Here is a 56166-nt window from a genome sequence, read left to right on the forward strand (position 1 = left end):
GACTATGGCACGAAGGTTCCACCTCTTCCCATTCCGAACAGAGAAGTTAAGCTTCGTCACGCCGATGGTACTGCGTAAAAGTGGGAGAGTAGGTAGTCGCCGTCTTATCAAGGCCCCGAGGTCAGTCAGACTTCGGGGCTTTTTTTTATGTCTATACGGAAAGAATTATGAGGGTAGATCGTTGCCGGTTATGGAGTAAAAGAGCTACCTTTGCAATGAATTTAATTACAGATTTTGTGGAGCAGGTTATTCAACAGACTAATATTCGTAAAGGACTGACCAAGTTGGTGGTTCCCATCTTCATTGAGACATTATTGATTATGATGTTGGGAGCTGTCGATACAATTATGCTAAGCCAGTATTCGGACGAGAGTGTGGCAGCTGTGGGTGTTGTCAACCAGATTGTAATGTTTGCTTTTCTTGTATTCGAAGTAATCAATATCGGAACTTCTGTCCTTTGTTCCCAGTATCTGGGGGCCAAGCTCCAGAAAAAGATGGTTCAGGTAGTGGGGGTATCCTTGCTGTTGAATCTGTTTATCGGTATTCTTATCAGTGCAGGTCTACATTTTGGCGCCGTTACGTTGTTGGGTTGGATGGGGCTCCGTCCCGAGCTGTTGAAATATGGTGTCGGATACATGGAGATAGTAGGTGCATTCGCTTTTTTCCAAGCTATTTCATTGACTATATCTGCTTCGTTGCGTAGTGCCAATAAAGCTATTTATCCGATGTTGGTTACGGTTCTTGTGAACATCATGAATATTATCGGAAACTATACGCTGATTTTCGGTAAATTCGGTTTTCCTGCTCTAGGAGCCGAGGGCGCAGCCATATCGACTTCGATAGCCCGTGGAGTAAGTATGGTTGTTCTGTTTGTGATATTGTTCCGTAAGCATATACCGAAATTCCCGATTGCTTATTTCCGTCCTTTCCCATGGATTGAATTGAAGAACCTGTTGAAAGTAGGTATTCCTTCGGCCGGAGAAAACATGTCGTATAGCTTTTCTCAGGTTGTTATTACGTATTTTATTAATATCTTGGGAAATAATGCACTGGCTACCCGTACCTATACAATGAACATTGTCATGTTCGTATATCTGTTTGCGATAGCAATGGCACAAGGTGGGGCTATCAGTATCGGTCATTTGGTAGGACAGAAAAAAATCCATGCCGCTTATCTGTTAGGAAAATATGTGATGCGTCTTTCTATTCTGGTATCGTTGGTGTTATCATGTATATGGGCTCTTGCAGGGCATACGATATTCAGCTTGTTGACAGACAATGAGGAAATTATCCGTCTGGGTGTAACGGTTATGATTATTGACATTGTGGTAGAAATTGGTAGATCGGTTAATATTTACGCAACCAATGCCTTGCGTTCTGCCGGAGATGTCAATTACCCGTTCTATGTAGGACTGGTAGTACAGTGGCTGGTTTCGGTTGGTTTCAGTTACTTGCTTGGAATCCATATGGGCTGGGGACTGGTAGGTATGTGGTGCGCATTCTTGCTTGACGAAAATATCCGTGCGGTAATCTTCGTGAAACGCTGGAATAGTCTGAAGTGGGCCAAGAAGGGATTTGTCAAGTGATGATATGAAGGGGATTCCGTTTGGTCCCCTTACTGTCAATGCATGGAATGGGACAGGCCGAGAAAAAGTAGGATAATGCAGATGAGATCGATAACCAGTGCGGCGCTGCACCATCCTACAAACTGCTTGTTCTTTTTGATTACTCCGTATACGATTCCGATAATGGAGGCAACCAGAATACCTCCGGCAACTCCGAAGATTCCTTGGAAGGCCAGTCCTGCCAAGATAAGGATTCCCATTGTGATAAGTATGTTATTTTTCATATACAGATAATTTTAAGGTTGGACAGGTATTGAATTTAGCGGGAGTAGACTGTTATCGAAGTAAAGGGATACAGCCATCCTCCCGCGAATATTTTACATGCTTGCCTTGATGGCGTTGATGACAGCCGATGTAAAGCCATCGTGTTCCAGCTGGTTGATCCCTTTTATGGTTATTCCGCCGGGAGTGGTGACCTTGTCGATTTCAATGGCCGGATGCGTATCGTTTTTCAACAGAATCTGTGCTGCCCCTTCCAGGGTCTGTGCGAGCATTCTGATAGCGTCTTTCGGTTTGATCCCGCTTTCTACGCCTGCCTGCATGGCTGCCTGTACATATTTCAGTACATAGGCAATACCGCATGAGGTAAGGGCAGTTCCGGCGGCGAATTGATTTTCTTCGATAAGGATGGTGAGTCCCATTTCATTGAATAGATCCAGTATGTTCCGGGTCTGTTCTTCTGTTGCATTACGTTGGGCAACCAGGGTCATGCTGGCAAGTTCTGAAATGGCCGTATTGGGGATGATACGGAAAATAGGCATTTCCGGATCTACGTAGTGGGCCAGAGTCTCGAAGGTCAGTCCGGCTGCTACAGAAACCAGAATTTGCGGCTGGCGCAGACGTAGAGGAGTCAGTACCTCTTTTACCTTCCATGGCTTTACTGCGATGATTACCATGTCGGCAGACGCCGCATCCTTATTGTTCGTGCTGGTCTGTATTTCCGGATATTCTGCTTTCAGCTTATCCAGTTTGGCTGTACTTGGGTTTGTTACAATAATGTCGCAGGCTTTTACATAATGTCCTTGTGCCAATCCACGGGCTATGGCTCCTCCCATGTTTCCGGCTCCGATGATTCCTACTTTCATATTTTCTGTGTATTGGTTAATCTCTTTCTACAAATATATAAATTAAATTTTCCGATGGATTCCCGTTTGGCTTTTTTATGTCTGAAAATGGGAAAAAGTCTTTGAAGAGGTCTTTTTCAGAGCAGTTGTCGTGCTTTTATCTCCAGATATTTGTTGATGACATCCACCGAAAGGTTATTGGGGGTGGTAAGCAATGCTTCTATTCCGTATTGTCTCAGCCTTGATACGATCATGCGTTTTTCAAAGGCGAATTTTTCGGCGATTACGTGGCGGTAATAGTCTTCTGTATTTCTGCTCTGTGAAGCAATGTATTTCTTGAGTTCCTCATCTTCAAAGAATATGGTCAGGAGCTTGTGAGTACGGTTCAGTTGCTTCAGGAATGGAAGCTGTCGTTCCATACTCTTCATGTTGGAGAAGTTGGTATAGAGTACCAGCAGACTCCGTTTGCTGATGTGTTTTCTCAGATGGATGCAAAGTGCCGAATAGTCTGTTTCCCCAAATTCGGTCCGGATGTTGTACAGGTTTTCCAGCAAGGTTTCCATGTGTCCGGTCTGTCGGGATGCAGGGACAAATGTACCGAACTGGTCGTCGAAGGTCACCAGTCCGGCCTTATCTTCTTTCCTTATCGTGATATACGATAATACAAGAGCTGCATTGATGGAATAGTCCAGCAGAGTCATCCCGTTGAATGTCTGTTGCATGACACGTCCTTTGTCTATTACCTGATAAATCTGTTGGGAACGCTCGTCCTGATAAATGTTTACCATAAGCTGGTGCCGGCGGGCACTAGCCTTCCAGTTGATGGTACGGTAGTCATCTCCTTTCACGTATTCTTTGATGTGTTCGAATTCGGTGTGATGGCCGATGCGTCTGATCCGTTTGATTCCCAGCTCTGTCAGGTTGTTGCTGATAGCTGCCATTTCGTATTGGCGTAGCAGCAGGTAGGATGGATACACCTTGATGGTTTGGGGTGTCCCGCAAGTATACCGGCGGGCTATCAGTCCGATACGGCTGGATGCAAAGACCCGGATATATCCGAAGTCATAGACTCCCCGTTGTGTAGGGTGTAGAGTGTAACGTACTGTTTGGTTTCCTTTGGGGAGTACCGGTACCTTGAAACAGATATCTCTTGCCTGAAATATGGAAGGAATTTCGTCGATTACTTCCAATGCCAGCGGATAGTTGCTGGTGTTTTCTATCCGGATACGTATAATATTCTCCTCTCCGTTCGAGAAACGTTCGGAACATTCACGGAACGCTTTAATTCCCTTATGCCGGTATAGCAGGAGGATATCGGCTGCAGTTGAAAGCAGCAAAAGGGTAAAGGCCACCTTGCCTATACCGAAAAGGACCGGTAAGGCATATCCGAATCCGGTGAGCAGGATAACGGCCAGTAAGGCGATATAGAAGCGTCTGTTCAGGTACATTTATTGAGGAACTTCTACTTTGTCAATTAGACGTCGGGTTACTTTTAATGGGGTGAGACCTTCCATTTCGGCTTCCGCAGTCAGTATCAGGCGATGCTGGAGTATATAGGGAGCCACGAACTTGATGTCCTCCGGAGTAATGAAGTCACGCCCTTGCAGCAGGGCATATGCTTTCGATGACTGCAACATGGCTACCGATGCACGTGGAGAAGCTCCCAGGTAGATAGCTTTGCTGGTGCGGGTCTGTTGGACAATCAATGCAATATATCGTAGCAGACTCGGTTCTACGAAAACACGGTCGGTCAGTTTACGCATGTCCAGCAATTCCTCTTTAGTCAGAATGGGTCGGATATCTTCCAGAAGGGTCAACCGGGTATTGGTGTGATGGCGTTCCAGAATGGCAATTTCTTCTTCTAGAGAGGGATATCCGATACTTATTTTCATCAGGAAACGGTCTAGCTGGGCTTCCGGGAGCTTATAGGTACCTTCTTGTTCCACCGGATTCTGGGTTGCCAGGATCGTATAGAATTCGCCGAGGTTATACGTCTTTCCGTCAATGCTGGCCTGTCGTTCTTCCATGACTTCAAACAAGGCGGCCTGTGTCTTTGCAGGAGCGCGGTTGATTTCATCTACGAGTACGATATCGGCAAATACCGGGCCTGGATGGAAATCAAAATCGTTTGTTTTCATGTTGAATACGGTAGTGCCGAGTACGTCACTGGGCATCAGGTCGGGTGTGAACTGGATCCGGCTGAAGTCGGCGCTTATGAGCCGCGCCGTGAGTTTGGCCAGCAACGTCTTGGCAACTCCGGGAACTCCTTCAATCAGTATATGTCCGTTTGCCAGTATAGCTGTCAGCAGCAGGTCTACAATCTGTTCCTGTCCTACGATAACTGCTGCAATCTGTTCTTTCAGTTGCTGTACCTTATCGGAAAAGCCAGTCAGGTCTATACGTTGTTTCTCTGTTTGTCCTTCCATGTTTTTATATTAAATTAGGTGGTTGGTAATATTCTCCATTTCGTTAATAAGCTGCTTCATTTCATTTTCTGTCGTGTCTTTTTCTCCTTTAACTACCGGATAGATGCGACGTAGTGCCTCGGTAATGCATTTAGGATCCATTCCTGTTTTTCCGGCAATCTTTTCTGCTTGTGTATCCAGGTCATTGCCATCGCTCAGTTCGATATGTGCTTCTCTTCTCAGCTGTTCGGTAAAATAAGTGAATTTTTTCCTTACCAGATCTGTATGGCCTTTTTTCTGATAATAAAGTGTTCCGATCAGTTTGATGAATTCCAGTGAATGGTCTTTCGGAGGATTGATTACCGGTATGGCCCGTTGCTTCCGTTTGGCCGTGAACAATATGAATAAGATGATTCCCAGCAGAATCATATATAATGCCCATCGGAGTGGAGGTTGTGACAGTATATATCGGAGCGGAGATAGCTGTTCTCCGGTTATCGGACTGGTATAACATTCGGTACGGATTACCGGATATTTGGCCAGATGTGATATAAGCCGTAGTTGTAAGAGATGGTTGTTGCTATCGAGTAGTCCATAGTTGGTGAACAGCAGAGGGATGGAAGCCAACGTGATCTCACCTTTTCCTAAAGTATAGGTGATTGCAACCGGCTTTTTCTTCGGTATGCTGTCGGATTCCGTTTTCTCTTCCTGCCGGAACAACAGAATCTGACATGAGGTGGAATCCGTCAGGTTGAAGTGTCCAGAACATAATGGAGGATAACAATGGAATTTCTGTGTGTTGTAGACGGATGAATCACCGCACCATATCAGTTCATCCTTGGGATACATCCTTGTGGCGTATTGTTTCAGTGTGTTGAGATTCATCAGATAATAGTAATTCCGGGTCTTGAATCTTAATGTATCCTCCAGCAGGCTCCCGAAATAATCTCCAGCCAATAGGATGTGATCGCCTCTGTAAGCCATGTCAAACAAAGCCTTCATATCTGTATCGGGAATGTGATAGCCTGTGCCTACGATGAATATGCTTTTTCTGTTTACCGTATCATCCTGTTCCATCTGGTAGGGAGTTTTCCGGGAAACGGAATATCCGTGCGGGAGCGACCGGGTAAGCATGCTGTCAAGCAAAGCGCATCCGAATGGTTGCAGGTCATGGTGCGAAAATGTTTGTTCCCAACTGAAATGTTTCGGTGCTTTCATCAGCAGGCAAAAGATGAGGATGATAAAGGCAGTTATACAGATTGTGAACCAGCGGTTGAATTTCATGGTTGACCTCCTTCCTCAATGATGGATATCCGGAGTTGCTGCATGGTATGGAACAATTCTTCCGTCGCTTCAAAATTACCGTAGCGGATTCTTAGAAAATGGTTTGTCAGTTGGACGAACGAGGGAGTCCGTGCTTCGTAAATATATTGGGTAGGTGTCTTGTAAGGCTGCCATTCTATCTTTTTCTGCTCGTTCATCTCTTTCAAGGTCTGAAGATAAACCAGCCGTACGGCTTCCCTGTAGTTCCGGTGCAATAAAGACGCTGCAATCCTTTCCGGAAAATCAACCCCGTAAATTGTATCTTCTTCCAGTTCATATTTTATTTTGTCCTTGCGGTTACGCATGAAAAGTTTCGGATTCTTCTTGTAGATGAACCAGATGACACCGGCTATGATAAGGACAAGTATGATAATGGAAAGCGGAGTATTGTAATTGCTTCCGACGAATCCGGTAAATATTTCATTGAGAAGATTGTTGATCTGTCGGCCGAGCCATTCCACGAAACTCATGTCGGCATTCATGAGTTCCCGGTTATAGTCGAATGCAGGGTCCTTTTGCCATTGCATCAATAGGGTGGAATCAGCAGTCAGAGTGTCCGGAGGGGAAGCAAGCATAGCCTGTATCGTTTAAAGGTTTTCGAAATTGCTGATGTCTGAGCCGACAGTCTTGTTGTCGACAACTTCTGAAGCGTGTCCGTATTGATAGGCTATTCCTATCAGGGTGAAGGCTCCCGCCAGGTATGAGCCGAAGGACTGTATGATGCCTAACAGGTACATAAGGAAATTGAATCCGGCAGATGATGTGAAAGGGTTTCCGGTACTTGCCACAGAGAAAAAGGTCTTTACCAGAGTGGCTACATACCATGGGGTTGTAGTCACACCTTGCAGTATAGAGGCTATCAGCCCCATGATGATAATGATACCGAACGTTCCTCCCCAGGTCCTGAATCCCAGACGGAAAGTCTTGGTGAAAGCATCGCCGAATGAAATGTCCTCAAAAAGATAAATGCATGGCAGAAAGGTATAAGCGATTAGAGTGGCGAGAAAGGCCGGTATGGTAAGGATCAGGGTCGCTTTGGATATGTAGGCCATAACAGCTATTGCAGCAGCTACGATAATGAGCAGTATGATTGTGACAACAGTCAGAAGCAGCATGCGTTTGATATTATGGAACAAGCGTGGACGTATCTCTTCCCAGGTTATGCCTTGCAGCTTTTGTTCCCGTTCCTCATAGATACGCATCAGGGCATAAATGGTGGAAGTGAGCAGCAGTGTGCCTATTATATTCAATAGAATGGTTCCCAAGTAGCTTATCCCCAATCCATAGAGCATTCCGGTCGGTTCGCCATATTGGAATGTCTCTTCCAGGCTTAATGCACTTCCCATAAAGGAATTGGTGGTAAATGACTGTATGAGGGATACCGGCAACAGGAAATAGACGATATATTTGATCAGAATTTTGGGATTCTGCTTGATGAAATCGAAGGTAGCATTCAGTTTGTCGCCGAAAGACCGTTTGAAATAGATATTGATTTTACGTGTTTGTATGTCCATGTTTCCGGGTATTAGGTAAGTAAATATAATAATAGATGATAAATGCGATAGAACAGAGTATGATACCGGCCCGTATGAAATCGGGCAGATGGGTGTGGCGTGTGACGAACCCTTCAATGAATCCTGCCAGAATAAATACAGGAACTGTGCCGATGATGATTTTAAGTCCTTTTCTGGCTCCCCGGCGGAAGGATTCAATCCGAGGATAGGTCTTGGGAAACAGCCATCCGTTTCCCAATGCCAGACCGGCGGCACCGGCTACAATGATAGCCCAGATTTCCAGTGTACCGTGCAGCCAGACAGCAAGGGTAGACTCCCATAGCAGTCCATGCTGGAAGAAGAATGTCTGGAAAGCTCCTAGCATGATACCGTTGCTGAACAGCATGAAGCCTGTCCCGAAACTGGTAAAGATGCCCATTACGAAACAATAGAAAGATACCATGATATTGTTCAGGGTAATACCCAGGAACATCGGGAGCTCCGCACTGCTTCCGTAGACGGCCATGGGCTCTCCCTGCCGGATATTTTCAAGTGTCATGTCAATATAACGGTTGCCGAGTATGAGTCGTATGAACTCAGGATCATTACTGGTCGAGAGTACGCCAATGAATACGCTGCACACAAAAATAAGGAAGGATGTCAACAATTCCCTACGTGCCGTATACATGGTGTAGGGCACTTCCTGTGTCCAGAATGTAATGATACGGCTCCATTTTTCCCGCTTGTTCCGGTAAATCTCATGATGTAGAGTAAAAGCCAGATTATTGAGATAAATGGTGATGCGGGAGTTTGGGAAATGTGTCTGTGAAAATGCAAGGTCGGAGGTCACCTCGATATAAGCATCCGCAAGTTGGTCGGGTGTCAGTCTGGAGGCTTGGTCAACAAGCTTTTCCGTAGTCTTCCATTTTTCTATATTCTGGCGGATAAAGGTGACTTCTTTCATGTTTCAAGATCGGTTTGGAATAACTTTATCTGTTGCAAGAAACAAAAATAAAGGAAATATGATATATTTGCAATGAAACCTCTAAAATCTTTAGGACATCCATGGCTGAATCTTCCATTGTTACGGGACAGTTTGTGCGGATCGAACAGACTCCGGCCAGTATAGGTGAACGTATCCTGGCTTTTGTCATCGATATCGTTCTTCTGGCTGTGTATGTTCTTGTGTCTGTCTTATTCATTGACAAGACAGGATTGTCTGCATTTTCTTCTCATGGACTGCTTTTTCTGCTCTTTATCATTTTCATTTATCTGCCGGTCGTGTTCTATTTTTTCCTGTGTGAGGTTTTTAATCAAGGACAGAGCCTGGGCAAGAGGCTGATGCATATCCGTGTAGTGAAGAAAGACGGTTCTACTCCCAGTATCGGCTCTTATCTGTTGCGCTGGCTTTTATTGTTGGTGGATCTGCCTTTGACGGGAGGTGCCGGGGTGCTGGTCGTTCTCTTTACACGGAATAATCAGCGCATCGGTGATTTAGCTGCAGGGACTTTGGTTATCAAGGAAAAGAATTACCGTAAGATACATGTCAGTCTGGATGAGTTTGATTATTTGACCGACGACTACCGGCCTACGTATCCCCAGGCGGCCGATTTGTCGTTGGAGCAGGTAGATGTCATAACCCGGACTCTCAGGCCCGCATATAATGGCCGTGCACGCTGTATACAGCTGTTGTCGGAAAAAATCCGCAGGCTATTCTCAATTGTTCCGAAAGAGAATGATGAAAAATTCCTGCAGACCGTTTTACGCGATTACCGCTATTATGCGTTGGATGATGTATAGTGATAAAAAAGTCAAAGCTGTTCCAAAGACACTTGGTGCCCTTGAAACAGCTTTGGTAATTTATTTCTTCCGGTCTTATCCGATAACCTTATGCAGGTGTTCCAGAAAATCGTCGGCTTCTGCCATACTCAGGCAAAGCGGTGGCAACAGACGGATTACGTTTGTTCCACTGGCTCCGGTAAATACTTTCTGTTCGAATAACAGCTGGCGGCGGATTTCCTTGGCCGGTTCTTCAAATTCCAGGCCAATCATCAGACCGCATCCGCGGACTTCCTTGATTCCTTTGAATCCTTTCAGTTCTTCCAGCAGGTGAGAACCTACTTTGGCTGCATTGTCGACCAGATTTTCAGCTTTCATGACATCAAGTACGGCGATGGCTGCGGCACAAGCCAGGTGGTTACCTCCGAATGTTGTTCCCAATTGGCCGTAAACCGGTGTAAATTTCGGACTGATCAGGACTCCGGCCATAGGAAATCCGTTACCGATTCCTTTGGCTACAGTGATCATATCGGGGCGGATACCGGCATATTGGTGTGCGAAGAATTTTCCGCTACGTCCGTATCCCGACTGGATTTCGTCCAGAATCAATACCGTATTCTGTTCGTCGCATGCCTTACGCAGAGCCTGGAGGAATTCGGTTGTCGGAACCTGTATCCCGCCTACACCCTGTATGCCTTCGATGATGACTGCACATACGTCGCCTTTGGCCAGTTCGGCCTTCATCGCTTCAATATCATTCCACGGTAGGTAGGTGACATGTCCGTTATCATTGACAGGAGCAATGATTTTAGGGTTGTTCGTTACTTCTACCGCCAGAGATGTACGTCCGTGGAAAGCCTTGGCAAAGGAAACAATCCGTTTACGTCCATTATAGAAAGATGCAAGCTTCATTGCATTCTCATTGGCTTCGGCTCCGGAGTTGATCAGGAACAGCTGGTAATCGTCATATCCGGAGATAGCTCCCAGGCGGTCGGCTACTTCCTGCTGCAGTTTGTTGATGACAGAGTTGGAATAGAACCCCAACTGGGCGACTTGTTTGCTGATGGCTTCCACATAATGCGGATGAGAATGGCCGATACTGATTACGGCATGGCCTCCATACAGGTCAAGATATTCCTGACCTTTGTCGTCCCATACGTGGCAACCTTTCCCCTTTACGATATTGATGTCGAACAGGGGATATACATCGAATAATTTCATAGAATTTTTTTTGGGTTTAGAAGGCCGAAGGTTTGAGTTTCAAACCGGTAGTCTCTTCTAAGTTAAACATCAGGTTCATGTTATGGACAGCCTGTCCGCTGGCACCTTTCAGCAGGTTGTCGATACAGGAGACAACCAGCAGCTTGTCGCCATGTTTTTCCAGATGGATGAGGCACTTGTTGGTATTTACCACTTGTTTCAGGTCTATATTCTTGTCTACTATATGGGTAAACGAATCTTCCGCATAGTATTCTTCATACATCTTGACGATTTCTTCCAGTCCAACTTTGGTCTTTACCACAATTGTGGCGAAGATGCCACGCGGGAAATCACCGCGGTAAGGGATGAAATCGATTTCGGAGTTGAAACTGTTCTGCAACTGTTTCAACGACTGCTTGATTTCGGGAACATGCTGGTGTGCGAACGGCTTGTATATACTGATGTTGTTGTTACGCCAGCTGAAGTGTCCCGTAGAACTCGGTTTGACACCGGCTCCCGTACTTCCGGTAATGGCATTTACCATTACGTCGTCATTCAGCATCAGATGTTTGGCTAGTGGCAGAAGACCGAGCTGGATACAGGTGGCAAAGCATCCTGGATTGGCTATGTGCTTGCTGTGGCAGATGGTGCGGCGGTTCAACTCCGGCAGGCCGTATACGAAATCGTGGTCCTCACTCTTGATGCGGTAATCCATAGACAGGTCTACAATCTTCAGGTCTTCCGGTATGGTATGACTTTCCATGAACTTTCTGGTGTCACCGTGTGCCGTACAGAAGAAAAGTACGTCGATGGAATCGAGAGGAAGTTCATCTGTAAAGGTCATGTCCGTTTCGCCATAAAGACCTTCATGTACATCCGTAATCTTGTTTCCGGCATTACTTGAACTGTTTACAAAAACGATTTCAACATCCGGGTGGTTAAGCAGCAGGCGGATCAGTTCGCCTGCTGTATATCCTGCGCCTCCTATAATACCTGCCTTTATCATATGTTCTCTTCGTCTTTATGGTTAGCGTAATAGGCACGTAACGGAGTTGAAAGGACTTTGATGAATCCTTTGGCATCTTCGGCTGTCCAGCCTTTCTGCATTTCACCATATTCACCGAACTTGTTCTTTACCAGATCGTCTTTTGAGTCGACGCCTACTGTAGAGAAGCAATACGGGCGGAGTTCTAGGATAGCTGTACCGTTTACATTACGTTGTGATTCCTGTAACATGGCTTCAATGTCACGCATAACCGGTTCGAGATACTGGCTTTCATGCAGGAACATTCCGTACCAGTTGGCAACCTGGTCTTTCCAATACTGCTGCCATTTGCTCAGCGTGTATTTTTCCAGGAAGCGGTGAGCACCGATAATCAGCATTGGGGCAGCTGCTTCAAAACCTACACGGCCTTTGATACCGATGATGGTATCGCCTACGTGCATGTCACGTCCGATACCGTAAGCTGCACCTATTTCCTCTACTTTCTGGATAGCCTTGATCTTGTCATCGAACACTTCTCCGTTTACGGCATACAGTTCGCCTTTCTTGAATTCCAGTTTCAACTGTTCCGAACCGGTTTTCTTTACCTGTTTCAGATAAGCACTTTCAGGCAGTCCCTGGGTAGAGTCCAGAATTTCCCCTCCACAGATTGAAGTACCCCATATACCTACGTTGTAAGAGTATTTCAGTTTGGTGAAGTCGGCTTCAAATCCATGTTCCTTCAGGTAATTGATTTCGTATTCACGGCTCAATGCCATGTCGCGTGTCAGCGTAATGATTTCAACTCCCGGAGCCATAACCAGGAAAGTCATGTCGAAGCGGACCTGGTCGTTTCCGGCACCTGTTGAACCGTGTGCGATTGCGTGCGCTCCTATTTCGTTTGCATAACGTGCGATAGCCAAAGCCTGGAAGATTCGTTCTGAGCTAACTGAAATAGGATAAGTACCGTTACGCAATACGTTACCGAAAATCATGTATTTCAAACTCTTGGCATAGTATTCCTGAGTTACGTCGATAGTGACATATTTGGTTGCTCCTAACTTATAGGCGTTTTCTTCGTTCTGTTTCAGCTGTTCGGGGCTGAAGCCGCCTGTATTTGCACAAGCTGCGTAAACTTCATAACCTTTTTCTTTTGCCAGATACATTACAGTGAATGAAGTATCCAGTCCGCCGCTGAAGGCAACTACAACTTTTTTCTTTTCTTCCATAAGGCTTTGTATTTTGTTATATTGATAATCAGATAAAATAATGTCCGGCTCAAGGCCGGAACAGATTAAAAGTTCGTGATCTTGTCGTCCTGATGCAAGGCCGGATCATACAGCATGGCTGTACAGATACAGAACTTACGTTTCTTGGCCATCAGGATTTCATGGTTGATGCATCCTTCGCAGCCTTTCCAGAAGGCTTCGTCGTCGGTCAGTTCATTGAAAGTTACCGGAACATATCCCAGTTCGGTATTCATTTTCATGACGGCGGCACCCGAAGTCAGACTGAAGATCTTGGCTTTCGGCCAACGCAGGCGGGCCAGGGTGAAAGATGCGTGTTTGATACGTTTGGCCAGGCCGCATCCACGGTATTTAGGGTGTACGATCAAGCCGGAAGTGGCCACGTATTCCTTGTTTCCCCATGATTCAATATAGGTAAATCCGGCAAACTCATCTCCACAGAGGGCGATGATGGCTTTGCCTTCCTTCATTTTGGTAGCTACATATTCATGAGTACGTTCAGCTATACCGGTTCCGCGCACCTTAGCGGCTTCACGGATTGTATCCAGAATTGTGTCGACATAAACCTCATGTGAGGCATCGGCAACCATAACATCAATTTGTTTTGGTGTATCCATTTCTTTAAATATCTTCTTATACTAGTGTAATATCTTATTGATTCAAATTCGGGATGACATGTGCCAGAGACTGTTTCACGCGGGTGCGTGTACATCCTTCACGGATAATTAGCATGATGGTATCATCTCCGGCTATTGTTCCGAGGATTTCATGAAAGTTATTATTGTCGATGTCGTAAGCCAGACTGCTGGCATAACCCGGGCGGGTTTTGATTACAGCAATGTTGTCAGAGAATTCAATTGACAGGAAGCCGTTGTAACGGAGCATATCTGACGCACTGTGCGGGTCGGTCATGCGTTTGTACATGGTATTGTTAGGCAATACATATACGTAGTTTCCGTTCATACTGGCCGCTTTGGCTACTTTCAGCTGTTTCAAGTCTCTTGACAATGTGGCTTGGGTCAACTGGAAACCTTCCTTGGCCAATTGCTGGAGTAGTTCTTCCTGACTTCCTATCTCCTGGCTGGAGATAATCATCTTAATAGAATCAAGTCTGCTGTTCTTACTTTTCATCGTGCATAATTATTCTTAAATCGGGTGCAAATATACGGATATATTCGAAAATGCATGCATAAAACCTAATTATTTTCTTGTTTTATTCTTAAAAAAGGTAAATATGGTGAATAAACATGTAACAATATGCATGTGTAATTTCTGTTCCGGTATGTCCGTTTTGCAGGCGTGATGTTTTTATACTATTTTTGCAGGGTAAGTATAAACCGAAATATTATGAGTGCTAATTTGCTATCTGCCGGTAAAGATCCGATGGGTGCAGCCATCGCCGATTTTTTCAGACATGGTAAGGCCGGCCGTCTGCGCGTGTTTTCTTCTCAGTTCGATGAAGATGAAATTCCCGTAGCCAGTCTGTTCCGTACATTCGATGAGATGCCCGTACTGGAGCAGAAGGCCTTGGAGCTGGCAGACGGTCGGATTCTGGATGTAGGAGCCGGAAGCGGCTGTCATTCATTGGCTTTGAAAAAGATGGGGAAGAAGAGTCTGGCTATCGACATATCTCCTTTATCGGTAGAAGTGATAAGGGAACGTGGACTGGATGTGGAACAGGCCGACCTGTTCGACGAACATTTCTGTGGTGAGTTTGATACGGTCCTGATGCTGATGAACGGTTCGGGCATTGTGGGTAAGTTGTCACGTTTCCCGGATTTTTTCCGTCGTATGAAACAGTTGCTGGCTCCGGGAGGATGTATCCTGATGGATTCGAGTGACTTGAAATATCTGTATGAAGATGATGAAGACGGGAGTTATGTGATTGATCTGGCCGGTGCGTATTATGGTGAAGTGGATTTCCGTATGCAATATAAGCAGGTCCGTGGGGATAAGTTCGACTGGCTTTATGTCGATTTTGATACACTTGCCCTTTATGCGTCACAATATGGTTTCAAGGTTGAGATGGTGGAGGCCGGTGAACATTATGATTATCTGGCTAAGCTGACTATCAGATAAATAAGCCATTTAATATTGGAAATTAAACAGAATACAATGCAACAGAAAAAAGATATAAACCGGTTTTTTCAGCCTATAATCCGAATGGATATTCCGGATAGTGAGTATGGAAGGATGGGAGTCTGTATTGCCATGGCAAATGCTTTGGCCCGCAGTACGAATTACAGTCTGTATATCATAGATTATAACCGCAAGAATTTCCTTTACGTATCGTCCAACCCGCTGTTTCTCTGCGGCCGTTCACCGGAAGAAGTGCAGCATAAAGGTTATGCCTTCTATTTTGAGGTGGTTCCCCCTGACGAGATAAACCGTCTGATGGAAATCAACGAAGCCGGATTCCGGTTCTATTATGACCAGCCGGTAGAAAAAAGACTTGACTTGTCCATCGAGTATAATTTTCATATCTGTACCTCAGAAAGGCATTCGCATTTTATCCACCACAAACTGACCCCCATCTTGCTGAGTGACAAAGGGGATATATGGCTGGCGCTATGTACCGTTTCACTTTCACCGGAGAAAAACATCGGAGATGTAGTTATTTCAGACCATACATGCACCGACCGTTATATCTATTCATTCGAGGGTAGGCGATGGAAAAAACAGCCCGAGCTGATTCTTTCCGACCGTGAAAGGGAGATTCTCCAGCTTTCCGTCAAAGGACTGTCGAATACAGAGATTGGAGAAACTCTCTTTATTGATGCCAATACCGTCAAGTTCCATAAGAAGAAACTCTTCGAGAAACTACACGCAGAAAACATCACTGAGGCCGTGGGTATCGCAGCCAATATGAGGTTGATTTAGAAAAACGATGTAGAACTTCGGTAAAGTAGCAATAGGAGGATGGGTAGTGATGTATTCCTCCATCTTCTTCTTTGCATACAGAATGACTGTTTCATCGTGACATTTATTCATTGTTCCCTTATCGATAAAGGTAATATGCCAGAACCCCAGATAACCGATGACATATCTTTCAATGGTAACTTCTATTGGTTCGTCCAGACGCTTCATGGATTGAAGAGAATTGTGGACATCCTTGTCGATGATGCCCACAACTGCCCACGAGAGGTTTATATAAGAGATTGATGCTGTCATAATTTACATACGGTTTTCTAGGCTATGCCTCAGCCTGAGAAGGCTATTTTTCATTTGATTGAAAAGATTCAATGAGTTTGTCACGGTTTTTGCAACTGAATACATAAGTCTTTCTGTCTGTACGGATAAGGATCAATTCATTAAGATTGGTTGCATACATAGTGTAATTCCCCAATTTCTTATTCCTGAATTTGCCTAAATATCCGAACAGGCCACCGCTTCCGAATAAACGAATAGAAAATGCAGTATCCGAGTTTGGTATCGCTTTCAATTCTATAATATCTTTGAAAGGTATATAAATTGCGCCGATTAGTCTGTGTAAGCCTATTTTATCGTTTCCGATGGTCAGTCGTAGCGGCATCAGCCCCAATACTCCGATAATGGTGGCTAAGAAAATAATGATTAGTAGGTATTTAAGCCAAATCAATCCTTCGGTCCAAACAAAATATACGGATACGACCATAATAATAACTGTAATGGCTGTCAGGAATGTAACTCCCATACTCCAAGAACATGGAAAAGTTGTGATCTTATTTGTTTTCATAATGATATGTTTCAGCAGTAGTCAATAATTTTAAGTGAAGATAAGAAGACACATACTAAATACAAATAGATTTACTTTGATAGATCTTATTGCATCATAGTTTTAGAATTCTGCAGTAAAGTTACATACGTTCCGAAACTTTTCCACTACCCTGTAGGGTAGTTTTGACTGTCGTTGTTTTAATTTTCCATCTTATTTTGATTTATTGATTTCTATGACTATAAGTCAATTATAAAAACTATATTTGTATGTTTTTGGATCAAATTGATGAAGTATGGAAATAATATTAGGAATAGTAACTTCCAGAGAAATATCAAGTTTTAGTTTCTATAATGATGGTATCCTTACATTGAATAGTATATTGTCAAATGGGCTACTTGGGTTTAATTCTGATTTAGTGGAAACAATAAGTATAAGGCTTATATGCTTGTCACCTAAGTTCAGTCAATTCTTTCAAGCGCATCGTCCTAAATACTATGAGGATAAAACTTTGAAATATAGGGGTTCTGTAACTCCTGAAGTAAGAATGTATAAATGTCTCACGGCTGATTTTGTGGTGGATTTCGAAGGTTATTTTAAGTCGGCTACGAAAGAAGAATGTCTCAAATATTTAGCCCTCTCATTTATAGACTTTTTAAAGAATTTAAAATACCCGGGCAAATTGAAGAAATTCGAAAAGGAGAAACTGCTTCAGGCTGTCAGAGATATCTTTATAGAGAACTCCATCATATCAGAGCATGATGACATATAGTTCACCTGATTTAAATCTATGCAATCATTTGACAAGCTGTGGCATCTCAAATACGAGCACGTCAGCAAGCAGTACACCACTCATCTCGATGATGTCATTCTCGTAAAAAAGCACATCGGGGACTCTCCGGGTACGTGATGAACAGACAACACTAGGGAAATAAAAGTGAATACAGAAATGAATACAATATTATACATAAATTGGGATATAGATCCTGTTATATTTAGTCTTGGTCCAGTGAAAATTCAATATTATGGTTTGATTTTTGTTACTGGGCTTGCCTTGTGTTACTATATAATTGGTCACATATATAAGAAAGAGAATATTTATACTCCAGGTGCAATGGAGAAACTTTTTATATACGCAGTTATTGGTATTTTCGGAGGTGCAAGACTGGGACACTGCCTATTTTATGATTTTGAATATTTTTCTTCTCATATAATTGAAATATTTATTCCATTTAGAGAAAATGCTAATGGAGTTTACGAGTTTATAGGATACAAAGGACTGGCAAGCCACGGAGGTGCAATAGGTTTGTTCATTGCCATGTTATTATATTCACGAAAAGTTCACATCCCATTCCCGAAGATAATAGACATCATAGCTATCTTGGCTCCATTAGGCGGAGCCTTTATCAGAATTTCAAATTTAATGAACTCTGAAATAATAGGACGTCCGACAGATTTGCCGTGGGCTTTTATATTTAGGCACGTTGATGATTTACCCAGACATCCATCACAGCTTTATGAGTCCATAAGTTATTTTATTATTTTCCTGATTGCTTATTCCCTGTACAAATATAAAAGTCATCTGTTTAAAATCGGAAGCTATTTCTATTTTGGGTTTAGCATTTTTGCCATTTTTATCATGCGATTCCTTTTAGAATACACTAAGGAGAATCAAAAAGGTTTCGAGGATTCGTTGTTTTTCAATATGGGGCAATTATTGAGTATCCCTTTTATTGTTTTAGGGTTATACCTTGTTTTACGCAGTTATATACAGTCAACTAAAAAGATAACTATGATGAATAAAACGACAGGCAAAAATGTAGAAAATAAGAGGTAATACGTAACTGTAAATCAAAGTAATATGAAAACAAAGAATTTATTTGGAGTACTGATGCTATTCCTGTTTACATTAACCTTTACTGGTTGTAAAGAAGATACAGATAAAGACAAACAGATATTTCATCTGTCGTTCGAAAAAAACTATTACGAACGTCCTTTAACGGGTGCAAAGAATATCATGATAAGAGGAGGAAACCGGGACTACACTATAGAAGTGAACAATCCTGAAATATTAGAAGCTACGGTAGATTTGTCAAGCCCTATGGGAATGGGTGATTTAGAAATACATCCCAAACAGACTGGAAAGACAATAGTAAAAGTCCGCGATAATATTGTAAATGAGACAGTGGAACTGGAAATAAAGATTGTTGACAGTTATTTGAATTTAGTCCTTGCCAATCCTATGCAATCACCTTATAATGAAGGCGATGAGTTTTTCCTCATTAATAATGAATCAAGAAGTTTCTATTTGTACGATGAAAATAAAGACTTGAAACAGACAGGCAGTTATAATTTTGTAGTAGAGAACAACGTACCGTACATGGAATTAACCTTCAATGAGAAATTAGAAGACAAATCTGTCTATAAATATGATTTGACAGGTACAAGTGAAAATACGTTTTTTGCTTTAAAGATACTATTAGGATGGGATTGGCACGAACAGATTGAAAGCATGGAAACAAGGGAAATTTCTCCTGCCACCATGAATGCTAAAGACGTAGAAACAGGAGTTCAGTATTATTTTGTTGTCGGCAATCATGATATGCCAGAGAATGTTTTAGAATAAATGAATCTAATATTTGTACAGGTCTTTATTCCGATCATGGTACTTGTTCATTCTGAAAATCATGGCGGTAATGCCGAAACCGATAGTAATTTTATGATGTTCAATATTTCTCCTGCGGAACTATTAAAATCACATATCATTTTGAAGGAGTGTGCGAATAGCTCTCCCCGGCAGGGCAAATGCCGGGAGAGGCTTCAGCTTAAACGTCGTGGAACGTTTCTCAAGTAGGGGAAGTCTAATAATGAAATTATGTTTTCTCACATACGGTTTTTCTGACTGTCTCCGGCTCCGGTTCCCTTATATTTGCTCTTCGTAGCATTGAACTTGTATCGTATGGTCATACCGAAACTGCGGCGCGACTCTGGAGCAAATATTGTAAGGCGGTTACCGCTGTACACCAGTATGTCTGAAGATGAGGTATTGAAGAGGTCGTTAGCCTGCAGTTGGACTGACAATTTTCCATCCAGGAATCCTTTATATAAGGAGAAATTTACCGAACTTCCCGGCTCAATGATACGGCAGCTGCCGTCTTCTCCCCGTGTGGAAGTTTCCAAATCTATGTTCAGCTGAAAATCCTTGGGAAAACTGAATGTATTGTCCCACTTGAAGAATCCGATAGGATTATTGAGGTTCTTGGACCCATCCGGTGTGTCCATCACAAACCATTGCTGGCTGTACATGGCTGTGAACTGTGGCGACCATATACCAATTGTCGGCGATACAGATAAAGTGGCATTCAGTTTGTCCACCTTGGGAACATTGGTATACGTGAACAGAGAAATGGAAGGATCTGTATCCGAATAGGATTTGCTTATCTGTATCTGCATATCCTTAATCCGGCTGTAATTCATGTTGAAATACAACCATTTCCAGGATGTATTGAGCGACAGGGTATTCTGTATCGAAGAACGCAGAAGCGGATTCCCGCTCTCATATGTATATTTATTGCCATAGATTACTGCACTTGACAACCTGTTGTAGCTAGGTCGTTCTATATTGCCTGAATAACTTATCATTAGTTGGGTCTTACCTATAGGATATGACAGGGATATGGAAGGAAATACATTATCATATCTACGGCTTTGCTCATCCATCCTTTTCCCGGACTCATAGTAATCGGAGTTCAGATGCTCATACCTCACACCCGCCTCCGCTTGTAGTTGACCGAAGCTGTGTGCGTACATGGCAAAGGCAGATACGGCGTTTTCTTTGATTTTGTTTTCGTTGTCAGATATCACATGCTCATCGTTTACGTAGCTGTCTGTGCGGTTGCTGTAGGTATATTCACCGCCTATGGAGAAACTGCCACCCCATAACGGATGACCTACAATGAGTTTGGCTGCATAAAGTTCGTTCTGACTGTTACTCTGTGTATGGACAATGCTGTTTACTTCCGTCTTGTCTGATTGCCTGACATATTCATCTGTCACAATGGGATTATTATTGTCCAGCCACATTCCGTCTACATTCAAATCAACATTCCAGTCATTAAAACTACCGTTATAATAGGCATTTACCGTATGCTTATTATTTGTTGTGACTGAATGTGTGTGACTCTTGTTTTCTTCTTCCAGGGTATTATCCACATGAATCGAGGCATTCATGTTCAACCGCATCTCAATCTGAGGGCTTCTGTCAAAGTCATACCTTACTCCCATCACATGATTTTCGTTAAACTGATAATTCAATGAAAGCATGGCTGCAATGTTCTGGGTATGAAACGGACTTTTCATATCCGAAATTTGTGTCCATACTTTATCAAGACAGGTTTTCTGTGTGAGAATCTTGTTCTCTTCAAACTTATTGTCCCTGCCGAATAACATTCCTCCGAGGTCGAACCCTCCCTTACGGTAATTGAAATTGAACTGGTCGAGCAGGGCGAGGTCATACTGGTATCCCAAGTATGCACGGTTGCTGAAGCCGAATCCTTCCCCCTGTGGCTTTTTGGTTATGATCCGTACAACCGCTTTTACCGAAGCATCGTATCGGGCACCGGGATTACGGAGTACCTCTACACTCTTTATATTGTCGGACGACAGTTGGTCAAGCTCCGAACTGTTTCTCATTTTTCTTCCGTTGATGTAGATTTCCGCGGCTCCGCTTCCGAATACATTTACTGAGCCGTCTTCAGCCGATAAGCCTGGTATCTTGTCAAGCAGGTCATTGCCTGTTCCGGCTTTTTCGAGCACACTTCCTGTTACGGTCGTTACCATGGCATTCCCTTTTACGCGTGTTTTAGGCAGATCGGCCTTAACTACTACTTCTCCTAGTCGTTGCGCATCCGCTACGAGCTGAATGGTACCGATATTGGCCGGTGATACAGGTCTGTACACCGTCTTATATCCGATGGAGGAAATTTTCACTATCTGGTTTTCCGATGTTGTTTCCAGTGTGAAAGATCCGTCTTCACCGCTGATTGTTCCACTCACAAACGTCGAATCCGGCAGTGACAGCAGGACTACATTGGCGTATGGTAAAGGCTGCCTGTTTCCGTCTAGCAGTTTTCCGCTTACGGTCTGTGCCGACAGGCAGACAGGAATAAAACTGCCTATAAGCATAAATAAGAATGCTTTCATTTCCTTCATTGAATAATAGCTTTTTGTTTCTGCTGCAAAGTTCCCGACTTCCCGGAATTTTTCCACTACCCTACAGGGTAGTTCTACTAGGTATTCTGAAAAAGATGAGGATTGAGGAATAAACGTATCTTGGTCCGGAGATTATGGGCATATTGAAAAGATGATTATGAATATTGGTAAAAACGTCAAGGTGTTTGGAGGCAAGGAAGAAGGTGTTTTCCTTTAAAGATGAAATTGTTTTTTCCCGAAGATGAAGTTCTTTTCCCCAAAAAATGAAGGTCTTTTTATCGGTACTTGTTTTTAGTGAGAGCAGATTTCACTATATTTGTTGTAATAAGATAGTTTTTATTTGACTATCAACAGATTGGAGCAAACTCGCACGAGAACGGGCAATGGATAAGAAAAAGCCGGACTGTTCCGAACCGCTATATTTCTCATGCTTTCAAACAACTCATTATCTCATTTGCAAAGATAACATTTCTTTCTGAAAAGGCCGAATAAAAAGGCTATAATCTCTCCGCACAAACACACCTCAAAAGGAGAAGTCATACCGCAGCCGAGTCCCCATAACCACAGGCAAAGGTAATTCGTGTTCTTCTCGTACAAGCAAGGCCAAGCCCTTCGGGTTCGTGGAAAAAATCATCCTCGCCCCGGTGGGCTTGCGGTATTTTTTCCCGAAGCCTTGCATGTACGGAACACGACCTTTTTAGGCCTGTAGTTATGGGAACTCCGGCCCCTGTAAGCCGGACTAACAAAAAATCAAATGTCATGTTACAGAAAGCGAAGAAGAAGTACACGGTGGAAACACTCAAGCCATTGAATGTACAGTACGATCACGAACACTGGCTGATACAGCAGGACGTGGATATGGCCAACAATTATGTGGAACTGATAGAGAGGACACGCTCTGAAAAGACTCCGCAGGTCGGAGACAGACTCATCTATGTGGACCGATACGGGAAGTATTACGGCAACGCCCTCATCGAGAAACGGGAGGAAACGAGCGGACTGATCTCAATCTGCGAAGAGCCCTACATTCCCTTTGTCTGGGAAGAATATGACGGTATAGGACTGAGCGTCAGCGGAGGATCTTTCCACCATATTGACCCCAGGCAACTGACCTTCGTCAGATGGACGGAAGGAGCATTCAAGGACTGGGGAAACTGCGGAGCGTGTGCCAACGGTGCCGTCGCATTCACGGCAAGAGTTCCGTTATGGTCCTATTCCGAACCTGACCCGCTCTATGGCGATTTCACCACGGAGACATGGAGACAGTACTATCTGACCAAGGATACAAGTCCGGACGCACGCAACCTGTACCAGGGTTTCGACAAGGCTTTCAGGACGGAAGAGGACTTCCAGCAGTTCCTGAATGACTACGAAGGGACCGTGTTCAAGGGTAACTGGGAAAACCAGATCGTACTCTGGTGTTTCCGCCATGAAAACCGGTTCCTGCCGCAAAACGAATGGGACAAGATAGACGCTCCGGCCGTGGAACGGCGTCTCAACTTCCATCCCGAGCAGGTGAAACTGGTCAAGGACATGGACAGCCACATCACCTACTGTTACCGCATCAAATCCGAAATGACAATCTCTAAAATAATACAGTTATGCAGACTACAGCGACAACAACAGCAGGCAGCCATACCGACCTGCTCACAGGAATCCTGAACGTACAAGTGAGGAACGAGGACAAGATTACAGAACAGGACCGGCAGTATTGCCAGCTCCAGCAGGACCAGCTTTACAATACGCTTGACCGGATTGACCGGTGGTACGCCATTTTCAAGGAAGAAGCGGAACAATACCGGGGAATCAAGAACTTCAGGTATGAGGATAACGGCAAGGTCACCATACGGAACTTCCATTTCAACTACAGCGGGGAGGATGACTATACCCACAACGAATTCAAACCGTTTGACCTCATCAACGAGCTTGCGGACAATAACTGCAATGCCAACGCGAACTTCGCCAACCGCATCGTTTCGTACTTCAACAGGAAATACAACGTCAATGTCCCTGTCCCGCAGATTGACGGACGGACACTGCGCATGGGTTTCCGTCCGGTCTACCAGACCTACGTGGACACGGTCATCGAACACCTCGGAGGCAAAAGCTTCCGGGAGACCGCCGAGGAAGAGCTGCTGGCCCGTTTCCTGAAAACGGTACAGCCTGCCCGCTGGAGCAAGGTGAAGCCCGAGCTGAAAAAGGACAAGATCACATTCCCCGACATCGTGTACTGGGACAGCATCCACCTGGAATATCACCGGGAATACGAGTTCTCGTATGACTGCGGAAGGAAAGTGGACATTTTCTGTGAGGGTATCGCATACGGAGCGGATGACGTGATAAACGGTTCAACCGGTATGATTATCGGCCTTGACGCCCGTAATGTGGACATATCGAAATGGTACGACCTCACCCTGACCAACGCCGAACAGATCAAGTTCTACAAGAACGGACGCATCGACATACGGTTCAAGGACAGCCAGACCGCAGAGAACTGCTACAGACGGCTGCGACTGGACGAAATCACGCTCAGGGAAGACTGATTCATGAAATACTTATTCCGGCACCCCGTAAGGCATCCTTGCGGGGTGTCTTCGTTTCCAACCATTAAAAAAGAAAAGACATGTATGCCATCATACCCCAACAGATTCCCAAGGACAGGCGTGCCGAGGTCAACGAAAAAATACTTTTCGCCATAGACTCCGGCAAGGACCTCGTCCCGAAGGAAAGCATCTACAACTGCTACACGGGCATCGGAGGACTGCACAACCTCCGACAGTCGGACTTCGCCAGCTACCATGAATACGCCGAGGCCAAGAAAGAGTTCGAGATGGGACAGTTCTTCACCCCGCACGAGATATGCCGGAGCATGGTGGAGGCCCTTTCTCCGACATCGGCGGAAATGGTGCTTGACATGTGCTGCGGCATGGGCAACTTCTTCAACCATCTGCCCAACCTGCACAATACCTACGGATTCGACATCGACGGCAAGGCGGTAGCCGTTGCCAGATACCTCTACCCGGAGGCCCACATCGAAAAATGCGACATACAGCTGTACAGCCCCGAACAGCGTTTCGACATCGTCGTGGGCAACCCACCCTTCAACCTGAGATTTGACTACCGCCTGTCACAGGAATATTACATGGACAAGGCATACGACGTGCTCGCCCCGGCCGGAATACTGATGATGATCGTCCCGCTCTCCTTCATGCAGAACGAATTCTGGGAAAAGACCCGCGTGGCGAAAGTCAACTCCAACTTCTCGTTTGTCGGCCAGACGCGGCTGGAGCGTACAGCCTTCTCTTCGGTGGGTGTAGAGAACTTCGCCACTAAGGTCATGGTATTCCTCCGCCGTTCCCTCCATATAGAAATGCAGCCCTACAACGCGGAAGAATTTGTCAGCATGGAGGAGCTGAAGCGCCGCATCGCCGAAATACGGAAGATGAAACACCGGCTGCGCCTTGACCTGATGCGGGAAACCAACCGGATAGACCGTGAGGAGCTGGAAGCGTTCGAGTACAGGCTTGCCAAGTACATGTACGAGCTGAAGGCCCATGCCGTGCTGAACAGGCACATCGAAAAGGCGGAAGCGCTGGTGTCCAAATTCCGCAACCAGAAACCGCCGGAGGGTGCCACAAAGGAACAGATAAAGGAATGGGAACGCAAGAAGCTGACTACAGGCAAGGTTCTCGGCATCATCCGCAGGTACATTACCTCGCAGAACATGGTGCCACGCAAGGAAGTGGCATTGGTGAAGACATCCTACGGTTTCAAACTGAAACAATACGCCCCCCGTCTGCTCGACAAGGTCACACACAAGGCCGCGGGCATCAACGACCTCATACTCGGAAGGGCCGAACTCCCGATGCCCGATGCCGTCACGGAAAAGAACATGCGGCAGATCCGTGCCGCCCGGAAACTGATACGGCGCAAACAGAGGCAGTATGAAATCCAGAACCTCCAGTTCGCGGAGATGCAGGAAGATGCCGGCCTGAAAGAATATCTGGACCGGTGTACATTCATCAACAAGGGCGGTGAGGTCTGCGAATTCACGGACTTGCAGAAACACGACCTGAACCTCGTGCTGCAGAAACGCTATGCCCTGCTGAACTGGCAGCAAGGTTCGGGCAAGACCGCCGCCGTCTATCACCGGGCGAAATACCTGCTCAAGTTCCGGAGAGCAAGGAATGTCATCATACTGGCACCAGCCATCGCCACCAACATGACCTGGGTGCCGTTCCTGACTGTAAACAAGGAACGGTTCCGCACAATACAAAACCTCAGAGACCTCGACCATGTACCGGAAGGAACCTTCCTTGTCGTCTCCACTTCCATGCTCGGCAAGCTGAAAAAAGGTCTGATGCGTTTCGTCAGACGCACTTGCGGGAAACTGTGCCTGGTCTTCGACGAGTCGGACGAAATCACCAATCCCACGTCACAGCGCACAAGGAACGTCCTGTGCATCTTCAGAAGAATCAGATACAAGATCCTCGATACCGGAACAACCACCCGCAACAACATCGCGGAGCTGTACAGCCAGTTCGAGCTGCTCTACAACAACTCCGTAAACATGATATGCTGGAGCCCGCAGGTCTACCACGAGAACAGGGATCACGAAATAGAGGAAGAGAACAACCCGGATTACGGGACACCGTTTCCCGCCTTCAGGGGACACGTCCTCTTCCGCGCCTGTCACTGCCCGGGGAAAGCCACCGTTTTCGGCATAGAGAAACAGAACCAGGATGTCTACAACAAGGACGAGCTTTCCGAACTTATCGGCAAGACGATCATCACCCGTAAATTCAGGGATTTTGCGGGAGAGAAATACCGGGTACGTACGCATACTGTCCGCCCTTCGGAAGGAGAACACGAGGTGTACCGTGTCATCATCGAGGAGTTCTGCCGCATCTGCGAACTGTACTACAACAGCACGGGAGACACGAAAAAGGATGCGGGGCTGAGACTCATGAGGCAGATCAAGCTGCTTATCAAGGCCTGTTCGGTCCCGCACCTGATAGAGGGATATTACGGCGACGAATATCCCTCCAAGACCCGCTATATCGAAAGGCTCGTGAGGACAATACCGGGCAAGGTGGCCATCGGGTGCACCACGCTGGCGGCCTTCGACCTCTATGAGAGCTATATCCGGGCACATTTACCCGACAGGCCGGTATTCGTGGTCAAGGGAGACGTGGCCTTCAGGAAACGTCAGAAAATCGTGACGGAGTTCGACTCCACCATCAACGGTATCCTGATATGCACGCAGCAGAGCCTGAGCAGCTCGGTGAACATACCTACCTGCAATGACGTGATACTGGAATCCCTGCAATGGAACATCCCACGTATGGAGCAGTTCTATTTCCGTTTCATCCGTCTGGACTCCAGAGAGATGAAGAACGTCCATTACGTCACCTATGAAGACTCGGTCGAACAGAACCTGATGGCCTTGGTACTGACCAAGGAGCGTCTGAACGAGTTCATCAAGACGGGTGAGGTAAAGGAGCAGTCCGAGATCTTCGAGGAGTTCGACATCACGATGTCCGTCATAGACAGCCTGCTCGTCCGTACGCAGGACAGCGAAGGCAAGATACACATCAGCTGGGGAAGCCAGCGAATAACAGAATGAACATGAACCGTATGGAGATGCCCGGAAGTCCCATTCCCACCGACAAAGGTAGTCCGCGTCCCGCTCGGCTGAGCAAGGTCATGCCGCAGGCGGTTTTCGGGAAAATCATCCTCGCCGCAGCTGCGGTATTTTCCCGAAAAACCCTGCACAGCCGGGACACGGCACCTTTTGGGAGTCGGTGGAATGGAACCCCCGGGCTCCACATACATAAAAAGAAAAATAATATGGATCTGAACAATGCAGAGATAGCCGTGACCACACAGCATCTCATGGACATAAAGGATTACAGGGACTACTGGCTGCACCTGTCCGACTACAGCGACATGAGCGAGTTCCTGTGTGCCTGTTCCGACCTGTTCCCCGGGGAAAAGGAACCGGAATACCGGTATCCCAGATGGGAGAACATCCCGGACACGCTGATCAGCCGTGAATGGCTCTGTCCCAACTTCTTCGAGATCAGGGACGCCCTTGAAAGGCTCGAAGAGGAAGAAACGGAGTTTTTCATAAACTGGAGCAGGCATTACGGCTATGACATCACTACGGATGACCCGCACATGATGGTATCACATTACCACGACCTGTACGGGGACACCGTCACGGAAGCGGAAGAAGACGCGGACACAGGAGAAGACGCCCTGATATACACGGGTGTATCAAGCTGCTACTGCGACACGCTTCCCTTCCGGTACGAAATATTTGATGATAACTACGATTAAAAGACAAAAGATATGGAAATCAACTTCAAAGGACCTGTAATGCCCATCGACCCGTACTCGCAGCTGGCATTCGTGGAGATACTGAACATCATTCTGACGGCAGGACACATCGTGGACGTGAACCGCTTCCTCATAAGCAGGAACGTCAACCCGCAGTTCGGTTCGCTGTCAGGCTATTTCAGATGGTCGTTCGCCGGAGACCGCTTCACGCTCTGGCAACGCACGGACTACAATTCAACGCTGTGTTTCAACCACAGGATACTCGACCTGCCTTTCGGTGTCCTGGCAGCGAAAGACAGCGGGAAAGACAAGGAAACGGCAAACTGAAAATGAAACGATATGGAAACGACAGTCAAAATACCCAACCGGGAAATCGCGCTCGCGGCATTTGACAGGCTCCGCAGGGAAAAAAGGAAGGATGCCGCACTGAGGCTGGCCGGGTGCATGCTCCGAGGGACATACATATCCCTCGGTATCGGTGACACCGACTGGGAAATAGATACCGCACTGCACAGATGCGGTGGAGAGCCTAAAACCGGATACGGTCATACGGCACATTTCCACTTCGACGGTGAGACGGAAATGGAAGCGGAGAAATATGAAAGGCTCAAGCAAGAGAACGAATAACAAGGGAGTGGCCGAAAGGTCGCTCTTCTCATTTGTAAACAATATGTACGGGAAACGGAATCCTGCCGTACACAGGTAACAGAAATGGAAGAACAGGAAAGACTGACAATGGAATTCGTGAAATCGCTCATGGACAAGTCCTACACGCTGGTATGGGTGGACTACAACGACAATCTCGACAACTGCCGTGACACCATCCAGAAGTGTCTGGAAGAAAGGAGCTGTGAAAGTCTGTGGGAGAAAGTGGACGAATGGTACGGTGACGCCGAATGGGAAAGCGTCCGTGAAATCATCTCAAAGCTGAAGGATGAGTGCACCGGCTTCCACGGCTTTGAGGAAGAGGAAGTGGACAAGTTCTTTGAAGAACACGAAGACGAAATCAGGGAAGAAATCTATGACAGAAACGACTCTGACACGCTGAAAGAACTTCTCAAAAACACGGATGACATCCCCGTGCGTGTCGAGATGCTATCCAACTACGACTGCATCAATTCCAACTGGCTGGAATCGCAGGAAGGCTACCGGTACAAGGAATCCTATTTCGGGGATATGATAGACGCGCTGAACCTCAATCCCGCCAAGGTGAAGAAGATGCTGGTGGAGAAAGGCTACTCGGTGTACGGCCGTTTCCCCGACAAAAAATACAGGGACGGCAAGGAACAGGTATCCTATGAGCAATTTTACCAGGAACTCATCAACTCCTGCTGTGGTGCCAACCTGCTGACCTATATCGGCAAGGTAAACCTGCAGGAACTTTATGATGCCGGATTCTCGCTTGGGGAAGTTATTATCCCCAAAGGCAACTGCTGCGGCATCTTCAGCTCCATGTACGGCGGCGGAAGCCTCCTGGAGATGGAACTCAAAAAGGATGTCAGGCTGAAACTGGAAGTCAGGGACTATCACGGATTCCGATTCCGTCTTGACAACGAAAGGTCAGAATATGAATGCTCCATCAAGCATGTGTACGGGGTATGCGACTCCTTCTTCGGTGAAAGGATAGCTCTTGTCGCTTCATAAACAATTCATTTAACAACAATCAAATCATAAGAATTATGGCAAAGTACGAAGTAAGAGTAAGGTACGCCTTCGAAGGTACCTACAAGGTCGTGGCGGAAGACCGCGACGAGGCGGAAAGAATGGTAGAGGAAGACTGCGGTCTGGTATTGGGAGGCAATATCCACACTACCCGCGATGATGACGAGGTGACAGACTGGAATTTCGGCTCTCACCCCGACATGCAGATCCTCTCTGTCAGGGAACGGAACAATAAAGGCAAGGTAAGATACACGGCCATGTGTTTCAGAGACAGGATTGAAGAACTGCGGAAGGACATAATCGAGGCCATCAGACAACTGCTTGATGCGCACGGCCTGAAAGAAATCAAACTTACCGATAACGGAGAAGACCCTGTATGGATTATCTGGTTCGACGATAATGCTGATCCATACGAATGTTATGTTACGGGAATTGAGGTTACTGACAAACATCTTACCGTAACGGCAACAATAAAGGACAGTATGGAAGAGGTTTGCAGCCAGGCTCCCTTCGAACTTGGAGCCAGCAACATAGATTGGCTTAATCAGATGTACGAAGCGGTCAGGCTTCAACTTGAAAATACAAACGGGAACTCTTGAAACGGAAGACAATATGGCAACAAAAGTCAATATGGACAGACACGTCCGGGAAGGATGGACTGTCGGAGCGTTCATCAGGGAGCTGGCCCCGCAGGTGGAAATGATCATGAGCGGGCAAAGCTGGAGGGAACCTTTCAGGAACAAACAGGAACTGGCGGACTGGTGCAGGGACAACCAGCCCTATTACAAGAAAAGGATTCCCGAAGTGAACAGCCATTTTGCAAGAATGTATAACCTCAAATAAAAACGGAAATATGAAATATCAAGCGGAAAATGCAGTGTCCAGCTTCTTCTACTACATGTGGAATGCCTGGAGTGAGGAAGAGTGCAGGACAGTCTTTAAGGAAATGTACCCACATTTTTGGGAAAAATGGAGTCTGATGACGGACAAGGGGGTATTCGGAGCCTCCGAACGGTTCTATGCGGAACTGACGGACCATTATCGGGAAAAACTGGTGGAACGTGCCGTCAGTCTATATGACGGCAAGGCCAGACGCAAGCTCCCTGACGATTCAAGAATTCGGGTATGCAGCGACTGCGGTTCTGCAGAGATTGAGATACAGGCATGGGTGGACGTCAACACGAACGAATACCACAGTGACGTGGACGACGACATCTGGTGCTCCCGGTGCGCGGACAATGTGGAGACCTGCTCCAGACAATCATTTCTGGAAAAGATGCAGGAATGGTGGAAGTCCAACAACGCCGAAGCCCTTGAATACCTGACCGGACTCAAGGCGTCCGACTTCTCTTCAGACGATTCCGGGCAGACATTCGCCGAGGCTGCCGATGAGTGGTGGAACGGCAAAAGCTATGACGGAAAACGGGACATATACCTGGCAAACAACTAAAGGCAACGGATATGGCACGGAACATCATTGACCTGATCTGCAACTCATGCAGTTGCGGCAAGGAAGAGGCACAGGAATACCTGGACGACGAGATAAGGAACCTGCAGGAACTTCAGGAAGACAATGACCTGAGAAGCGAAGACTTCGAGATCGCGTGCAGCAACCTCGGACTCGACCAGGACTGGCAGATATATTTCATCAACCGTCTCGCGGGACTTTAACATCTACGATCATGACTTATTTTCAGAACATACACTCACTGGCGGACCTGAAGAAGGAATACCGCCGACTGGCAATGCTTCACCACCCCGACAAGGGTGGTGACACTGTCCTCATGCAAAAGCTGAACACCGAGTTTGAGAAACTTTTCGAGATATGGAAAGACCGGCCTGGTGTCTCCTCTGCCGCTACAGGGTATGAACACGACTATCAGGATGCCACCGCAAAGGAATACGCTGAGTACGTGTACAATGAATACCGCTGGAAAGGGCGCAACTATACCGGACAGTCCGCGCCGGAAATCACGGAACTGGTCAGGACATGGCTCAAGGAGACCTATCCGAGATACACCTTCTCAGTCCGCAGGGACGGATACAGCTCAATCCTTGTCCGGCTGATGAAAGCGGACTTCGAGGCTTTTACCAAAGAATCCGGCAAGGTACAGGGAGACATCAACCACTACAACATCCAGGCATCGGACAGTCTGACCGACCGGGCCAAGGAGGTGATGACAAACGTCAGGGATTTTGTGATGTCATACAATTTCGATGAAAGCGACCCTATGACGGACTATTTCCACACCAACTTCTACCTTACGCTCGGAATCGGCAGCTACAGACAGCCGTACCGGATGGAACTTCCGAAGATTACGGGAAAAGACAGTCCTGAAGTGTTCCGCCATCCCGAAGGAGCGGCACACAAGGCTATGCGTCAGGCACTGGACAAGGCCCGTTTCGGCTTCATCGAGAGCCGGAGACATATCGGAGAAATGATACTCGGAGAAGACTTTTACGGCTCACAGGGAGAACATTATTTCTGGCCCAAGGAATATTCGAGTGCGAAAACGGCACAGAAACGCATCGGGAAACTGGAGGCAGCCGGAATGCGCTGCGAACTGACAGGCTGCAACGGCGGATACATACGTCTGCTCGGATATACTCCGGAAACGGAAAGCAGTCTGGAACGGGAAAGGCAGGAATATGCTACGGCATACCGGAAGTGGATGTCAGAACACGGCGTATCCTCAAATACGGGAAGCATACAGAACATTTCAAATCCAATCAGACAGATACAATTATGACAAACAGGGAAATCATCAGAGAACTGAAACGCCGCGGCTACAGCCGGGTGGACATTGATGCGGACAGTAGAGCCGCAAAGACTTTCTACACCTACCATGGCGGGGTTCATATCAACGGTACGGAAAATCTGTCATTCCATATCGTACCGCCACAGGACAGTTTCGGACTGGGACGGTTTGCAATATGCGCTACCCGGAACGGGGAAAGCTCACAGCTGGGGACAGACCATGCCCCGTTCTTTTTCCGGCGGCTGCTTGCATTCCTCAAAGGTGAGAGAAAAGAGAATGAGATTATAGATGAAATATATACTGACTGAAAAATGATTTCATTCTACTCACAATAATTGGTGAGAAAATGGTATACTCTAATTAAGTTTGATTTAAATAATAGTTTTGTAAGCAAAATCCACATATGACTGTAGAAAAAAACGTATATTTGTAAACTCTTTTATATTATTCAATTTGCCAACAAACTGACGCGGAGCACTTATTGTCATATCTGCTCTGGTTTGTATATCATCTTACAGTGATAAAATACATGATTTTAAAGTTATTAAGGATAATAATACATATATATCTGGTCTTTTTATTTGCATCTAATGCGTATGCAGGTATGCCCCTCCAAGCAGAACCTAAGATATGCGTTACGGACAGTGCGGAGGTTGACAGCGGGCATGTTTTTCCAAAAAAGAAAAATTTTCTGATGGCTACCGGGGAAGTTTTTGGTATGAATATGGGGTTATGGGCCTTTGACAGATATATTTTAAGGGGGCATTATGCATATATTTCGTTGGAGACCATTAAGGAAAACTTCAAACATGGATTTGAATGGGATAATGATCACCTGAATACAAATATGTTTGCACATCCTTATAATGGTTCTCTTTTTTTCAATGCCGGAAGGTCGAACGGGTTTAACTTTTGGCAGTCGGAGTTATTTGCTATTGGGGGGAGTGCCATGTGGGAATTATTTATGGAATGTGAATACCCCTCTACCAACGACATAATAGCCACACCAATCGGAGGTGCTGCTTTAGGAGAAGTTTTTTACCGAACTTCTGATATGATTCTGGATAATCGGACGACCGGAGGTGAACGCTTCGGACGGGAAGTGGCTTCTTTTGTTATTTCTCCTATGAGGGGAATTACGCGCATTATTACTGGGCAGGCTTGGGAAAAGAGTCATGTTTCCGGAAAAGAATTTCCAGATGTCCCATTTAATTTAAATCTGTCATTAGGTTCTCGTGTCTTATTTTATCATGATGACAATCATATTACGAGGATTGGAGCAAGTGCCCGGCTCAATATGGAATATGGAGATGCTTTTGATGGGGACTCAAAAATACCTTATGAATACTTTACATGTTTGACAGAATTCAATCTCATGAAATCTCAACCGTTATTGAGTAGGGTTGAAATTATAGGTAGATTGTTTTCTAAAGAATTTATATCTACAAAAAAGAGTGATCTATCAGTGGGCTTATATCAACATTTTGACTTTTTTGATTCTGATACGATAAGTGAAAAGTCATCTACCGTTTTAGATCCTTGTGTAGTGCCTTATAAACTTGGATCACCAGCATCTGTTGGTGTCGGAGCAATGTTCAGCTATCATACTAATGATGTTAAATTGAATATGTCGGCACATTTAAACGGAATATTACTTGGCGGAATCTTAAGTGACTATTATCGTTATTATCACCGCAATTATAATTGGGGGTCAGGCTTTTCAACTAAGTTGGGCATTGATGGGAGCTTTTTGCATGATAAGCTGACTTTTTCCATTAAAAATCAGTTTTATAGACTATACACAATAAGTACTTGGGGGGCCAATGTAGATTGGTCCAAAACTCCAGGTGGTAAACCGGTCAATGTCCAGGGTGATGATTCCGTTGGCTCTTTTTATCATTTTGAGGGGCAGCTGAATTATAGAATTTTTAAGCAGTTGGATTTATCAACAAGATTTGATTTATATAGCAGAAGTACTCGTTATAGAGGAGGATTGGAATATGAAAATGTTTATGCTTCTGACTGGTTTATTGACAGTAAACAAATGAGTGTTCAATTAATGTTAACTTATTTATTCTAATCAGAGTCTTATTGTCTATAAAATAAAAAATATAAAAATATTTTAGACAAAAAACAGCAAGCCCAACCCAATTAATAATGAATTTCTATCATTCATTTAATTTCTGAATAAACGAAATAATAATACTTGACAAAATAACTGTTACAACTTTCTGTTCAGTACCATAGCCAACGGAAACATATACTGATTGTAAACCTTGAGCTTCTTCAGATCCAGCACATACCCTGCATAGGGGTTGGTACAATCCGAATAGAAAAACACGTCGGTAAAACCCGCATGTTCCTTTATGATTTCCCCTTCCAAGGGAATCTCGTCCACATCAAAATCCTCCAAAGGCAATTCCTCCAAGCGGGCATGTTCCTTATTGCCCAACACATTGAGGTTACGGTTGAACAGCACGTATCCTCCTTTACGGTAATCCACACGCATACCATACGGACGCTCCACAAGGAAAGCATCCGCAGCTTTCTTTATATAATCTTCCATGATTTTCAAATTAGGATTTGCAAAAGTACACCATTCCTCCGGCAATGACGAACAAATCAGAGAGAATATCACCATAACATGTACGGAAAACTACAGCATATACCCCTTGTATATTTTATTTCCCTCCCTGCAAAGGTAGTCCCGTGTCCAATGTACCCGGACAAGGTCAGGCCCCTGCGGGGTTGGCTGAAAGAAAATCATCCTCGCCGATGGCTGCGGTATTTTCTTTCGCCAAACCTTGCGGGTACGGCCACGGGACAGTCAGGCAGGCGAGAAATAAAAAATACCGGCTCCCGGAGCCGGACGTGTTTAACAGATAAAATACAATGAGTCATGAAAATCCTGAATGAAGAACATTTCCAGAATGTAAAACGCTATGCCGAATCCATCGGTGACACCTCACTCCAGAACTGTCTGGACCGACTGAAGAGCTGGGAAGACAATCCCGATCATCCAAGCGAGATTTCGCTCTACTATGACCATGCTCCTTATTCGTTCGGTTTCACACAACGCTATCCCGACGGAAGCATCGGCATTGTAGGCGGGCTGCTCTATCACGGCATACCGGACCGCTCTTTCGCCGTAACGCTGCAACCGTTCCACGGATGGCAGATACATACCTGAAAAATGACAGACAATCATAGTATTAACTTTATAAAATTCAAGATTATGGAAGCATTGGCAGTATTGGAAAAGCAACAGCAGTTTGATTTTCAGAACAACGGAATCGAAGTAATGAACCTTGAAACTCTCCAGCGTACCTACAAGGAGAATGATATCTACGGCAAGCCTGTCCAGGGCATCTATCACTACCAGGTCCTGCAGCGTATGATGGGCATTTGCGAGAAGTATAATCTCGATTACGAGGTGGAGGAAATCTTCGCCGCCCAGAACAGAAACAAGACACAACCGGGAGTGAGCATTCTCCCGCAGGTGGAACAGACACACGGTGAAAAGGCAGTGGAAGCCCACATCCTCCGACGCATCTTCGCGACTATCCGAATCAAGGACTGGGAAACGGACGAGCTGACAACTACGCTGGTCGTCGCCTACCATCAGGACGGCATACAGGCAGCCATAGGCCCGTGCGTGAAAGTATGCCATAACCAGTGTATCCTCTCACCGGAAAGGAGCATCTGCAATTATGGAAAGAACAAGGTGACAACGGAAGGTGTATTCGAGACGGTGGACGGATGGCTGGCCAATTTCGAAGTGAACATGAACGAGGATATTGCACGCATTCAGCGGCTGAAACGCAGAATCGTCTCACTGGAAGAAGTGTATATGTATATCGGTCTGCTGACAGCGTTGCGTGTCTCCCATGACAGTTCGGACAGGAACCTGTCATCCTCGGTTGAAACCTACCCGTTGAACCAGAGCCAGATTTCCATCTTCACGGAAGAGGTGCTGAAACTGGTCCGCGAAAAGGGACAGATTACCGCATGGGACTTATATAACGTAGCGACTGAGATATATAAGCCTGGCAAGACAGACTTCCCGGCCCTGATTCCGCAGAACGGAGCAATGGCGGAACTCCTGCTTTCCCGTCTGCCCACAGAGGTGGAAATACAGGATGCCGTTCTGGTAAGTTAATTCTAACTAATCGCAACTGCTATTTGGAAAAACAAGATGTAAGTAAGGGAGAATCTGACGGATATAGCCGAAAGGTTTTCCCTATTTTATTTAATCTATGATTCAGAAGAACAAAAAGGTTAATCCAATACAGTGAATTTGTGGATTATGCGTATCTTTAGAGGCATAATAAAGAAAAGCATGGAGAAAGAACACAGTCAACATCATACAAGCAATTACGACCGGTTCATGTCCGGAGAATATTGCAACAGTCTGAACCCGGAGGTACTTGAAATGATTTCCAATACCAAAGCCTGTCTTGCCAGACTTGACAGCCCGGACTTGGAAGATTCTGAGAGAAACGGTATTTTAAGGGATATGCTCGGGAGCATAGGCCAACGGTCGGCAGTAGGACATAATTTCTTATGCCAGTGCGGAAAGCATATTTTCATTGGGGATAAGTCTGTCATCAATGACAACTGCACAATGATGGACGAGAATCATATCCGTATAGGGAATCAGGTTCTGATAGCCCCCAATGTACAGTTCTATACGGCTACACATCCGATAGACTACAACGAAAGATTCGTCGAGAACTGGGATGAAAATTCGGGCGAACTATTTTTCCGTACACGGTCTCTTCCTATTACCGTAGAGGACAATGTGTGGATTGGTGGCGGCAGTATAATTCTTGCCGGCATAACAATAGGAACAGGAAGTGTGATTGGTGCCGGAAGTGTCGTGACAAAATCAATCCCGGCAAACTGTGTAGCTGTCGGGAATCCATGTAAAGTGATCCGATACCTGAAGTCTGACAATAAAATCCAAGCAATTAAATCATTCAAACTACGAACTTGGACCAGAGCGGACATACCGGCACTGGCAAAATACCTGAACAATAAAAAAATTTGGGACAATTGCCGTGATGCTCTTCCTTATCCCTATACGGAAAAGGATGCAGAGCAATTCATAAGTTTTGTTGAAGGACAAAGCGAACAGAATAATTACTGCATCGATATCAATCACGAAGCAGCAGGAAATGTCAGCTTCTTCAGAGGTACGGACGTAGAACGATATAACGCTGAACTGGGCTATTGGCTTGCAGAGCCATATTGGAACCTGGGCATCATGACCGAAGCCATAAAGCAGGCAGTGGAAGATTATCTAAGCCATTCCGATACAGTGCGGATCCATGCCCATGTTTATGAAAACAACCCGGCATCGATGAAGGTTCTCGAAAAAGCCGGTTTCCATAAGTGCGGCATCCTCAGAAAAGCCTGCTTCAAGAACGGCCGCTTTGTCGATTGCCATTGTTATGAATTACTGAAGTATAATATTACCCACAAATAGATTTCCTCAAATGAAAACGATGTATTATATTATCCCAATAGTTTTCTTCATTCTTTGTTCATGTGGCACTACATCCCGCATGACCTATAGCAATGGCTATATTCTTGATTCAGAAGGTAAAGTTTTAGGGAATTACGCCAATGGACATATATTCGATACACAACGAAATATAAAAGGATATTATGCCAATGGTTATATCTACGACAAATCCTACAAGATCAAAGGAACATATAATAATGGATTCGTAAAAATGAACTATGCCACTGATTCCATTAAATGGAATGAAAGCTATGGCAACACAAAATATAGCGGCAGTCCCGAATAAGACATATTTACGATCCGGAACAGACAGTTCATCAAATGAAGAAGATGGGACTACTGAAGAATATGAACACAAGCAAAGAGTAAGCCTGTGAACCGGTCACGATCCTTCTATGTCTTGTTCTGATCACAATCTGCTTCATTGCAGCCATCAATTTATCCTACAAGAAAAGCTACAGATTGCAATAGAGAAATTATATGGAAAAAGAACTGAATCAACAACATATAAGCAATTACAACCGATTCATGTCAGGAGAATATTGCAACAGTCTGAATCCGGAGGTACTTGAGATGATTTCCAATACCAAAGCCTGTCTTGCCAGACTTGACAGCCCGGGATTGGGAGATTCAGAGAGAACCGATATTCTAAGGAATATGCTTGGAAGCATAGGCCAGCGATCGACAGTAGGACGTAATTTCTTATGCCAGTGCGGAAAGCATATTTTTATTGGTGATAAGTCTGTCATCAATGACAACTGCACAATGATGGACGAGAATCATATCCGTATAGGAAATCAGGTTCTGATAGCCCCGAATGTACAGTTTTATACTGCTACACATCCGATAGACTGCAACGAAAGATTTGTAGAGAATTGGGATGAAAATTCAGGTGAACTCTTTTTCCGTACACGGTCTCTTCCGATTACCGTAAAGGACAATGTGTGGATTGGTGGCGGCAGTATAATTCTTGCCGGCATAACAATAGGAACAGGAAGTGTGATCGGTGCTGGGAGTGTTGTGACAAAATCAATCCCGGCAAACTGTGTAGCTGTCGGGAATCCGTGCAGGGTGATCCGATACCTGAAAACTGACTATATAATCCGGACACTTGATGAAAAGGATATTCCGCAGATGAAGGACTTGTTCCGCACGACCGTGTTAAATGTGAATGCGAGGGATTATACCGAAGAAGAAGTGAAAGATTGGGCATCATGCGGAGACAGTGAGACTCGGTGGAGGGAACTCCTTGCCGGAAACCGATATGTCGGGGCATTCAATGAATGTAATGTTCTGGTCGGCTTTTCGTCAATGAATAAAGACGGCTATCTGAATTCCATGTTCGTGCATAAGGATTTTCAACATAGAGGTATAGCGACGCAACTTCTCTCGGAGGTTGAACGAATTGCCGGGCAATACGGAGTTAGATACATTACATGTGAAGTTAGTTTGACCGCCAGAACATTCTTTGAAAAAAAAGAATACGAAATTATCAAAATACAGAAGTACAAGGCGAACAGATTGGAACTGACCAATTTCGTAATGCGTAAGGTGCTGAATAATAAATAATCTTAGCTAAAATGTAAGGTTTCAAACTGAGAGTCTGGAGCAAAACAGATAGCCCGCAGAGGTGGAAATACAGAATGCAGTTCTGGTAAATTAACTCAAACTAATTGCAACTGCTATTTAGAAAAACAAAATGTAGGCAAAGGAGAATCTGATGGTGATATGCTATCGGATTCTCCCTTATTTTATTCCTCTATGTACACAATCTTTCCGAAATCCGATTTCTGAGCCCGTGGACTTCCTGTGAGAATATCTGGTTCCGTAATTATCTTTCGCTCCACAAGTATATCCATCATATCCCACATGATCTCATGGTATAAGATAACTTTGGCCAAATTCTCGTTACTTAACTGATATTCTTTCATGAATTCGTAGGAGTGACGGTTTACGCACGATGCCAGTTTGACCACTATCTCATCACAGATTCTTACCAATGCATCCTGACTATCTTCCTTGATTATGGGAATGAGGGGATACCCCTTTTTATCTGCAAGTCCCCATTCCTCGCTTTTTTCCAGCAAGTCTTTGCTGATGATTTTTTTATTCTGTGCATATTCATCTGTAAATCGTACAATCGTTTTCGTGTCAAGCCAATATTCTAATGAGTCAGACCAAGTTTGATGAAACGCATTAAAACTGTTTGTACCGCAAAAGCTATGAGTACGTTTGTCATACAATGCCCAAAACGCCCCGTCCCAGGTAGCATGAGTCGCCACACTGTCACGAGCCGGAAGTGCCTTTCCCCAGATTTTTCCATCGAGGACATATGAAAAGACAAGACTATAAGCATTCTTTCCCAATTTCCGTTTCTTCAGTTCCGTCATAAATGCAGACCAGTCGTTTTCCGTCTCCTTGAAAGCGTTTTGTGCAATGGAACGGCTCAAAATACGTATGGATTTGGTCTGTTCTTCGCTGAAGATGGGCATGATGGTATGTAATACATTATTCTTGCTCTCGATTAATCCGCCTATATGCAGCAAGAAAATCTGGCTGTAAGTGAAGGGAATTCCAGTGGCTTTCAACTCCTTGATGCTCATAGGCGTGCGTAAAGTGTAAAGCAGCTCCCAGTTATTGTCGATTTTCGCATACTGTGCGGGGTGGTAAGAATCGTATGAGCAATAGGCCATTGTCTCCCAGTCCTTGTAAGGACGAATTTTTTCTGATGATTGTCCGAAAACAGACATGCTCATCAATAGACAACATATGGTAATAAATAATTTCATATAACTTACTTTAGACGTTTATATGTCACAAAGTTACAAATTATAAATCAGAAAATCGCATTTGCCACTCATATTATTTCCACCAAACAAAAAACGAATTCTTTTAGCTCAAAGTTATGCAAGGGAGAACCTGACGGCACTACACCGAAAGATTCTCCCTTCTCTATTATTCTTCAAAAAGTAGCAGATATTCCACCTTCCTTCTCCGTTCGATACTTGGAACTACCTTGCCTTTGTAACATCGGAAAGAGACATACTCCTTATAGATATTCCGGTCTCCGGCCTCCAGTTTCCTGACAAGTGTGCTCTTGGGTATCTTCTTGCTGCCTAAAAGCCTGTACGGACCGACATTATGTAAAAGTTTACATAAGGTTGGTTATGTAAGCAATTTTATTATGTAAAAAGCATCTGTTAATTATCTGATTATTAACTTTGTAGTTATTGAATTGTTTACATTATATTTAATAGAGTGAAGAGAATTTTAAACTAATACTCTTCACTCTATTCTATTCCTCTATTTATATTTTACTTGTAAAGCTTTTAGGAATTCCATTAAATCTCCGTCTTTTTGCCATGTAGTTTTGCTTTCTTGAATAATACCAGAAGTCAGTTTCTTCAATGCCTGTTCTTTTATTTTTTCACTTGCCCTGGCATATATTTCCGTTGTTGTTGTAGAAGTATGTCCAAGAAAGTCACGAATATAAACGAGATTTATACCTGCTTCCAGCATATGCATAGCTTTTGAATGTCGAAAAGTATGACAAGATATATTATTGGGTATCAACTCTGAATATTGTTTCCTTGCATTTTCTGCATGTCTTTTCACAATATCTAATACAGCCATTCTTGTCAACCTTTCTCCTTTGGGATTAGGGAATAATGGATGACATCTATATTGTGCTGCAAAAAGATTGTTTTCGTCCATATACAACCTTAAATTTTTCACTTGGTTGGTAGAGAGAGGAACTACTCTGATTTTATTACCTTTCCCATGTAATTTTACAGTCGTAGTTTCTCCTAATCTTATATTTTCCGGGGTGAGGTTTATGATTTCTTGAACCCTGGCACCGCTGTCGTATAATAGCCCCATAAGAACAAAGTCTCTACGCCCTTTGCGAGTTGATAAATCCGGTTGTTCAAGCAATACCCTTACTCCTTCCGTAGTCAGATAAGACATTTCCTTAAAAGGTGTCTTTTTCTGTTTGATACTCAATATAGCTTGCCAATAAGCCATACCCTTAACCTCACGATATTGAAGAAATTTAAAAAATGACCGTAAGGCGCATAAACGGTTGTTCCTTGTTGATATTGAACATTTTCTTGTATCTTCCAGCCAATGTAAAAATCCCAAAACTCTTTCTTTTGTAAATTCTTTAAGGCATAGTTTTTCCGGAGCTATTAGTTCAATTTTATACATGTATTGTATAAAAAGCATAAATGTTACACTATATTGTTTTACCGTTTGATAGGAACAACCACATTCCATTGTGAGATAACGGTTTAAATAATCTGTGAGATATTTTCCAAAATCTGTCATAATTCCAAGTCTTAACGCATAACTAATCAATCATTTCATTCATATTAGGGAAAATATGATTATGAGCCATATCCACCTGTTCTACAATTTCAGGAAACATAGCCTCTACTATTCTGACATACTTATTTGTGGCTTTAATGGATTGATGTCCCATATATGTCATTAGTATTAGCATCACATTATGTATATCCTTCCCTGATTTGCATAATTGCACAAATGAATTTACACAGAATGTATGTCGGAGATCGTGTAGACGAGGACCTTTTCTATTTTCGTTTCGCATAATACCAGCACGTTCTAATATATGATTGAAATGATTTGAAACAGTCCTTGGTGAGATGGAAGTATCATTACATTTTACAAAGAAATAGCTTTCTGGATTAATACTAAACCCAAATTTCTGTTTTTGGGCTACATAATCATGGCACATTAGTACCAAGGAAGGAGAAAGAGGCACATACCTGTCTTTCCCATTTTTACATTCTCTAAGCAATAAGCATTCATTTTTGAAATCGATATCACTGTGTTTCAATTTTAGAGCTTCACCTACACGGATTCCTGTCCCATATAGTAAACGGATTAGGCATGGCATGGAAAATCGGGCTGAATTGACTAAGTGATAATAGGAGTTAATCCTATCACATTCCTTGAAAATCTTCTCTATTTCATCAGATGTATAAATATAGGGGGTAAAATTTGATTGATGTTTTGGTAATATTGGAATATATGAATTATATCCAATTATTTGCAGGAAAGAAGAGAATCCTCGAAGAATGACGATCCTATAATAGCGGTTTTCTTCGGACTCTCCAGAAAATTTACAGCACCAGGCATCTGCCAAGTCTTTGGAAATACCAAGGGCTTTCTCGTTTCTGTCATTAGCAAACTTGTCAAATCGCTTCAACATAAATTCCATTACGGTTGTTTTACAACCTATGTTTTGTTTATATTCTACATATTGGGTAATTAACCCTGAGAATACGCTGCATAATTTACCAGTTCTCTTTCTCATATATATCTAAATAAAAAAATTCAGGAATTTGAGGAACTTCAAGTGCACATTGTCTTAGATGCTTTAAATCAACTTTCACATAATTTAAAGTGGTTGATAAATTAGAATGTCCAAGTATTTCAGATATAACGCTTGGAGTTTCACCATTCTCAAACAAGTTAATAGCAAGACTATGACGTAAAGAATGAGGACCGTGTTTACGTGTTGAGATATCTATTTGGGCAGAAAGCATCCATTCAGAAACAATTCCTGGTAATGCCTGGGGGGAAATTCTTTGGTATGGAGCCATGTGTTCCAAAAAGACATATGGACTGTCAATTTCTGGTCGTCCAAATTTGATATAATCAATAATGGCACTTCCAATTTCTTCTGATAATGGAAATGAAACAGGTTTTCCTGTTTTTGTCTGGACAAGGGACAAACGATTGAGTTCCCATTCAAAGTTGGCGTATGTAACTCCTACTATATCTGAAGCGCGGAGCCCATAACGTGCTGCAAGTAAAATCATTGCATAGTCACGTTTGCCTTTCGGAGAAGACCTGTCTATTGTGACCAATAATTTCTCTATTTCCTCCTTACTATAATACGATGGCAATTGAGGGTTTCTTGGACGATGGAGACATAATATTTTATCCCAACGAAAAAAATTACAATCTCCTAATAAGTTACGTTCACATGAGTATCTAATAAAAGCCCTTACAGAAGATACAACATGAGGCCAAGGACGTTTCTGTCGCTTCAAATCACGTAAGAATAATAAGCAACTGGGAATGTCAAAGTCTTTAACGAGCTTGTTGTTCTCTTTTAGAAAATTAAACAAATCTCTCAAATACAAGTGATATTTACTTACTGTTAGAGGACTTTTAATTCTCCTTTCATGACAAATAAATTCATTGAATTGTATGCCTAAATCTCCTTTGAATTCAAACATGGGACTTCGCGGTGTTGGTTTTCCAATGATAATTCCTGTATGCAGAACTTCATTCATTATTCTTATATGTCTAACCATGTTCTTCTCAAAATCAGACAGTTGGGCGTATGCAACACCTTTATGGCGAGTTTTCAAAAAATCTTCCCCTACACGAGCAGAATAGATTTCAATTCTATTTTCCAGCATATAACATTCCAGTTTATTATAACTACTCTTAAATGCACAAATAGTTAAAGGTGCATAATGTCTTTCACGCAGTTGCTGGACAACTTGTTTCCTTAAATCATAAAAATTACTTTCTTCCATAAAAACATTATTTATTGTTTGATATTAATTGAAGCTCCATCTATTTGATTTGATGGAGCTTCAATATATCTCTTATTAGGAAATAATGCTATGATTTTACCTAATAAGTTAGGAATATTATGTAAAAAGTAATCCTGTGAAAAATGAATATACTATTTGTTAATCAATGATTTATATTTTCTTTATTTACATAATAAAATTGCTTACATAACCGACATTATAGGCAAGTGTGGCCAGCAGCAGAGAATCCTTTCCGAATTGCCTGAACATGGCGCAGAACTTGCGCAAATCCTTCCTGAGAAGTTCATCAGCCTGTTGCCTTGTCATGGTATGGGCAGAATACTTTTCCCCGGGTTGCAGGCAATGACCCCAACCTACATAGGGGTAATGCCGGGAAGAATGCCAGCCCTCAAACCGCTTGATGCACTCGACGGCAAGGCTGAACCTGTCCTGTTTCTCCTTTACCGGATTCTCCGCCCACAACGGTATGCTCCCGAAGCAGGCAATGGCGAAAAACACCGCAAACAACTTTGCACTTATTCCCATAGGCAGGTCAGATTCATTGTGATACGATGACGACAGGCAGTTCCTTGCCACCGGAAGTAACCACGGTATCCTCGTCCTCCGTCTCATTGTTGAAATCGAAGGTCAGCTGAAAAAGCTGTGCCGGCTCGCTGTTGTCCTCAAAATAGATGTCGATGCTCTGCTGGTCCTCACACTCGGAGGTGTAATAAAGGCGGAACACCTCCCTGTCCAGGGGATAACGGTCGTTGGGCAGCAGTACCATCCCGTCGTCCATGCGCAGCTTGCCTTCACCGTCCGGCTGGAAATAGCGGATGGTATAGCGGGCGTCGGAGAACTGTCCTTCCCGTTTCAGTTCACAGCGGATTTCCACGGTCTCGCCTTTCACGATACGCTTGGGAACCGGCATCGTCTCCACCTTAAAAGGATAGGACTGCTGCACGTCAAGGTCATCGCTGCACGAAGTCAATATACTGAAGGTCATGCCCATCAGGGCGCATACAAGGGCAAACAGCCCTTTCTTGTTCATAATTGGTTTCATATTCATTTCTTGTTTTAACGGTTTATAAAAAAATTACTGTACAGGCGGAAAATTGCTTTCCAGATATTCGTTCAGGTCCTTGCATCCGGCATACAGGTCGGAACAGTCGTCAATCCTGTCACCGTAGCGTTTCCGAAGGACGGCCAGTGTCCTTTTTCCGGCATCGTCATTGTCCAAGTAGCACCGGATCTTCCCGTAATGGTCCAGATAAGGGAACGAGCGTTCAAGCAGGGCCACCGAATTGAGGACCAGATAGTCCTCACCGCGGCTGATGCCGAGTACCTTCCACGAAAGGAAATCGATGAACCCCTCAAACAGGTTGCAGGTAAGCGAGCCGTTGCAGATAACGGAAATATCCTTGGGCGGGATGCACCATTTCATGAACCTGCTCCGTAGCTCATAGCCTCCACTCATATTCCTGAAGCCGACGGCAAAATACCGCTTGCCGTACAGCCGGAACCGTACTTCCTCGCACTCTGCACGGGCAATTTCGGCAGGAATGCCGCGTCCCTTCAGGTAACCGAGCAGGACATTGCAGTACAAGGGACTCTGTACCACTTCCTCAAAGCGGGAGGCCTCTTTCCGCTTTTCTGCCCTGACACCTCCATTTACCTTTTTCTGTCCGGTATATTCAGGTATTGTGCCTCCATATACTCCGGCGATGAACCTCACCTGAGCCATGAAGCCGTCACATCCCGAAAGTTCTCCCGCAAGGGTGAAGATGTCGCCTCCATGCCCGGTACCGAAGTCGTGCCATACACCCTTGCGGGTGTTCACATGGAACGAAGGTGTCCTTTCCTCACGGCACGGGGAGAGATACCAGCATTCGTCGCCGTGCCGTCTGACCGGCTCATGTCCCAGACGGGACAGGAATTCCTCAATGGGAATGCCTCTGATCATCTCTATATCCATAGGCGTCTAATTGATGATGAAACGGACTCCAAGCCCGAACTGTGTCGTGAACTTTCCCAGAGAACTTCCCCAAAGCACACGTTCACGCACATGGGCAAGCAGCACGATACGGTCCGTCACATAGCTTTCCAGCTCCAGCGTCAGGGCTCCGCCATAGACGAAGGCATCCCGGTAGGAAAGCATGGAACCGTCATACAGAACCTTTTCTCCCCAGTTCAGTGTCTCATATCCCACCAGGGCGGAACCGCCGACAGAAAGGAAGAATATCTTCGCCGGATCGGACAGGAACTTCAGGTAATAACCGCCCTCGGCCGTAAACTGGGCCCGTGGAACGGAAGTCCCGCGATAGCCGTAGTTCTTCAGCAGGTATTCCACGCCAGCCACCCAATGGTTGGCCCTTTTCGTATAGCCCGACACGGCAAACCCCGTGTACCAGTCAACCGGAGATTGCAGGCTTCCGGCAAAGCCACCCCTGAGTTCCACGCCCTTCATTCCGGGAAGGTAACGCTGGGCGTATGCCTGCCCCGATGACAGGGCAAGCGATACGCATACGGCAAAAAGAAACAGATACTTCTTCATGGTCATTTCACTTTAAGTTCATTGATAACCCTCGCTCTCACGATATCTTCACTCTCCACGGTGAAGCTCTGATGACGGCCTCCGCTCTTCTCGTGCATCTCCACCACCAGCATCTTGTCGGCGGGAATGGTGAACTTGTCAAAGACAAAGACGGTACGCTCGTCCTTCTTTCCGGCGACAGCCGTGGCATAATTGTAGGCACGCAGCGGAAATATCACCTGCTCCTGGATAGCCGTGCGCTTGAGGACTTTCTTGTCCACAATCTTGAACGTCACGAAATCCACCTCATAAGGCACGTTCGACGTGTTCTTCACCTGGGTATGGAAATAGAGCAGCCCGTTGTGGGTATAGAGCCCGCGCAGCAGGTACTGGATGCCGAACGCCTTGCTCCCGATATGCTTGACATGACGTCTGTTATCCTTGTGGATGGCCTTGGCAATAAGGTGTACCAGCTTGGGCGACTCACTGCCGAGTTCCTTCAGGTAGATGTCAAGGGCATTGTTCGGGCGGTTCACCTCGCTGCCGTCATGAATGAAATCGGCCATCTCAATGTTGAGCAGCAGGGGCTCGTCGGCATACTTGACATTGAAGGTGTAGAAACTTCCGCTTTCGGTAATCACCGACATGTTGGTCTCCTCACGGAAGTTCTTTCTGGTAGCCTTGACACGGATGACGTTCTCTGAACCGTCCGCCTTGCCCGCAATCAGATTCGGAGAACCGAGATCCACATAACGGACAGCCGAGGGAAAGATGATATGGGTCGTCTTGTCATACGTCACTTCCAGCCCGTATGGCGGAATCATCCGGTCAAAGGTGAGCTTTCTGGACAGCCCGTGATAGAGGTCGCCGTCCTCCTGCTGCGGATAGATATCCGCCTTCAGGGTCAAATCATTTACGGCCGTGGTATCAGCCGACTGTGCATGTGCACTTGCAACGCCGCCTGCGAGAGCAAGCATCAAAAGAATCTTTTTCATGTCTTTACTGTTTTAATGGGTTATTGATTGTTGTTCTGATAAAGCATCAGTCCGTAGCCTGATTTGAGATGCACCTTCTCCTCACGCATCTTCTTGGAAATGTACTGCGACACGCCCTGTATGGCCCCCCGTCCAAGCTCGGAGAGGAGCTGGTCGCCTGCCGACTGGTTGGTGATGGAGATGGTCGTGCCGAGATTCTGTCCCATGTTGGCGGCCACTTCCCTGACCGCATTTGCTTCCGTCGAGCCGGGAATGAATATCCCGGCCTGTCCGTCACTGTCCAGCACGGTCAGTTCCACGGGAATGACATTGCCGTCATATTCGACCTGCAGGATTTCAATGCCAAGCCGCTCGCCCTGGATACGTCCCTCACCAGTCAGCAGGGTATTGCGGGGAAGCACGTATCTTCCCACACGCATGGCCTCCAGCAGCCTGAGACGCACGCTTTGTCCGCTGATGACGGTCTGGTCGCCATGCACGCAGGCCCGTATGGTATTTTTCGTCCTCTGTGTCCCGGCACTGCCCACAGCCGTATGGAAGCCGGCATTCGCACCGGAAAGCAGTCTCGCGAACTGCATCGAATCGGCAAGAGGCTGAGGAAGGGACGACACGACCGGAGAGGAAACCAACCAGACGGGAACGGCTTTCGCCTTCCTCTCCCTTGAGGGGTTTTCCGTCTCCTGACTGTCCGCTGTTCCCGTGCTGCCGCCCGAAGGCATATATTTGGCGGCAAGCTCATAGGACTTCTCCAGCAAAGCCACCTGTTCCTCGTAGCTCGGTCCGGCCGTCTGCGCTGCGGCAGCCTGGCGGAGCTGTTCCACCTCTGCTTTCAGCGCTTCCTTTTCCGGGTCTTCCTTAGGACTCTCGTAAAAACTACCGAGAGTGGCGTTGATGTCGTTGTAAGCCGAGGCTGAAGAGGCGAAGGCTCCCGTCCTTCCGTTTCCTCCTGAATGGTACGCACGGCTTTCATTTTCACTTGCAATGTCCTGCGCCGGTTCTGTTTCCGGGATATTATCCTGTCTGTGTCCATCGGCCAGGGCGGAGAAGTCGGCCAGCGTACGCTTCTTCTCCTCCTGCCGGCGAACCATGTCCGCCTGCTCATAGGCAGCCATCTTGTCCGCCTCGATACCCGTACCCCTCGGGTCGGGAAGTTCGGCATTGAAGCCCATTTTCTTTTCCGCTTCCTGCCTGTCTTTCTCGGTCGGGGCGAAAATCAGCCACATACACCCGAGGAACAGCAGGAACATGCCGGTGAAAACCAGATATTTCCTGATTTTCTGCTTCTGTTTCAATTTTTCTGCATCCGTACTCATAACCTTACCTGTTGAACTGGTTAAAAAACTCTTCCATCTCACGGATTTTTACATCGGAAAGGGTATCCGCCGGCACAAAGTCGGGAACCTCAAGCGGAGTAATCCTGATGACGTCCTGCCGGGCGTCCTCCCGCCCGATGTCATAAACCGCCCGGAAAATCATGTAGAAATTGACCAGCGCGAAAAGGGAAGCCATTACAATGACGGCAATTGCCCTCTGACGGGGTGTGAGCCTGTCACAAAGGCCGCGCAGCCTGCCCCCGATAAAATCCTTGATTTTTACATACATCTTTCTCATACATACCTTGTTTTTATCTGTCATACATTCTGATATCCCTGTTCTCCAGCACGCGGAACCCTTCCAGGATGAACCCGTGCGGATTGTTGTCACTGCGGGTGGAGTTCCGCAGCCTGCCATGCGTGACAAGGCTGCGTTCCGTCACGCTCTTCTCACGGATGATGAAAAGGCGTGCATACGTCATGACATCATACGGATAGGTGTTGAAGTCGCACTTCACGCTGTCTATCTCGATACGCTGGCTGACATTGCCCGAAATGATTCTATTGTAGTAGCCCTGTTCGGCCAGATCACCGTAATGGGAATAGGCGGAACGGTCGCTCAGGAACATGGCACGCTGCACGTTCCCCTCGATGGCACTCTTGTCAGGCGCCAGCGTGAAGAACAGCTCGTGGAAGCGTCTGACATGCTCCCTTGCCTCTACGGGGCGGTTCTGCTCCAGGTCCTGCGAGAGGGCGAGCATGAGCGACTTTCCTTCGTCCAGCACATAGATTTTCTGGCGCTGGGCTTCGGCAAAGCTGTACGCCTTCCACACGGAATAGCCCACAAGCAGAGTGCAGACCCCCAGATAGACGATTCCGAACAGGCGCAGATGCCGGAAGCTGGTCTCGATATTTTTCAGTGATTTGAATTCCATTGTCTTTCAGTTTTTTTGATTGTCATTACTTGATTACTTGAACAGTCTTCCGGTCACGTTGCCCACGGCGGCACCGGTGGCGCCTCCCACAATGGACCCGGCCTTGGAAGCCGTCTGGTTCACGTTCTTTCCGTAGTTCCCGGCACCTCCTCCGGCCTGCACGATCCAGTTCGCCACGGTCGGGATGGTGAAATACCCGATGATGCCGATGATAAGGAACGTGATATACACGGCATTGGAACTGTCCGGAATGAAGTTGGGGTCAGACAGCTGCTCGATGTCCTTCTGAAGCATCAGAGTCTGTATGCGGGCCAGCACACTGCTGAAAAGGTCAGAGACGGGCAGCCACAGATAGATGCTGATATAGCGGACAAACCACTGGCTGAGCGAAGCCTGGAAACCGTCCCAGCACGAGATGGCAAAGGAGATGGGCCCGAGTATGGAAAGGACAATCAGGAAGAAGGTCCTGAGCGTATCCACCACCAGTGCAGCGGCATTGAACATCAGTTCCAGCAGCTCGAGGAAAAAGTTCTGCACCGCCTTCTTCATGTTGTACATGGCACGGTCCACGTACATGCCGCACGCCTCGATGGCGTCCAGGGCTCCCAACTCGTCCAGCTTGTTGTCAAAAGCCTCCTTGTCCACCAGGTAGGCCGTCTCGGGATTCCTCCGCATCGCCTCAATCTCCAGCTTGTCCTTCTGCTCCCGGTACTCGTTCATGTCGAAGGTCTGCGTCTCCAGAATCTTGTGCGTTCCGGTCACGACGGGTGACAGGATGCTGTTGAGCGTACCCAGCACGATGGTCGGAAAAAACATGATGCAGATACCCAGAGCGAACGGGCGCAGTAGGGGGAACACGTCAATGGGTTCGGCCCTGGCCAGCGACTGCCAGACACGGTACGCCACATAAAAGAGGGCTCCCAATCCGGCAAGGCCCTTGGCCACGCCGGTCATCTGCGAACAGAGCGGCATCATGTCCGTGTACAGACTTTGCAGAATCTGGTGCAGATTGTCAAAATTCACAGCCAACAATACCATAAGCAATCCTCCCTGAAATTACCAGTAGCGTTCGTTGGGTGAACCGTACAGGGCCATCACGCGGTCAAGGTCATTCTGCTTCTTGGCTCGCAGGTACGACACGCCGATGTTCTTGTTGGTATAGTACTGCACCAGACTGCGGTATTGCAGCATGTCGGTATAGCAGCGGTCGATGATGTCCATACGCTCCTTGTCGTTCATCGAAAGGCCGTTCTCATTGACCACCGTCTTCAGGTCTGTCAGCAGATTGGCACTCTCCTCCAGCAGCTTTGTGTAGCCGAGGGCGATGGCACTCAGTTCCTCAGGGGTGAAATAAGGGTCATTGAGCATACGCTCATAGCTGGTCACGTAGATTTCCGTGATGTCACCGACCATCAGGATGGTCTGCTGCACCTTGCGGGCATCGCGTACCAGATTCTTGACTTTCCTAAGACCGTCATAATACTCCTTGCCCTGCTGGTAAATCTTTACCGTCTCCTGAAAATTTTTGACCATATTGCTGGCCGTCGAGGACGTGTGGACAATATTCTTGGCGGCGTTGATGATGCCCTGGGCCAGATTCCCGGGGTCGGTCACTACCCATTGGGCGTGTGCCTTGCCTGCCGAAAGAAGGCAGATACAGCATAAGGCTGTCATAATTCTTTTTTTCATGTCGTTAATCTTTAATGGTTGATAAATCTTTTTTTCGTAAATTCAAAGTCCCATCTTTCGCCCTTTGGACGGCGGGTTACGGAGGATAGGCTTGTGTACCGGTCTCGGACGGTCTGCCTCTGCCACTTTTTTTCCCCCGTGTCTGAGGGAGGCGAAGAATTCGTCAGCATACGGTCTGCGGCTGGTAACCCGGACTAACCTGTCATCCAGTTCTTTGTAGGCTTTCTGTGCCTGATGGGATTGTTCTTCCGGGGCTGCGGTCTTGTCAATACCGTATTTGATCAGAAAATCCGGTTGCACATTGATAAGGTCGTTTGAAGCATCCGGTGACACAGCGATACGCCCCAATTTGTCAAGCTCCCGGTCAAGTCTCTCAAGATAGAAGTCCGGCAGACGGACTCCGGGGATGTTCTCGACCGCCTTTTCAGCCGCCGCACACATCTCGGCTTCTATACGGGGAATGTTCATCCTGACATCAGGCTCAATGCAGCAGTCATCCCTGTCCATCAGATAGCTTTCGAGCCATTCATAGGTACTGCATTTGTCCTCAATGCCATAGCGCAGCTTGACGTAGGTCGATGGAAGCATGCTGTATGAGGCGAGTTCGCATAGTTCAGATACATCCCGGCTCTTTCTCTGGAAGTCCAATATTCCTATTGCGGATATTACTTCACTATGTGGCGGGCGTTCAATTCTATTCATCGGATATTTCGTACATCCCCAATCACGCATAACGGTGTACATTGCGAACAAGCCATGCACTGATGTGGCTTCCGATGGTGGGATATCCGTCAGTTGAGAGCCGTGTTTCGCCATAAATGGAGTATCCGTCAATACATCCATCATATTTACGGATTCCTTTTTCATCGTTGATATGGGAGAATCGAAGGGTTCGGATTTCGCTATCAGCAGGGCGATCTGTTCAATAGCTTTTTCCGAATGACTGTACTCCCGGATAAGCTTTGCAAGTTCCCCGTGATTGTACACACCGGCAAGAAGTTTGGCTTTTTGAGCAATCTCCTGCAATTCCCGGTAGTCCGGTTCCCGGAGGCGACCGACAATCCGATGTCTTATCCATTCGGTAAATTTCATGTCTTTCTTGATTTTTGAATGTTACTTACTGTTACGTTTACTCTCGGCCAGCTGCTTGATTGCCAGCTCGATATTGCCACCCAGCTTCCGGGTAAGCCGCATCAGTTCCAGCTTTTCCGTCTCCTCGGTCGTGTAGGTGTAGTATTCTTCGGGCGAGACTTCGGTGGCATAGACCGCCGACTGCGTTCCGCCGAGACCTATCCACACTTCCTTGTACTTGCGGGACGGGCTGTTGGCCATGTTGATGGAGAGAATCTGGGCACGTTCCTTGTCGGTCAGGCCCAGCAGGGACTGGATTTCATCGAACTTGTTGACATACTTCCGCTGGTCCAACAAGATCTTGCAGTCACTGTTGTTGATGATGGTTCCCTTGACAATGGGTGACGATATGATGTCTTCCACTTCTTGGGTAACGACAACAGCCTCCCCGAAAAACTTTCGGACGGTCTTAAAAAGGTACTTCAGATATTCCGCCATACCTTCCTTGCTGATGGCCTTCCATGCCTCCTCCAACAGAATCATTTTGCGAATACCTTTCAGCTTTCTCATCTTGTTGATGAAGGTTTCCATGATGATGATGGTGACAATCGGGAACAGTACCTTGTTGTCCTTGATATTGTCCAACTCAAAGACTATGAAGCGTTTGGACAACAGATCAAGCTGTTTTTCGGAATTTAACAGATAGTCGTATTCGCCACCCTTGTAATAAGGTTCCAGCACATTAAGGAATCCCCACACGTCAAAATCCTTCTCCCGTGTACGCTTGGTCTTCAGGATTTCCTGATACTCGTCGCGGATGAACTCATAGAAGGTATTGAAGGATGGAACCACGGTACTGTCCGTGCGTATCTTCTCCAAAAAGAGATTGACCGCATTGGAGAGCGCCACCTCCTCGGCACGTGTCGGCGGCTCGTCATCACGTTTCCACAGGGTAAGGATAAGCGTCTTGATGGACTCCTTCTTTTCGATGTCAAACACACCGTCCTCCACGTAGAAAGGATTGAAGGCTATCGGATCGCTCTCCTCATAGGTGAAATAGATGCCGTCCTCGCCATGCGTGCGGGCATGGATAAGGCTGCACAGTCCCTGATAGGAATTTCCCGTGTCCACCAGCAGCACATGCGCTCCCTGTTCGTAATACTGGCGCACCATGTGGTTGGTGAAGAATGACTTTCCGCTGCCCGAAGGTCCGAGGATGAACTTGTTGCGGTTGGTAATCGTACCGTTCTTCATCGGCAGGTCGGAGATGTCCAGATGGACAGGCTTTCCGGTCAGACGGTCCACCATGCGGATGCCAAACGGAGAAAGCGAATCCTTGTAGGACGTTTCCCCGATGAACAGGCACAGGGCCTGCTCGATGAAGGTGTAGAAACTTTCCTCAGACGGAAAATCACCGGCATTGCCGGGAATGGCCGCCCAGAAGAGTGTAGGTACATCGACGGTATTGTGACGGGGCTTGGCCTCCATCAGGGCAATCTGGCTGCCCACATCATTCTTGATACGCTTCAGCTTCTCGCGGTCGTCGCTCCATGCAAAGACATTGCAGTGTGCACGGATGGAAGTGAGTCCCTTGCTGTGCGCCTCGTTCAGGTACTCCTCAATCCATTCACGGTTGATCTGGTTGGAACGGCTGTAACGGGACAGCGAGTGCATGTTACGGGCAGTCTGCTCGAACTTCCTCAGGTTCTCCGCCGAATCGTCTATGAAGAGATACTGGTTCACGATATGGTTGCACGTGAGCAGTATCCCTATCGGTGCGGCAAAGGAGAGGCGGCAGTCGCTGCGGTCCGTGGACAGACGTTCATAACGGCTGTCCGTACCCACGGATGACGGCAAATCCTCCGTCTCGGAGAGGGTATGCAGACAGAGCACATTGTCTCCGACCTTCATTTCCCCGGCTCCGAGGGTGATGTCCTGCAGGCTGGTCGTGTCCTCCTGCGAGAGCGAGAAATACTTTTCGATAATGCCCGCGGAGGTTTCCGTACCGATAATCTCTTCGTCCGTCAGCCTGACCATGCGAACCAGACCGCTGTCGTTCACGATACGCTCGAACTGCCCGCAGCATTCCAGGAACCGTGCGACGGTATCCTTGTCCTGCATCTCCTTGGGGATGATGAACCCGCGCGTGAGGGCATTGAAGCTGCTGGTCGTGCGGCTGTGCTCCTTCGTGGTCTTGGTCAGGAACAGATAGCAGGTATGGTTCAGGTACGGCCGCTCGTTGAAATGCCTTTCAAAACTGCGGCTGAGGAAACTCAGGTCATCCCGGCAGATGTCGGGCCTGTAGCTCTCCTCGATGAAGATGTCCTGCTTGTGGACGATGCTGTAATTCGGCAAAACCCGGACAGCCTTCGCCCATGTGGAATGGAGGGCCTCGTACTCGGCGCGTGTCAGCGTGAACACTTCCGGCAGCTCCACCCTGTAGGCCACGGTGATGTCGGCATCCTTGCTGATGATGCATTCGTGCTCGACGGCCATCAGCGGGAACCGGCTTTCCAGCGTGGCGGCTTTCATTACATTTCTCATACGCTTCGTTTTTTCGGGGTTGGACAAATCAACCGGAGGAAACCCTTCCGGCTGATGATGTAGCGGGGATGTCGGCGCAGTGCCTGCAATTTCATCAGTCCCCATTCACCGTATTTCGCGTTCAGGCGGAAAGTCACCCAGACAAGCACCGAGGCGCAGGTGACACCGAAACCGATACATACCCACTGGTCGATGCCT

The 56166-nt window shown here is 46.0% G+C and carries 60 protein-coding genes, 1 rRNA gene and 4 pseudogenes (1 of these 65 cut by a window edge); 30 read left to right on the forward strand and 35 right to left on the reverse strand.

Going from position 1 to position 56166, the window contains the following annotated elements; all coding sequences use genetic code 11:
* Positions 1–105 (forward strand): 5S ribosomal RNA (rrf, locus tag BQ7489_RS15490).
* Between the two features lie 110 nt (positions 106–215).
* On the forward strand, positions 216–1586 hold the full coding sequence (locus BQ7489_RS15495; protein WP_374044797.1) for an MATE family efflux transporter: 1371 nt from the start codon (positions 216–218) through the stop codon (positions 1584–1586).
* 35 nt (positions 1587–1621) lie between these two features.
* On the opposite strand, the gene BQ7489_RS15500 is transcribed toward BQ7489_RS15495, so the two are convergent.
* From BQ7489_RS15500 to BQ7489_RS15535, 8 genes are all read right to left on the reverse strand, one after another.
* Positions 1622–1849 carry a hypothetical protein gene (locus tag BQ7489_RS15500; protein ID WP_072531808.1) on the reverse strand — a complete coding sequence of 76 codons (228 nt, stop codon included), beginning with the start codon at positions 1847–1849 and terminating at the stop codon, positions 1622–1624.
* A gap of 93 nt (positions 1850–1942) precedes the next feature.
* The gene (proC, locus tag BQ7489_RS15505; protein ID WP_072531809.1) at positions 1943–2710 is read right to left on the reverse strand and encodes a pyrroline-5-carboxylate reductase; all 768 of its coding nucleotides are present in this window, start codon (positions 2708–2710) and stop codon (positions 1943–1945) included.
* A gap of 116 nt (positions 2711–2826) precedes the next feature.
* Positions 2827–4137 (reverse strand): DUF58 domain-containing protein, encoded by a 1311-nt coding sequence (locus BQ7489_RS15510; RefSeq protein WP_072531810.1) that lies wholly within the window; start codon positions 4135–4137, stop codon positions 2827–2829.
* Positions 4138–5115 (reverse strand): AAA family ATPase, encoded by a 978-nt coding sequence (locus BQ7489_RS15515; protein WP_072531811.1) that lies wholly within the window; start codon positions 5113–5115, stop codon positions 4138–4140.
* Between the two features lie 9 nt (positions 5116–5124).
* Positions 5125–6378, reverse strand: a complete 1254-nt coding sequence (locus tag BQ7489_RS15520; RefSeq protein WP_072531812.1) for a DUF4350 domain-containing protein — start codon at positions 6376–6378, stop codon at positions 5125–5127.
* A complete protein-coding gene (locus tag BQ7489_RS15525) occupies positions 6375–6992 on the reverse strand; it encodes a DUF4129 domain-containing protein (protein ID WP_072531813.1) in 618 nt (205 codons plus the stop codon). The genes BQ7489_RS15520 and BQ7489_RS15525 overlap by 4 nt, the downstream gene beginning before the upstream one ends.
* A 12-nt stretch (positions 6993–7004) precedes the next feature.
* The gene (locus tag BQ7489_RS15530) at positions 7005–7931 is read right to left on the reverse strand and encodes a hypothetical protein (RefSeq protein ID WP_072531814.1); all 927 of its coding nucleotides are present in this window, start codon (positions 7929–7931) and stop codon (positions 7005–7007) included.
* A complete protein-coding gene (locus BQ7489_RS15535) occupies positions 7912–8874 on the reverse strand; it encodes a stage II sporulation protein M (RefSeq protein WP_072531815.1) in 963 nt (320 codons plus the stop codon). The genes BQ7489_RS15530 and BQ7489_RS15535 overlap by 20 nt, the downstream gene beginning before the upstream one ends.
* Before the next feature lie 101 nt (positions 8875–8975).
* Here BQ7489_RS15535 and BQ7489_RS15540 point away from each other — a divergent pair, with 101 nt between their 5' ends.
* Positions 8976–9710: an RDD family protein gene (locus BQ7489_RS15540; RefSeq protein WP_072531816.1), complete on the forward strand. Its 735-nt coding sequence runs from the start codon at positions 8976–8978 to the stop codon at positions 9708–9710.
* Positions 9711–9785: 75 nt separating this feature from the next.
* On the opposite strand, the gene BQ7489_RS15545 is transcribed toward BQ7489_RS15540, so the two are convergent.
* The 5 genes from BQ7489_RS15545 to argR all read right to left on the reverse strand — a co-directional run bounded on the left by BQ7489_RS15545 (position 9786) and on the right by argR (position 14249).
* Positions 9786–10910 carry an aspartate aminotransferase family protein gene (locus BQ7489_RS15545; protein WP_072531817.1) on the reverse strand — a complete coding sequence of 375 codons (1125 nt, stop codon included), beginning with the start codon at positions 10908–10910 and terminating at the stop codon, positions 9786–9788.
* Between the two features lie 16 nt (positions 10911–10926).
* The gene (gene argC / locus BQ7489_RS15550) at positions 10927–11895 is read right to left on the reverse strand and encodes an N-acetyl-gamma-glutamyl-phosphate reductase (protein WP_072531818.1); all 969 of its coding nucleotides are present in this window, start codon (positions 11893–11895) and stop codon (positions 10927–10929) included.
* Positions 11892–13100, reverse strand: coding sequence for an argininosuccinate synthase (locus BQ7489_RS15555; protein WP_072531819.1), 1209 nt, complete (start codon positions 13098–13100; stop codon positions 11892–11894). Before BQ7489_RS15555 ends, argC begins: the two co-directional genes overlap by 4 nt.
* Before the next feature lie 65 nt (positions 13101–13165).
* Positions 13166–13735, reverse strand: coding sequence for a GNAT family N-acetyltransferase (locus tag BQ7489_RS15560; RefSeq protein WP_072531820.1), 570 nt, complete (start codon positions 13733–13735; stop codon positions 13166–13168).
* Between the two features lie 34 nt (positions 13736–13769).
* Positions 13770–14249 (reverse strand): arginine repressor, encoded by a 480-nt coding sequence (argR, locus tag BQ7489_RS15565; RefSeq protein WP_072531821.1) that lies wholly within the window; start codon positions 14247–14249, stop codon positions 13770–13772.
* A gap of 216 nt (positions 14250–14465) precedes the next feature.
* Here argR and BQ7489_RS15570 point away from each other — a divergent pair, with 216 nt between their 5' ends.
* The gene (locus BQ7489_RS15570; protein ID WP_072531822.1) at positions 14466–15197 is read left to right on the forward strand and encodes a class I SAM-dependent methyltransferase; all 732 of its coding nucleotides are present in this window, start codon (positions 14466–14468) and stop codon (positions 15195–15197) included.
* A gap of 36 nt (positions 15198–15233) precedes the next feature.
* Positions 15234–15998 (forward strand): helix-turn-helix transcriptional regulator, encoded by a 765-nt coding sequence (locus tag BQ7489_RS15575; RefSeq protein ID WP_072531823.1) that lies wholly within the window; start codon positions 15234–15236, stop codon positions 15996–15998.
* Here BQ7489_RS15575 and BQ7489_RS15580 read toward each other — a convergent pair.
* The gene (locus BQ7489_RS15580) at positions 15939–16289 is read right to left on the reverse strand and encodes a hypothetical protein (protein ID WP_072531824.1); all 351 of its coding nucleotides are present in this window, start codon (positions 16287–16289) and stop codon (positions 15939–15941) included. The genes BQ7489_RS15575 and BQ7489_RS15580 overlap by 60 nt on opposite strands.
* Before the next feature lie 43 nt (positions 16290–16332).
* Positions 16333–16833, reverse strand: a complete 501-nt coding sequence (locus BQ7489_RS15585) for a PH domain-containing protein (RefSeq protein ID WP_072531825.1) — start codon at positions 16831–16833, stop codon at positions 16333–16335.
* A 274-nt stretch (positions 16834–17107) separates the two neighbouring features.
* On the opposite strand from BQ7489_RS15585, the gene BQ7489_RS15590 reads away from it, so the two are divergent.
* From BQ7489_RS15590 to BQ7489_RS15605, 4 genes are read left to right on the forward strand one after another with little or no spacing between them, the layout of a single operon-like run.
* Positions 17108–17584 (forward strand): hypothetical protein, encoded by a 477-nt coding sequence (locus BQ7489_RS15590; protein WP_162617826.1) that lies wholly within the window; start codon positions 17108–17110, stop codon positions 17582–17584.
* Between the two features lie 18 nt (positions 17585–17602).
* Positions 17603–17722, forward strand: a complete 120-nt coding sequence (locus tag BQ7489_RS17985) for a DUF4113 domain-containing protein (protein WP_113745268.1) — start codon at positions 17603–17605, stop codon at positions 17720–17722.
* A gap of 39 nt (positions 17723–17761) precedes the next feature.
* The gene (lgt, locus tag BQ7489_RS15600) at positions 17762–18649 is read left to right on the forward strand and encodes a prolipoprotein diacylglyceryl transferase (protein WP_072531827.1); all 888 of its coding nucleotides are present in this window, start codon (positions 17762–17764) and stop codon (positions 18647–18649) included.
* Between the two features lie 24 nt (positions 18650–18673).
* Positions 18674–19438, forward strand: a complete 765-nt coding sequence (locus tag BQ7489_RS15605; protein WP_239496965.1) for a hypothetical protein — start codon at positions 18674–18676, stop codon at positions 19436–19438.
* Positions 19439–19695: 257 nt separating this feature from the next.
* On the opposite strand, the gene BQ7489_RS15615 is transcribed toward BQ7489_RS15605, so the two are convergent.
* On the reverse strand, positions 19696–22023 hold the full coding sequence (locus BQ7489_RS15615; protein ID WP_072531829.1) for an outer membrane beta-barrel family protein: 2328 nt from the start codon (positions 22021–22023) through the stop codon (positions 19696–19698).
* A gap of 759 nt (positions 22024–22782) precedes the next feature.
* Here BQ7489_RS15615 and BQ7489_RS15625 point away from each other — a divergent pair.
* From BQ7489_RS15625 to BQ7489_RS15695, 14 genes are all read left to right on the forward strand, one after another.
* On the forward strand, positions 22783–23685 hold the full coding sequence (locus tag BQ7489_RS15625; RefSeq protein ID WP_083580726.1) for a DUF4121 family protein: 903 nt from the start codon (positions 22783–22785) through the stop codon (positions 23683–23685).
* Entirely contained in the window at positions 23625–24566 is a 942-nt protein-coding gene (locus BQ7489_RS15630) for a hypothetical protein (protein WP_072531830.1), read from the forward strand. Before BQ7489_RS15625 ends, BQ7489_RS15630 begins: the two co-directional genes overlap by 61 nt.
* Positions 24567–24646: 80 nt before the next feature.
* Complete coding sequence (locus BQ7489_RS15635; RefSeq protein ID WP_072531831.1) at positions 24647–27649, forward strand: N-6 DNA methylase; 3003 nt, start codon at positions 24647–24649, stop codon at positions 27647–27649.
* 224 nt (positions 27650–27873) lie between these two features.
* Entirely contained in the window at positions 27874–28365 is a 492-nt protein-coding gene (locus tag BQ7489_RS15645) for a hypothetical protein (RefSeq protein ID WP_025279121.1), read from the forward strand.
* 12 nt (positions 28366–28377) lie between these two features.
* Positions 28378–28692: a hypothetical protein gene (locus BQ7489_RS15650; RefSeq protein WP_072531832.1), complete on the forward strand. Its 315-nt coding sequence runs from the start codon at positions 28378–28380 to the stop codon at positions 28690–28692.
* Positions 28693–28704: 12 nt separating this feature from the next.
* The gene (locus BQ7489_RS15655; RefSeq protein WP_072531833.1) at positions 28705–28992 is read left to right on the forward strand and encodes a hypothetical protein; all 288 of its coding nucleotides are present in this window, start codon (positions 28705–28707) and stop codon (positions 28990–28992) included.
* An 84-nt stretch (positions 28993–29076) separates the two neighbouring features.
* A complete protein-coding gene (locus tag BQ7489_RS15660) occupies positions 29077–30009 on the forward strand; it encodes a hypothetical protein (RefSeq protein ID WP_072531834.1) in 933 nt (310 codons plus the stop codon).
* Positions 30010–30044: 35 nt separating this feature from the next.
* Positions 30045–30626, forward strand: coding sequence for a hypothetical protein (locus BQ7489_RS15665; protein WP_057281947.1), 582 nt, complete (start codon positions 30045–30047; stop codon positions 30624–30626).
* 13 nt (positions 30627–30639) lie between these two features.
* On the forward strand, positions 30640–30870 hold the full coding sequence (locus tag BQ7489_RS15670) for a hypothetical protein (protein WP_072531835.1): 231 nt from the start codon (positions 30640–30642) through the stop codon (positions 30868–30870).
* A gap of 10 nt (positions 30871–30880) precedes the next feature.
* Positions 30881–31477, forward strand: a complete 597-nt coding sequence (locus tag BQ7489_RS15675; protein WP_072531836.1) for a hypothetical protein — start codon at positions 30881–30883, stop codon at positions 31475–31477.
* Between the two features lie 11 nt (positions 31478–31488).
* The gene (locus tag BQ7489_RS15680) at positions 31489–31698 is read left to right on the forward strand and encodes a hypothetical protein (protein ID WP_005801761.1); all 210 of its coding nucleotides are present in this window, start codon (positions 31489–31491) and stop codon (positions 31696–31698) included.
* Between the two features lie 11 nt (positions 31699–31709).
* On the forward strand, positions 31710–32777 hold the full coding sequence (locus BQ7489_RS15685; RefSeq protein ID WP_072531837.1) for an LPD29 domain-containing protein: 1068 nt from the start codon (positions 31710–31712) through the stop codon (positions 32775–32777).
* A complete protein-coding gene (locus BQ7489_RS15690) occupies positions 32774–33094 on the forward strand; it encodes a hypothetical protein (RefSeq protein ID WP_072531838.1) in 321 nt (106 codons plus the stop codon). Before BQ7489_RS15685 ends, BQ7489_RS15690 begins: the two co-directional genes overlap by 4 nt.
* A 221-nt stretch (positions 33095–33315) precedes the next feature.
* Positions 33316–34866: a DUF3943 domain-containing protein gene (locus tag BQ7489_RS15695; protein ID WP_239496966.1), complete on the forward strand. Its 1551-nt coding sequence runs from the start codon at positions 33316–33318 to the stop codon at positions 34864–34866.
* 141 nt (positions 34867–35007) lie between these two features.
* Here BQ7489_RS15695 and BQ7489_RS15700 read toward each other — a convergent pair whose 3' ends face one another.
* The gene (locus BQ7489_RS15700) at positions 35008–35352 is read right to left on the reverse strand and encodes a hypothetical protein (RefSeq protein ID WP_072531839.1); all 345 of its coding nucleotides are present in this window, start codon (positions 35350–35352) and stop codon (positions 35008–35010) included.
* 333 nt (positions 35353–35685) lie between these two features.
* On the opposite strand from BQ7489_RS15700, the gene BQ7489_RS15710 reads away from it, so the two are divergent.
* The 7 genes and pseudogenes from BQ7489_RS15710 to BQ7489_RS17690 all read left to right on the forward strand — a co-directional run bounded on the left by BQ7489_RS15710 (position 35686) and on the right by BQ7489_RS17690 (position 39882).
* Positions 35686–35976 (forward strand): DUF4120 family protein, encoded by a 291-nt coding sequence (locus BQ7489_RS15710; protein ID WP_055300440.1) that lies wholly within the window; start codon positions 35686–35688, stop codon positions 35974–35976.
* A 45-nt stretch (positions 35977–36021) separates the two neighbouring features.
* Complete coding sequence (locus BQ7489_RS15715; protein ID WP_072532240.1) at positions 36022–36945, forward strand: DUF932 domain-containing protein; 924 nt, start codon at positions 36022–36024, stop codon at positions 36943–36945.
* Between the two features lie 180 nt (positions 36946–37125).
* Positions 37126–37743, forward strand: a pseudogene (locus BQ7489_RS17355) (sugar O-acetyltransferase); the annotation flags it as partial.
* A 12-nt stretch (positions 37744–37755) separates the two neighbouring features.
* Positions 37756–38274, forward strand: coding sequence for a GNAT family N-acetyltransferase (locus BQ7489_RS15725; RefSeq protein WP_072532241.1), 519 nt, complete (start codon positions 37756–37758; stop codon positions 38272–38274).
* 10 nt (positions 38275–38284) lie between these two features.
* Positions 38285–38599 carry a hypothetical protein gene (locus BQ7489_RS15730; RefSeq protein ID WP_162617827.1) on the forward strand — a complete coding sequence of 105 codons (315 nt, stop codon included), beginning with the start codon at positions 38285–38287 and terminating at the stop codon, positions 38597–38599.
* Positions 38600–38793: 194 nt separating this feature from the next.
* Positions 38794–39399, forward strand: a pseudogene (locus BQ7489_RS17685) (sugar O-acetyltransferase); the annotation flags it as partial.
* Positions 39385–39882: a GNAT family N-acetyltransferase gene (locus tag BQ7489_RS17690; protein ID WP_394334084.1), complete on the forward strand. Its 498-nt coding sequence runs from the start codon at positions 39385–39387 to the stop codon at positions 39880–39882. The pseudogene BQ7489_RS17685 and the gene BQ7489_RS17690, both read left to right, overlap by 15 nt.
* Positions 39883–40064: 182 nt before the next feature.
* Here BQ7489_RS17690 and BQ7489_RS15740 read toward each other — a convergent pair whose 3' ends face one another.
* From BQ7489_RS15740 to BQ7489_RS15825, 18 genes and pseudogenes are all read right to left on the reverse strand, one after another.
* On the reverse strand, positions 40065–41102 hold the full coding sequence (locus tag BQ7489_RS15740) for a hypothetical protein (RefSeq protein WP_162617828.1): 1038 nt from the start codon (positions 41100–41102) through the stop codon (positions 40065–40067).
* Positions 41103–41268: 166 nt separating this feature from the next.
* Positions 41269–41463, reverse strand: a pseudogene (locus tag BQ7489_RS17840) (glycoside hydrolase family protein); the annotation flags it as partial.
* A 153-nt stretch (positions 41464–41616) separates the two neighbouring features.
* On the reverse strand, positions 41617–42639 hold the full coding sequence (locus BQ7489_RS15750; protein ID WP_071150174.1) for a tyrosine-type recombinase/integrase: 1023 nt from the start codon (positions 42637–42639) through the stop codon (positions 41617–41619).
* A gap of 22 nt (positions 42640–42661) precedes the next feature.
* Positions 42662–43651: a tyrosine-type recombinase/integrase gene (locus BQ7489_RS15755; RefSeq protein WP_071150175.1), complete on the reverse strand. Its 990-nt coding sequence runs from the start codon at positions 43649–43651 to the stop codon at positions 42662–42664.
* The gene (locus tag BQ7489_RS15760; RefSeq protein ID WP_083381013.1) at positions 43632–44888 is read right to left on the reverse strand and encodes a site-specific integrase; all 1257 of its coding nucleotides are present in this window, start codon (positions 44886–44888) and stop codon (positions 43632–43634) included. The genes BQ7489_RS15755 and BQ7489_RS15760 overlap by 20 nt, the downstream gene beginning before the upstream one ends.
* Before the next feature lie 210 nt (positions 44889–45098).
* Positions 45099–45434 (reverse strand): annotated as a pseudogene (locus BQ7489_RS15765) (glycoside hydrolase family protein); the annotation flags it as partial.
* A gap of 13 nt (positions 45435–45447) precedes the next feature.
* A complete protein-coding gene (locus BQ7489_RS15770) occupies positions 45448–45951 on the reverse strand; it encodes a DUF3872 domain-containing protein (RefSeq protein ID WP_072532242.1) in 504 nt (167 codons plus the stop codon).
* Positions 45952–45984: 33 nt separating this feature from the next.
* The gene (locus BQ7489_RS15775) at positions 45985–46863 is read right to left on the reverse strand and encodes a toprim domain-containing protein (RefSeq protein ID WP_072531843.1); all 879 of its coding nucleotides are present in this window, start codon (positions 46861–46863) and stop codon (positions 45985–45987) included.
* A 6-nt stretch (positions 46864–46869) separates the two neighbouring features.
* Positions 46870–47442: a conjugal transfer protein TraO gene (locus BQ7489_RS15780; RefSeq protein ID WP_072531844.1), complete on the reverse strand. Its 573-nt coding sequence runs from the start codon at positions 47440–47442 to the stop codon at positions 46870–46872.
* Between the two features lie 2 nt (positions 47443–47444).
* Complete coding sequence (traN, locus tag BQ7489_RS15785) at positions 47445–48416, reverse strand: conjugative transposon protein TraN (RefSeq protein ID WP_072531845.1); 972 nt, start codon at positions 48414–48416, stop codon at positions 47445–47447.
* A 20-nt stretch (positions 48417–48436) separates the two neighbouring features.
* Positions 48437–49729, reverse strand: coding sequence for a conjugative transposon protein TraM (traM, locus tag BQ7489_RS15790; protein WP_072531846.1), 1293 nt, complete (start codon positions 49727–49729; stop codon positions 48437–48439).
* A gap of 4 nt (positions 49730–49733) precedes the next feature.
* On the reverse strand, positions 49734–50027 hold the full coding sequence (locus tag BQ7489_RS15795) for a TraL conjugative transposon family protein (RefSeq protein ID WP_072532243.1): 294 nt from the start codon (positions 50025–50027) through the stop codon (positions 49734–49736).
* A gap of 13 nt (positions 50028–50040) precedes the next feature.
* A complete protein-coding gene (gene traK / locus BQ7489_RS15800; protein ID WP_005801781.1) occupies positions 50041–50664 on the reverse strand; it encodes a conjugative transposon protein TraK in 624 nt (207 codons plus the stop codon).
* A gap of 33 nt (positions 50665–50697) precedes the next feature.
* Positions 50698–51702, reverse strand: coding sequence for a conjugative transposon protein TraJ (gene traJ / locus BQ7489_RS15805; RefSeq protein WP_072531847.1), 1005 nt, complete (start codon positions 51700–51702; stop codon positions 50698–50700).
* Between the two features lie 18 nt (positions 51703–51720).
* Positions 51721–52353: a DUF4141 domain-containing protein gene (locus BQ7489_RS15810; protein ID WP_072531848.1), complete on the reverse strand. Its 633-nt coding sequence runs from the start codon at positions 52351–52353 to the stop codon at positions 51721–51723.
* 42 nt (positions 52354–52395) lie between these two features.
* The gene (locus BQ7489_RS15815; RefSeq protein WP_072531849.1) at positions 52396–53445 is read right to left on the reverse strand and encodes a hypothetical protein; all 1050 of its coding nucleotides are present in this window, start codon (positions 53443–53445) and stop codon (positions 52396–52398) included.
* A 21-nt stretch (positions 53446–53466) separates the two neighbouring features.
* On the reverse strand, positions 53467–55968 hold the full coding sequence (locus BQ7489_RS15820) for a TraG family conjugative transposon ATPase (protein WP_072531850.1): 2502 nt from the start codon (positions 55966–55968) through the stop codon (positions 53467–53469).
* Positions 55965–56166, reverse strand: the 3' portion of a protein-coding gene (locus tag BQ7489_RS15825; protein ID WP_072531851.1) for a DUF4133 domain-containing protein. Its footprint extends 131 nt past the window's final position; the window shows 202 of its 333 coding nt (coding positions 132–333); its start codon lies off the right edge, out of view; it ends in the stop codon at positions 55965–55967. Before BQ7489_RS15825 ends, BQ7489_RS15820 begins: the two co-directional genes overlap by 4 nt.

It is taken from the genome of Bacteroides ilei, assembly GCF_900128495.1.
GTDB lineage: Bacteria > Bacteroidota > Bacteroidia > Bacteroidales > Bacteroidaceae > Phocaeicola > Phocaeicola ilei.

What these genes read in the sequence shown, in the direction of transcription:
- BQ7489_RS15495 (WP_374044797.1), top strand. Translation starts at nt 216, where the DNA reads ATGAATTTAATTACAGATTTTGTGGAGCAGGTTATTCAACAGACTAAT.
- BQ7489_RS15500 (WP_072531808.1), bottom strand. Translation starts at nt 1,849, where the DNA reads ATGAAAAATAACATACTTATCACAATGGGAATCCTTATCTTGGCAGGA.
- proC (WP_072531809.1), bottom strand. Translation starts at nt 2,710, where the DNA reads ATGAAAGTAGGAATCATCGGAGCCGGAAACATGGGAGGAGCCATAGCC.
- BQ7489_RS15510 (WP_072531810.1), bottom strand. Translation starts at nt 4,137, where the DNA reads ATGTACCTGAACAGACGCTTCTATATCGCCTTACTGGCCGTTATCCTG.
- BQ7489_RS15515 (WP_072531811.1), bottom strand. Translation starts at nt 5,115, where the DNA reads ATGGAAGGACAAACAGAGAAACAACGTATAGACCTGACTGGCTTTTCC.
- BQ7489_RS15520 (WP_072531812.1), bottom strand. Translation starts at nt 6,378, where the DNA reads ATGAAATTCAACCGCTGGTTCACAATCTGTATAACTGCCTTTATCATC.
- BQ7489_RS15525 (WP_072531813.1), bottom strand. Translation starts at nt 6,992, where the DNA reads ATGCTTGCTTCCCCTCCGGACACTCTGACTGCTGATTCCACCCTATTG.
- BQ7489_RS15530 (WP_072531814.1), bottom strand. Translation starts at nt 7,931, where the DNA reads ATGGACATACAAACACGTAAAATCAATATCTATTTCAAACGGTCTTTC.
- BQ7489_RS15535 (WP_072531815.1), bottom strand. Translation starts at nt 8,874, where the DNA reads ATGAAAGAAGTCACCTTTATCCGCCAGAATATAGAAAAATGGAAGACT.
- BQ7489_RS15540 (WP_072531816.1), top strand. Translation starts at nt 8,976, where the DNA reads ATGGCTGAATCTTCCATTGTTACGGGACAGTTTGTGCGGATCGAACAG.
- BQ7489_RS15545 (WP_072531817.1), bottom strand. Translation starts at nt 10,910, where the DNA reads ATGAAATTATTCGATGTATATCCCCTGTTCGACATCAATATCGTAAAG.
- argC (WP_072531818.1), bottom strand. Translation starts at nt 11,895, where the DNA reads ATGATAAAGGCAGGTATTATAGGAGGCGCAGGATATACAGCAGGCGAA.
- BQ7489_RS15555 (WP_072531819.1), bottom strand. Translation starts at nt 13,100, where the DNA reads ATGGAAGAAAAGAAAAAAGTTGTAGTTGCCTTCAGCGGCGGACTGGAT.
- BQ7489_RS15560 (WP_072531820.1), bottom strand. Translation starts at nt 13,735, where the DNA reads ATGGATACACCAAAACAAATTGATGTTATGGTTGCCGATGCCTCACAT.
- argR (WP_072531821.1), bottom strand. Translation starts at nt 14,249, where the DNA reads ATGAAAAGTAAGAACAGCAGACTTGATTCTATTAAGATGATTATCTCC.
- BQ7489_RS15570 (WP_072531822.1), top strand. Translation starts at nt 14,466, where the DNA reads ATGAGTGCTAATTTGCTATCTGCCGGTAAAGATCCGATGGGTGCAGCC.
- BQ7489_RS15575 (WP_072531823.1), top strand. Translation starts at nt 15,234, where the DNA reads ATGCAACAGAAAAAAGATATAAACCGGTTTTTTCAGCCTATAATCCGA.
- BQ7489_RS15580 (WP_072531824.1), bottom strand. Translation starts at nt 16,289, where the DNA reads ATGACAGCATCAATCTCTTATATAAACCTCTCGTGGGCAGTTGTGGGC.
- BQ7489_RS15585 (WP_072531825.1), bottom strand. Translation starts at nt 16,833, where the DNA reads ATGAAAACAAATAAGATCACAACTTTTCCATGTTCTTGGAGTATGGGA.
- BQ7489_RS15590 (WP_162617826.1), top strand. Translation starts at nt 17,108, where the DNA reads ATGGAAATAATATTAGGAATAGTAACTTCCAGAGAAATATCAAGTTTT.
- BQ7489_RS17985 (WP_113745268.1), top strand. Translation starts at nt 17,603, where the DNA reads ATGCAATCATTTGACAAGCTGTGGCATCTCAAATACGAGCACGTCAGC.
- lgt (WP_072531827.1), top strand. Translation starts at nt 17,762, where the DNA reads ATGAATACAATATTATACATAAATTGGGATATAGATCCTGTTATATTT.
- BQ7489_RS15605 (WP_239496965.1), top strand. Translation starts at nt 18,674, where the DNA reads ATGAAAACAAAGAATTTATTTGGAGTACTGATGCTATTCCTGTTTACA.
- BQ7489_RS15615 (WP_072531829.1), bottom strand. Translation starts at nt 22,023, where the DNA reads ATGAAGGAAATGAAAGCATTCTTATTTATGCTTATAGGCAGTTTTATT.
- BQ7489_RS15625 (WP_083580726.1), top strand. Translation starts at nt 22,783, where the DNA reads ATGTTACAGAAAGCGAAGAAGAAGTACACGGTGGAAACACTCAAGCCA.
- BQ7489_RS15630 (WP_072531830.1), top strand. Translation starts at nt 23,625, where the DNA reads ATGCAGACTACAGCGACAACAACAGCAGGCAGCCATACCGACCTGCTC.
- BQ7489_RS15635 (WP_072531831.1), top strand. Translation starts at nt 24,647, where the DNA reads ATGTATGCCATCATACCCCAACAGATTCCCAAGGACAGGCGTGCCGAG.
- BQ7489_RS15645 (WP_025279121.1), top strand. Translation starts at nt 27,874, where the DNA reads ATGGATCTGAACAATGCAGAGATAGCCGTGACCACACAGCATCTCATG.
- BQ7489_RS15650 (WP_072531832.1), top strand. Translation starts at nt 28,378, where the DNA reads ATGGAAATCAACTTCAAAGGACCTGTAATGCCCATCGACCCGTACTCG.
- BQ7489_RS15655 (WP_072531833.1), top strand. Translation starts at nt 28,705, where the DNA reads ATGGAAACGACAGTCAAAATACCCAACCGGGAAATCGCGCTCGCGGCA.
- BQ7489_RS15660 (WP_072531834.1), top strand. Translation starts at nt 29,077, where the DNA reads ATGGAAGAACAGGAAAGACTGACAATGGAATTCGTGAAATCGCTCATG.
- BQ7489_RS15665 (WP_057281947.1), top strand. Translation starts at nt 30,045, where the DNA reads ATGGCAAAGTACGAAGTAAGAGTAAGGTACGCCTTCGAAGGTACCTAC.
- BQ7489_RS15670 (WP_072531835.1), top strand. Translation starts at nt 30,640, where the DNA reads ATGGCAACAAAAGTCAATATGGACAGACACGTCCGGGAAGGATGGACT.
- BQ7489_RS15675 (WP_072531836.1), top strand. Translation starts at nt 30,881, where the DNA reads ATGAAATATCAAGCGGAAAATGCAGTGTCCAGCTTCTTCTACTACATG.
- BQ7489_RS15680 (WP_005801761.1), top strand. Translation starts at nt 31,489, where the DNA reads ATGGCACGGAACATCATTGACCTGATCTGCAACTCATGCAGTTGCGGC.
- BQ7489_RS15685 (WP_072531837.1), top strand. Translation starts at nt 31,710, where the DNA reads ATGACTTATTTTCAGAACATACACTCACTGGCGGACCTGAAGAAGGAA.
- BQ7489_RS15690 (WP_072531838.1), top strand. Translation starts at nt 32,774, where the DNA reads ATGACAAACAGGGAAATCATCAGAGAACTGAAACGCCGCGGCTACAGC.
- BQ7489_RS15695 (WP_239496966.1), top strand. Translation starts at nt 33,316, where the DNA reads ATGATTTTAAAGTTATTAAGGATAATAATACATATATATCTGGTCTTT.
- BQ7489_RS15700 (WP_072531839.1), bottom strand. Translation starts at nt 35,352, where the DNA reads ATGGAAGATTATATAAAGAAAGCTGCGGATGCTTTCCTTGTGGAGCGT.
- BQ7489_RS15710 (WP_055300440.1), top strand. Translation starts at nt 35,686, where the DNA reads ATGAAAATCCTGAATGAAGAACATTTCCAGAATGTAAAACGCTATGCC.
- BQ7489_RS15715 (WP_072532240.1), top strand. Translation starts at nt 36,022, where the DNA reads ATGGAAGCATTGGCAGTATTGGAAAAGCAACAGCAGTTTGATTTTCAG.
- BQ7489_RS15730 (WP_162617827.1), top strand. Translation starts at nt 38,285, where the DNA reads ATGAAAACGATGTATTATATTATCCCAATAGTTTTCTTCATTCTTTGT.
- BQ7489_RS15740 (WP_162617828.1), bottom strand. Translation starts at nt 41,102, where the DNA reads ATGAAATTATTTATTACCATATGTTGTCTATTGATGAGCATGTCTGTT.
- BQ7489_RS15750 (WP_071150174.1), bottom strand. Translation starts at nt 42,639, where the DNA reads ATGACAGATTTTGGAAAATATCTCACAGATTATTTAAACCGTTATCTC.
- BQ7489_RS15755 (WP_071150175.1), bottom strand. Translation starts at nt 43,651, where the DNA reads ATGAGAAAGAGAACTGGTAAATTATGCAGCGTATTCTCAGGGTTAATT.
- BQ7489_RS15760 (WP_083381013.1), bottom strand. Translation starts at nt 44,888, where the DNA reads ATGGAAGAAAGTAATTTTTATGATTTAAGGAAACAAGTTGTCCAGCAA.
- BQ7489_RS15770 (WP_072532242.1), bottom strand. Translation starts at nt 45,951, where the DNA reads ATGAAACCAATTATGAACAAGAAAGGGCTGTTTGCCCTTGTATGCGCC.
- BQ7489_RS15775 (WP_072531843.1), bottom strand. Translation starts at nt 46,863, where the DNA reads ATGGATATAGAGATGATCAGAGGCATTCCCATTGAGGAATTCCTGTCC.
- BQ7489_RS15780 (WP_072531844.1), bottom strand. Translation starts at nt 47,442, where the DNA reads ATGAAGAAGTATCTGTTTCTTTTTGCCGTATGCGTATCGCTTGCCCTG.
- traN (WP_072531845.1), bottom strand. Translation starts at nt 48,416, where the DNA reads ATGAAAAAGATTCTTTTGATGCTTGCTCTCGCAGGCGGCGTTGCAAGT.
- traM (WP_072531846.1), bottom strand. Translation starts at nt 49,729, where the DNA reads ATGAGTACGGATGCAGAAAAATTGAAACAGAAGCAGAAAATCAGGAAA.
- BQ7489_RS15795 (WP_072532243.1), bottom strand. Translation starts at nt 50,027, where the DNA reads ATGAGAAAGATGTATGTAAAAATCAAGGATTTTATCGGGGGCAGGCTG.
- traK (WP_005801781.1), bottom strand. Translation starts at nt 50,664, where the DNA reads ATGGAATTCAAATCACTGAAAAATATCGAGACCAGCTTCCGGCATCTG.
- traJ (WP_072531847.1), bottom strand. Translation starts at nt 51,702, where the DNA reads ATGGTATTGTTGGCTGTGAATTTTGACAATCTGCACCAGATTCTGCAA.
- BQ7489_RS15810 (WP_072531848.1), bottom strand. Translation starts at nt 52,353, where the DNA reads ATGAAAAAAAGAATTATGACAGCCTTATGCTGTATCTGCCTTCTTTCG.
- BQ7489_RS15815 (WP_072531849.1), bottom strand. Translation starts at nt 53,445, where the DNA reads ATGAAATTTACCGAATGGATAAGACATCGGATTGTCGGTCGCCTCCGG.
- BQ7489_RS15820 (WP_072531850.1), bottom strand. Translation starts at nt 55,968, where the DNA reads ATGAGAAATGTAATGAAAGCCGCCACGCTGGAAAGCCGGTTCCCGCTG.